This window comes from Vibrio sp. SALL6, assembly GCF_002002385.1.
GTDB lineage: Bacteria > Pseudomonadota > Gammaproteobacteria > Enterobacterales > Vibrionaceae > Vibrio > Vibrio parahaemolyticus.
In genome coordinates, this window is the sequence record NZ_MQVK01000033.1 from 1 (window position 1) to 56930 (window position 56930).

Genomic DNA, 56930 nt, shown 5'->3' on the forward strand with positions numbered 1-56930 from the left:
AAACAAAGTCAGAGTTTAAATAGCATAACGTTATTTAATAAAAATAGACTTATAAGAAAGTAAAAGTGCTATCTGAAAATAAAAAAACTACTCATTCAGAAGCCTGTATTTGAGCTTAGGTTGCTTAATTCCTCGAAGGAATGGCAGTTTCTGAGCTATTCGCTATTTATTTCGGGGGGTATGGTAAGTGATATGAACTTCTATGCTCTTTTCTTTGCTTCTTTAATTGAAATTGTACTGCTTAGGAAATAACAACAAACAAAGTAGTGCTTTGACAGTTTCTCTTTTACACACGAGAGAAATTAAAAATTATGAAGGGTAGAAAATGGATGTGTCAGGCCAACTAAACACAGAAACGGTCGGCTCTAGCTTGCGAAAAATTCGCAGTTTTTCTCACTACGAAAAACATGACGAAGTATTTCACTCAGACCAATCTCATATTGTTGTCGTTCACAATGGTCAATTACGAGTTCAAACTGGCGATTGCACCATAGATGTCGTTGCCGGGAGTGGGGTATTTCTCTCTCAAGGTGACTACTTATTAGAGTACTCACCGCAGGGTGGGAATTATCACTCATCAATCATTGAGTTCGGCAATGAGCTAGTAAGCCAATTACTGCAAAAACACAGCGATCTTCTCATGACGTTGCCAAAAGTGGACAAACTCAACTCGGGTTTGTTTTCTTTTGGTTTGAACATTCTCATTGAGCAAGTGCTTTCCGGCATGAAAACGCTGGAGGAGCAGTCGTACCCAGACGCCATCATGCGTTTGAAGTACGAAGAAATGCTGATTCTATTGCTGCACAGTCAAGGGGGCGAAGTCCTCTATGCCTTGCTATCGCAGCAAACTAACCGAACCTCAGACCGCTTACGCCGCTTTATGGAGCAGCACTATTTGAAAGAGTGGAAGCTGACGGATTATGCTCAAGAATTTGGTGCCAGTCTCACAACCTTTAAAGAGCTTTTTAATGAGCACTATGGCATCTCTCCAAGAGCTTGGATCAGTGAGCGTCGCTTATTGCACGCACACAAGCTTTTGCTGACGAGCAAAATGAGCATTGTCGACGTGGCAATGGAAGCGGGATTTTCCAGCCAATCTTACTTTACTCAAAGTTATCGACGTCGCTTTGGCACTACGCCAAGTAAGGTCCGTTCCGGTGATGAGCAAGTCGCCATCGCGAATTGAAATGACTTATGACTAAAATTTTCTGACTAATTTTGAAAGTCACCGACGGACATAAAATTCTATTATGTTCAGCGTAAGAACGAATAATTCAAATTTATTACATCCCTTTCATTCTGGAGTGTTCGAAAGGGATGCGGAGAAGAACACAAATGAAAAAGCAGCATTGGCGACGCCGTTCGCTTTTTCCTGACAGCATTGTGACGCAAAGGAAAGTCACTGTTTTGCAAAGAGGAGCACGATATGAGAGTGCATCTCAGCCATTACAGGATCTCAATGTTGTCCACGTGAATCACCGACAGCTGTTGAGTGAAGGTGTGCTGAATGACGACCAGTTATCGTTGTTGCAACGCTTGTTGGACAGAAGTGTGGTGGACAGTTTGTGCGCCAGCCAATTGGTGAAAACGTATTTGAGACTAGGCACATCGATTGACCGTTTTGCCATGCGTCTGTTTTTAGAAATTGGCGCTCAGTTAAGTGACAGTCAACGAGTGGCGACCTTTGAGCAGAGGCTCGAATACATCAACTCTCGATTGGGCTTTCGCTTTAACTTGGCCACGCCAAAAACGCTGATCATTTGTTGCTACTTGGCGTTGACCGAATGGATTCATCGACAAACCGACCAAAGTGCGTTGCACGCCTCGGTCAAAGTGGAGCAACTGATGAATCAGCTGGATATTCAAAAAGAGTACTGGTCGAAGTTATCGGGTGAAGACACCAGCGCGATTTTTGTTGAACAACAACTTGCGTTGATTGAGAGCCAGCAAACGCAGTTAAAAGCGCAGCTAAATACACTGAACGAGCAGCAGTCACAAGTAATTGAATCTCATAAAGCGTTGGTCGATAAGTGGCAACCGTCGTTAAGCAACTTGAAAGAACTGGCGGACTACACTTCAACGACGGATATGTTCATCTCTGATTGGAAAACGTGGTGCTCTGAGGCTCGTTTACAAGCACCGGATCTCAATGAAGTCTGGGATGCATGTGACGTGGTTTATAACGACCTCAATGCCGTTGCTAAAGTGTGGCAATGGTTTAAAGACATGCAGATCGTTGGCGATGTTGATCACTACTATTTTGATATTCAAAGTGGCCAATGTGGTCAGGCTTGTAACCATCTCAGCCAGATTTAAATAGGGCAGTATATGTTAGATAAAATGATGAAATCTCTAGCGGAAACGCTAGGGATAGGGCCTTTTATTGCCGGAGAAAATGGCGCTTACACCATCGAAGTAGACCAGTTAACACTGACAATCAAACAGCACTCATCATGGATCTTATGGGAAACTGCCTTACCACTTCGATTCAATGAACATCTCAATTACCAACAAGAACAAGCATTAAAACGTTGTATGCAGCTATCACTAAAAACGCTTCGAGATACGCCAAGCGTGCTCACCACAAACGCTGATCAACAATTGATTTTGCAAGGCAAAGCGATGATAGAAAACACTTCAAATGAGCAGTTTGCAGAACTTCTTGCGCAACATGCCAACGTGTGTGAACGCTACATGGAATTGCTTGAACACGAGCGTGTTAATCACACCATCAGTCATCATGTGTGGTTACCGTAATGCGAACTCTCATGCCAAAACTAGGGCGCATTGCCGCCAAAATGACATTGTGCGCACTGTGTGTCGTTCCGATGTTTTCTGTACAAGCGACAGAGCTCAATTGGCCAGAACAACCGTTTCGTTACTATGCCGATAACGATTCGCTGAAAGATCTGCTTAACAACTTTGGTGCCAACTACCGAGTATCGGTGTCGGTGAGCGACAAAGTGAATGACCGAGTGAGTGGTCGATTCACACCAGAAAATCCAGCTGAATTTCTCGACTACCTAGCGCAAGTTTATAACTTGATGTGGTACTTCGATGGCGCAGTACTGCACGTTTACAAAGCGACAGAAACGCGCTCCCGGTTGCTGCAATTGGAACTGCTTACCGCACGCGAGCTTCGCAGTACCTTGATTTCTACCGGTGTTTGGGATGCTCGTTATGGTTGGCGCGCTGCCGAAAATAAAGGGCTGGTCTATCTAGCTGGGCCGCCACGTTACGTTGAGTTGGTGGTGCAAACCGCAGAAGCGTTAGAGAGCCGATTGCTGCAAAAGTCCAACTCGACGGATGAGCTATTTGTGGAACTCATTCCGCTTAAATATGCCTCAGCAACGGACAGAAGTATCTCGTATCGCGACCAAAGCATTACCGTTCCGGGGATTGCTTCGGTATTGAGCCGTGTGGTTGGCGGTGTTCAAACTCAAATTACGGATTCTGCGTCTGTACAAACATCGTCTGTAAATGGATTACCCGCAGAAGCAGCGAAACCTCGTGGCAAAACTGCGTCTGTGCACGGCGGTGCAACCGTAGAAGCGGAGCCGGGGCTGAATGCGATCATCGTTCGCGATACCCAAGCAAGACTGCCGTTGTATCGCAAGCTGGTCGCTCAACTCGATCAGCCACAATCTCGTATCGAGGTTGCGTTATCTATTGTGGACATCAGCGCAAACGATTTACGTCAGCTCGGTGTGGATTGGCGTGCGGGTGTATCGGTTGGAAACAACCGCATTGTCGACATCAAAACAACCGGCGACGTTGATAACGGTGATGTCACATTGGGCAGTGGTCAGAGTTTCAAGTCCTTGTTGGATTCGACCAACTTGAACTACTTGTTGGCACAAATTCGTTTATTGGAATCGAAAGGCAGTGCGCAAGTCGTTTCCAGACCAACGCTGCTCACGCAAGAAAACGTCGAAGCGGTGCTAAACAACAGCAGCACGTTTTACGTCAAATTGGTTGGCAAAGAGACGGCGGCTTTGGAAGAAGTGACGTATGGCACCTTGTTGCGTATTGTGCCTCGTATCGTTGGCGACAGATTCGCGACGCGACCAGAGATCAACTTGAGCCTTCATTTAGAAGATGGCGCAAAGATCCCAGATGGTGGTGTGGATGATCTCCCATCGGTACGTAAAACCGAAATCAGTACGTTAGCGACGGTAAAACAAGGGCAAAGCTTACTCATTGGTGGCGTATACCGAGACGAAGTGAGCCATCAGCTACGTAAAGTCCCGCTGTTGGGCGACATTCCGTACCTAGGTGCTTTGTTCCGCAGTAATACCAACACAACGCGCCGCACAGTTCGCATGTTCATTATCGAGCCGAGAATCGTGGTTGATGGCATTGGCGACAGCGTGTTGATAGGTAACGAGCATGATTTGCGCCCGAGTATTGGCCAGCTCAACAACATTTCGAACAACAGCGCAGAATTTAAATCGGTTGTTGAAGTATTCAGCTGTACGTCAAAAACGCAGGCAGAACGTTACCAACAAGACTTACTGTCACAGCAAAAGTCCTCGCTGTTAACTCAATGTCAATTGCCGTCCGGGCAAGTAGGCTGGCGAGTCAAAGTGGCGGAATGTGACCTTTCACAGGCCGAATGTGTTCGCCCTTCAGAGGAGCCATAACCGAAATGCAGCAATGGAAAATTCGTATTTTATCCGGCGTGCATTCCGGGGTTGAAGTCACACTGCCAGAAGGCGCATTAGTTTTAGGTAGCGACGACTTTATCGCAGACCTTGTGTTATCGGATGCTGGCGTAGAAGCCAATCACTTCACTTTAGTGTGTGACAGTGAATCGGTGATGTTGCGTGGATGTCAGGACGTAACCATCAACGGTGAAAACCGAGCGGTTGGTGAATCGGGCATCGAGCTAGAGCGCCACGCGGTGATCTCTGTTGGCGTGGTGAAATTTGCACTGGGTAACGTTGAAGACGAGCTGATTGTCACCAACGTTACGGATGCTCAAACCAAACAAGATGCACCAGTCGTTACTGCGCAAAGCACAAGCTGGAAAAGAACCGCACTGATAGCCGTGCTGTGCAGCGCGATACCAAGCGCGATATTCGCTGGCATGTGGTACAGCCAAGCCAATGGCAATGACAGTGAAGTTGTGGCAGAAGCCGAACCGATTGTGTTGGTACGCAATATTTTAAATGAGCTTGGGCTTAATGATGTGCGTGTGGAGTGGAACGCTACTGCTCATCAAGCGGTTTTAGAAGGTTATGTCGAAGACAGAACGCAGAAACTGCAACTGCTGGGAAGAATCGATGTTCTGGGTATTAACTACAAAAGTGACCTAAGAACGATGGAAGAAATCCGCAGAGGCGTGCGCTTCATTCTTCGTAACCTTGGCTATCACCAAGTGAAAGTCGAGAACGGGGATGAAACTGGCACGTTGCTGCTGACGGGCTACATCGATGACGCCAGCAAATGGAACCAAGTTGAACAAATTTTAGAACGCGATGTACCCGGTTTGGTCGCTTGGAAAGTCGAACTGCAGCGTGCAGGCGCGTACATGGACACATTAAAAGAGCTGCTCACCAACGCGGAGCTGCTTAAAAAAGTTCAATTAGTGACAAGTGGTGACCGCATTGAAGTACGTGGTGAATTAGACGACATCGAAACTACACGCTTTTACGGCGTGACTCGGGATTTTCGTGAGCAGTATGGTGAAAAGCCGTATCTGGTTTTGAAATCGATTCCCAAAGTCAGCAAAGGCACGGACATCGACTTCCCGTTTCGTAGCGTTAATTTTGGCCAAGTGCCGTACGTCATTCTTACCGATAACGTTCGCTACATGGTAGGAGCTCGCACTCCGCAGGGTTATCGCATATCCAGCGTAACGCCAGCAGGGATTGAGCTGGTGAAAGGCGGGCGCGTTATCACTATTGAACTTGGATACGAAGGCGAGAAAAACCATGACAAATCTTGAACAGATTCTAAATAACGACCTAAGTGGCATTGAAGTGCAAAACATTAAGAGCAAGCTCTTACAAGCACAGGCAGCGGTAAAGCGTCAGTTGGACTTGGGATGTCCTCCGCAGCAGTATCAATTGCTACTAAAACAGTATGAAGCATACACAGCGGCACAGGTTGTGATTGAAGCATACGAAGCTAACCAAAAATAAAGGGAAATCCTATGTCATTTTACGATGCGACCAACAGTGTAAACCTCGATGACGTTAAAACGAAACTTGAGCAACAAGCGAAAGACGCGAACAAATCCGTCACCGATGCCATTAAAAATCTAGAAACCAACGCGGACGATCCATCTAAGCTGGCTGAACTTCAGCACGCTATCAACAAATGGTCGGTGGTATACAACATCAACGCAACCACCACTCGTGCGATCAAAGATGTAATGCAGTCGATCCTGCAGAAGGTGTAATGCATGGAACGAGAATTACGCCAGCTGTTGGCTGAAATTGCTTTGATGGCGACGGGGATGCATCGCCATCAAGAGGCCAATACGATTGCTGATTGCCTTGAGGAGACCTCGAACTCTGAAGAAGTCGTAGTAATGATTCGTGCGATGAGCCTGATGAACAAAGGCGCGTACGAAGAGGCACATCGATTACTTGAGCCACTTTGCACCGCGTATCCTGACCTGATCAGTTTGGCGGCGCTAGCGGCTGCAAAAGCAGGGTTACTAAGCCAAGCTGAACGTTGGATGGAACTGGCAGCTCAAGGCAGCGAAGAAAGCCAAGCTTTTGCGGCGAGCTTCACCCAAGACATTAGGAATCTTGGATGAGAGTCGACCCTGGCTTTGTCGGACAAACGCCCGCTCATTCAACCGATGTTCGTCACTATGAACGCGACGATGCGAAGCGAATGAGCGAGCTTATGACGCGAGAAACTACGGCCGAAGTTTCTCGCCCAGCTCCCAAAGACACGCTGACAAAAGTAGAAGAGAAACTCAACGCAATTAAAGATTGGTATGCGTCGATCAAGGAAGCAGAGACTGTCTCTAAACAAAGCGTGCTTTCTTCGTTAAAGGACGTTTTTTCTGATCCTCAAACACAAAAAGAAGCGCTGTGGTACGCCTTTCATCAGGCGAAAAGCGCCAAAGGAACGGATGATGCCGTTCCGGAATTATTGAGCGTTCTGAAACAAGAGTTGCTCGGAGATTTTGCTGGCCAGTTAATGGCTGAGCCGCCAACAGACAGAGCAGCATTAAAAGCGATGCTTGCGCAAAGCTTCCCACTTGGCGCTCAGAAAGAACAGGCGCTTTGGCATTGTTGGGCTGAGCTAAAGTCTTTGCCAGAGATGACATCAACAGTCGATTTAGTACGTGAAGAGCTGAGTTTTGTTATCCAAAAAAACGCGATGGTGAAGAACATCATGACTCACAGCCATAAGTTAGATTTGTCGTAGGAGTACACATGATCAATACACAGTACACCGAGGTGATGCAAACCAACCTTGAGAAGTTGCAAGATGCTCAAGTCGAAGACGGGCTGAGTGAGCGTTTTGAACAAGCCATGTCCATTCCGGAGGGGAACAACGGTTTAGAAGGCGGTTTGCTAGAAAACATCAGCGAGCTAAAAAATACCATCGACAACGCGAAAAGCAGTCTGCAAGACAGCATGAAAATGGTCGGTGACGATCCTGCGCAACTGTTGCAAATGCAGTGGGCGTTAACGCGAATCACGTTTCAAGAAGAGTTGATCGCGAAAACCGTGGGTAAAACCACACAGAATGTCGAAACGCTTTTGAAGGCGCAGTAATGATGAAGAATAAAATGCGCGTGCTTTGCCTTGTATTGGCGCTGTTTTTGGTGGGTTGCCAAACCGAGCTTTACACCAATGTGAGCCAAAAAGAAGGCAACGAAATGCTGTCGATCTTGTTATCGGAAGGCGTGGTGGCGACCAAAGAACCGGACAAAGACAACAAAGTAAAATTGATGGTCGATAGCTCGCAAATCGCGTTCGCCGTTGATGCATTAAAACGCAAAGGCTACCCACGAGAGCAGTTCTCGACGTTAAAAGAAGTGTTTCCAAAAGACGATTTAATCTCCTCGCCATTGGCGGAAAGAGCGCGTTTGGTTTACGCAAAATCGCAAGAGTTGTCATCAACGCTATCGCAAATTGATGGTGTGCTGGTGGCGCGAGTCCACGTGGTACTAGAAGATCAAGATCTTCGCCCAGGCGAGCGTCCGACTCCTGCTTCGGCATCGGTGTTTATTAAACATGCTGCCGATGTGGCATTGGACTCTTACGTGCCTCAAATCAAATTGTTGGTGAACAACAGTATTGAAGGGCTGAATTACGACCGCATTAGCGTCGTGATGGTGCCATCTTCGGAGGTGCGAGTGACGACTCAAAGCAACCAATTTAAAAGCATTTTGTCGGTGCAAGTTACCAAAGAAACGGCGAACCATCTCATCGGGATTTTAGTATTTATGGTACTGCTATTGATCGGCTCGAATGTCGCGACGTTCACGTGGTGCCGCAGGAGCGCAAAGCGTGGTTAAACCTGAAACACCGATGGCTCAGGTGCTGCATCAGTTCAACTACTGCCCATGTCAGTACCTAGAGCAAAACTGGATCGTGCCAAAACAGCCTTGGCTTCTTAATTTGGATGGCTGGCGAGATAACCCAAACTTCAACCTTTGGTGTTTAGAGGAGTGGGCGCTTGCGCCTGTGCCAGAAACGGCTTTTAACAAGCCACACCATAGCTTGGCTCTGCTTCCTCCTGATGCGCTCAGTACGTTAATGCTCACCATTGGCGGGGCGTTGCACAGTTTTGCGATGCGGCAAGTGGTTCTTAAAAAGCCCAAGCAGTGTTTGAACAACGTGTTTGGTTTGGATGTCGCCCGTTTTCTTATTCAGCAAGGGCCGATGTTGTTGTCACAATGGCCGAAAGGTTGGCAAAAAGCGCTACCAGACATGATGAAAGAAGACGAAGTTGAACGTCACATGCTCAAACAGGGCTACGCATGGATGAAGTTCATCTTAGCGAGCTCTTCTCACGATATTTTGCTCCGTTGGCAGTTCAAGCTCGATCAATCACTTAGCCAAGTGAAAGAAAACACCTCTTGGCTCGTTGAAGAGCAGCGTGATCTCGCGTACCGACTCACCAAAAAAATCGCAAAACAGGTTATTCCCCAATGGTTTCATTTGTTGAAATAAAAACCGACAACTTGCAGTTAGCGCCAGGTTTAAAGGTGCTCAAAGCCAAGGATTACGTTAGTTATCTCGATTCGCAACATTTGGTTGAAGCGGCGAATTCGAAAGCCGACAGCATCATTGCTAAAGCGCAGCAAGCGTATGAAACCGAAAAGCAGCGCGGCTATCAAGATGGTTTGGAGCAGGCGAAAATAGAAAATGCGCAAGCGATGGTCGCTACTTTGGCTCGCTGCAATGAATATTACCTGCAAGTTGAGCACAAAATGACGAACGTCGTCTTAGACGCGGTGCGTAAAATCATCGACACATTTGATGACGTTGACACCACGATCAGCGTGGTCAGAGAAGCGCTGCAATTGGTGAGTAATCAAAAGCAAGTGATCTTACACGTTCATCCTGAGCAAGTGGTTGACGTGAGAGAGAAAGTTGCTGGCGTTTTGAGTGATTTTCCTGAAGTGGGTTATGTCGATGTGGTTGCCGATGCGCGCCTCAAAAACGGTGGCTGCATACTGGAAACCGAAGTCGGCATTATTGACGCCAGTATCGATGGGCAGATTCAGGCGTTAAAGCAAGCGATGGTGAAACAACTCAGTGAGCGGAAAATGACGTCACCAGAGTAGGGCATCACCGCCAAATCAATCGAACACAAAGCTCAGCACATTGCTGAGCTTTGTTGTTTTCAAACGTCTTAAAACGAAAAAAATCCGACCATCTTTAGCATATTAATCGCGCCGAATGATGAAAAATAACAGCATCAAAACGGCCTGGGTCACTCTGTTTTAATGACTCGTCCGCCGAATTCGTAACAAGCACAATAGGATTATTCATTCAAATGGCTAATGGATTTATTACCGCTTTGATGACGGATTTTGCTCACCGTTGCCAAATAGAACAACTGGTTTTTGATGGCGACGATTGCTGTCATCTTTTGATTGACCAAGACACGGCAATCACTGTGCGTGCTGAGGATGATCGCCTGACGCTCATTGGCTTGATTTCTGGCGACAAACCAGAACATGACGTGATGCTGCAATACATGAAAGCGTCGCTCACTCAAGGCTCACCAGCCGTTTATTGGGACGATGAAGTCGGTTTTGTTGGCTTTGTTCATCTAAGTCAGCAATGGCTGGATGCAGCGATGTTAGATGAATCTCTCGGCAATTTCATTGAATGGTTAAAAAGCACGACAAACTCAACAATCAGTGACGAGCCAAGCGCGCCAGTGATGGATGCTAACCAATTCTCTACATTAAGGGTGTAAATCATGATCAGTTTTGGAAATGTGAGTGCATTGCAAGCGGCGATGCCACAAGCTCGTAATGAGATTCTAAATGAAGGCAAACTCAGCATTGGTGGTAAGGAATATACGATCAATGCTGCTACTCAAGAGTTTACACGCGCAAACCCTACAAGTGGTGCTGTCGCGCGCTTCTTTGAAGCTACTGGGAAATTATTTCGTGAAGGCAGCACGCAGTCTGTGGCAAAAGCGATCACAAAAGCAGTGTTTGACAACGAACAGGGACAAGCTCAGCGTTTGCAAACATCGTCTTCTGTCGAGCATGGTCAGATGTTGTTTAAAGACGCGAACCTCAAAACGCCTTCAGATGTTCTGAATGCGTTTGCGAAGCTGGACAGCAAAATGGTGAAGTCTCACGCTGCTGAGCTGAGCCAACTTGCCGAACGAGCCATGACAGAAGTGATGCTAGAGACGGATTCTGGCAAGAACCTCAAAGCGCTGATTGGTGATGATGCCGTTAAATCGCTCGCGGTGCGTGTGGTGAAAGATTACGGCGGTGGCGTGGCGGCTGCTCAGAAAAACCCAGAAGTACGCATCAACCAAATGCAAGCTGTCTTTGACATGGAGGTGATGCACCTAAAAGCAGCGCAGCGACATATTGAAGGGCTCGCAAGTACGGATTTAGACCAAGGCGTGTATGCAGAAGGTCTTCCTGAAGACGCTTTCAATAAAGCTGGCGTGACCAACAATGTTGAACGCGCAGCGGCTTGGATCATCAACGCTTCAAACTCAAAAGGGAACGATGCAGAAAACATCACGTCATTATTGAAAGAGTACGCGACCAACGGTAAAGACTTGCTGAATATGGACAACCTAAAAGAGTTGCATGCTCGTTTGGTACCAAATGTAGAACGCGATTACCGTGGGCCAAATATCTCTGGTGGCACATTACCATCTAGTATTGGTGGGGAAGGCATGTTGAAGCAACACATTGAAGGCTTTTTGAAAGAGAATCCAGTTGCGGACAAAGACCTCGGTAAACATTTATTTGCTGGTGTGATTGGTTATCACGGCTTTACCGATGGCAACGGACGCATGGGGCGCATGCTTTATGCCATCGCTGAACTGCGTAATGACTCGTTCAACCCTCTGGCGATGAATGCCGAAAATAGCCTTCACGGTATCAAATAACTCAACGCACCAAATAACTCAGTGATTTTCGGTGTTGGTATTTGTATGTTGGTAAGAGCGGCGAGCGCCGCTCTTTTTGTTGCCGATGTTCATGCGATTCAATCTCATCGACTTTTAAAACGGCCAATAGCAATAAAATTCGGACGTTTAAATAAAGTCCAACTTCAAAGCTCACCCTAAAATGTCCCTCATCGTTATGCGCTTACTTCAATAAGCCGTCATCAAATTTAACAGGACACAACATGGATACCGGAAAGATCAATATTCTTCTCGCAGAGCTAGGGGATTCACTCAACCTTGAGCGTGTTACAGAGTTTGAGCATCAAATGTGGTCACTCTGTTTCAGCGAAGATAACGCTATCGATGTGCAATTTGTGCAAGAGAAGAACGAGGTGCTTGTTTCAAAAAGCCTAGTGGTAGAGAAAGATATTCTCACCGCCGACAAGCTCCAAGTGCTGCTGGAATACAACTTTTTGTATCGCGAAACGGGCGGAGTGCAGTTTTGTATCAACCCAACCACCAAAGACATTCTGCTTCAAATCGCCATCACGGCAGACACCGAGATCAGCCAATTAGCCAACGTGATCAGTCAGTTGAATGAGTTGAGTGACACTTGGGTGCAACTGTTCCAAAACAACACGGTTGTCGATTTTAGCCAACAAACTGGCTCACACCCGTTTATTCAAGTTTAAGGTTTTTACATGGTTAATATCAATACGTCACACATGCAGTCGTTGAGCCAGCTGACGTCACATTTGGCGACACAGAATCAAGCGGACGATAAAGAGATTCGAGCACACAACGGCAAAGACATTTTCGTCAAAGAAGGTGCGCCAAAAAACAAAAGCGTGAGCGCTCGTATTAGCCATCAGAACAAAGCGAAAGACATCGTGGTGAATCTGCTCACCAAGCAGGGCATTCCAAAAGATGTGGCGAAGCAAATGCTACAAAACGTGCTCAATGGCGAAAACAAACTGACGCTCGGCAATTTGAAAAATCTTGAAAGATTGTCGTCTGGCCCAAGTTCGCATTGGCCTGCCGCCCAAACCGACACCTCGTCTTCCAAAACCAGCAAAGCCTCATCCAGCGTGGCGCTGATCAACGAGCACAAAGACAGCCTTCAAAAGCTGGGGGATTTTGCGTGTACAGACTTAAATACGTTTGGTCAAAAAGGGTCGCAGTTTTATGAAACAAAAGGCGCGCCAAGGCTAAAAGCTCTTTACGCGAACCAAGCACGAATCGCGCAAGACCAAAGAGCGACCATGTCTGCCAGCGCAGTTCAAGCTGCCGCTCAAAGAGGCAATGCTCCGCAGCTAAGTACATTACAGAACATTGCTAAGTATGTACAAAATGCCAAGGCAGGTTGCTGTACCACATTTGCTTTCGCTGCCGCTGCTGAAATGATTCAAGGCATGTCGGGCACACCAGAAAACCAGCCAAAAGTAGAAGTTGTGGCGTTTAAAAAAGGCCATTCTGGCACGCACCTTTATGTATTGGTGGGGAGACAAGAAGGCAGCGACATTAAAGACCCATCGACGTGGAATAAAGACGTAAAAATCGTCGATCCTTGGGCGGCGTCAGCATTTGGTGCGACCATGTTCGGTGATGCCCAACGCCCGCCAGTATCGAACATGTTCCCCCCAACAGAAGTGATTTTCGATAGCCACAAACTTGGTTAATCGAGGTTTGTACGTTGATTTGACTTCGAACATGAAAATCAAACCCGTAAGAAAAGAGCAGCTGAGTGTTGCTCTTTTTTATTTATAAACCAAATAGTTAAATTGAGGTTGTATCTGAGGCCATCATCACAAAGAAACGGTGAAAGTGACAAAAATAAAACCATTAGCGACATCGTCAAAATGGGAATCGGTGTTCAATAGAGTGACGGAAACAAGAGGAAAGATTATGAACACGATTCAACCACTGCTCGATGAGTTTTGTCGTTTAAATGAATTACCACCGCTCATTTTAGAAGATGGAAATCGTTGTCAGCTTCTCGTTGATGATCGATTCGTGCTGTACTTCACCGCCACAGAAGATGACGCCTTAATGCTCTCTGTTGCGTTTGGCGGCTTAGAAAAATCGGGAGAGTTGCGTGTAAGAGGCTTAGAGCTATTAGCCCGCGCAAATTACCAAAGAGTAGGCAGTGGCAACTTGGCGTTATCGCTCGCCCCGAATGGTCGACAACTTGTCTTAGTGGGTCGCCAACCTACTGAGCATCTTAACTCAGCCAACTTGACAGTTTGGTTCCACGAAATCATCGAACAGACCGAACTTTGGCAAGCGCGTTTTGCCATGTTGGATCAAGATCTTTCAGCCACTTCAAATCATGAACAAAGTCATGTTCAACCACTGCGTGTGTAGGAGGGAGTTATGGTGAATACAACGCAAAAAATCAGTCAAAGCCCAGTACCCGATTTGGAACAGTTTCGTGCCATTGCCGCGCAAAAAGATGACCGAGTAATCAGCAAAAGAGGCGAAGTCAAAGAGCCATCTACGTTCCATAAAGGCCACAAGTTTGCTTCTGTTAGCGAAGGCGTATTAAGAAAAAAATACACCAAGTTCTTCCAAGAGAACATCAAAACGCACCTCGACTTGAAGCAGGCACTGCTTAAGGAAGAAAAACCAGAAACCGCACTTTTGGCTTATTCATTAGTCAGTCCGTCAGGCTACCGAGGAGAACCATTAACCGAGCGAAAAATTTTGGAAGTGGTGAGCCTACTTGATGAAGTAAAAGTCGACGGTGACACCTATCAGCAGCTCAAAAATACGTTTGATTCGATCAGCAAAGATCCGCGTATGCAGGTCAGTTTGGAAAACCAGTATCCTGGGAAAATGGACGGTTTCGGCGCCCAGTTGTTGGAAATGGGAAAAGAGAAGCTGAAAGGCTCGGGTGTTAACGCTGCCATCAATTTGGCGTTACCCGGCGTAGGCTTACTCGTCGCCACAGGGCGTGAACTTCATAAAGCGTCCGTCAATGGCGATGCCGAAGCGTATCATCATCAACTCGAACAAATCTCGCAATTGCCGGGAAGAGATCAGCGCTTATCGATGCCAATGCAACAAACGTTAGCCATTGGTCACGCGATGCTGTCCGCTGAGGGCGCAGTTGGTGCCACACTTGGCATGGCGACAGGCGGTTTGGGTACGTTTGGTGTAAGCTCTGTGGCGACGGCAGGGGTTACGCCGATAGCAAAAGAAGCCATTGGAACTGCTTTAGCCACTGGCATTATCAGCGGCGGGGGGTTTGTTGCTGGCCAAGCTGGGGCGTATGGCTTAAATAACGAAGTGCAAGACCAACTCAAACAAGGGCCAATGTCTGGTGTGCTGCCACGTTTGGAAATTTCAAACGTGAAGGGCGATTTCACTTTTAGCATGCAGGAGCCGGCGGCAGTTCGCGCACTGATGGCGTATCTTGGTCCTAAAGAAGATACATCAATGAGCTCACCTCAAGCGCCAAAAGAAGCGCAAGAGATGGAAGCCGCACGTTTAACACTCAAGCAAATGCTTGGCTCAAGCCCGAGTGAACATCTCGTTCCTGATGTCGACTCACTGCTTAAACTGAGCGATGAAGACATGCCAAGTCAGACGGAATCTACGGCGAACGGTGCATTTAAAAAGCTGTTAAGTGAAGATTGGGATTGGCTGATGCCTGCTGTCCGAGCAATGGATAAAGGTGAAGCGAGCAAAATCAACGAGAAGTTGACGTACAAGCTGCCTTTGGACGCGGCAAACGGACGTGTGTATCTCGATAAGAGCCCGAACCTAAGTGACGCCCAGCTTGACGCATTAGATAAACTCGGCTCACCAAGCCAGTTACGACTAATGTACTTAGCCGAAGGCTGGATTTAAAAGAAAAGGGAGCATTCGCTCCCTTTTTGCCTATTATATCGCCGCTTAAACAGTGCCATGTTTAACGTGAACTTATTGATTGGGGTTGAGATGGTCAAACGCGGCTAACATTTCGTCTTTAGATAACTGGTCTCCCATTCTTCCTCGTTTTACATATTGATGCTCGAAGCTTGTTGCGCCTTTGGCTCGAACTAATGCAGCAAATTCGTCAATAAAGTGTTGTTCAAATTTACTATTGAACGAGTTAAACAATATGACCCGTTTGTTGGTTAAATCGTTGTCTTTCACAAATTGCCAAATAGGTGGGGCTGGAATGTATAACCAAATAGGAGAGCCGAGATAAACCGTATCGTAAGAGGAGAGGTCGATATGCTGTGGGACGATCTCTGCCACATTACTTCTGGCATCTTTCAACGCACTTATCCATCCTGGAATGCCGAGCGCGTAGCTTTTGGCAAAAATTTCATAAACATGCCCATTTGTTTTGTTGGCAATATGTTCGGACAGAGTGGCGGTATTTCCTGAGCGAGAGAAAACGACGATTGCGGTTTTAGACTCACCGGTTAACGAGTGCTGCAGATGTTCCTGCTTTTGTTTGTGCTTGCGGTATTGTGAGTTTTCGATTTGAGTAACGACGAGAGCAACCACCATCAAAAATACGAACAATATAAATAGAACGATGAGCGTCCATCGAAACATAGTCACTGACCTATGGCTATTAACTGGGAAATAGGAATAACAGAGAAGTAAGAGTGCGACCGGTTTGGTGGCACTCTTGATTTCAGATTACTTCAAATGCTTATCCAAGAAGGACGAGACTTTCTCCATTGCCATGCCAACTGCTTGTGGATGGTCATACAACTCATAGTGAGACCAGTTCTCTAGATCAACTAGCTGGCGATCCTTTGATGCGACAGCTCGACCATAAACCTCCTGACCATCGCGATAAGCGCCAAACGCTCCCACTTTTTGACCAATCACGGTCATCACTGGTTGAGTTAATAAGGTTTCAGTGAAGGCAAAAGCATCCCAACTTAGGGTTTTCTGAGCATGAGAAAACAACATGCGCGTGGCTCCGCCTTCAGTCTGTCCGCGAGGCGTTTTATAGTAGTCAGTCGCCTCAAACACATCGCGCTCCGTTAAGCCATTTTCTTTGGCAAACTCTAGGCTTGGTGGAAGAAGTTCGTTGACTTGTAATTCTCCGCCGCGAGCTTCAGCGGTACGCTGTGCCGCCATTGCTTCCAGCGTGCCGTTTGGGTTGTACAAGCTGAATCCTTCACGGAATAAGCGTCCCACATTGACTGGCGTAATGCCCACGACCGCTTTCAAACGTTTTTCTGTTAAAGCGGCACTGATGACATAAGCCCCGCCACCGCAAATTCCCAAGCCACCAATTCGAGTTTCATCGACATACGGCAGGGTTACTGCGTAGTCGATAACGCGACTGATGTCTTCAACGCGTTGGCTTGGGTCTTCAACATAACGAGGTAACCCTCCAGATTCACCTTGAAAGCTCGCATCAAAGGCGATCACCACGTAACCAAGCTCAGCTAATGCTTTTCCGTATACCGCGCTTGACGTTTGCTCTTTGCAACTGCCAAATGGGTGAACGCTTATCATGGTTGGGTAACGTTTGGATTCATCAAAACCTTCAGGTAGTAGAATAAGTGCCGCTATATCCCAAGCCATATCTGCGTTTCTAAATGTTACTTTTTGAGTGTTCATATCTTTGTTCCTAGTTTCAAGTTTGGCTCGAGATCGCAGAGCCAAACTATCTGGTATCTCAAATCAATCTGTTAAAGCGTGCGTTGGAAAAACGGCGCTAGAGCGCCAATCGCTTCTGCTATAGGGGTTTCACCATCATAAAGATCCATGTGATTTGCGCCGTCAACGACATACATGTGTTTATCCGTACTCGCCGCTCGTTCCATTAGGTCATCGCTCATCCATTTGCTGCCAGCCTCGCTACCGACAACGGTCAGCAATGGCTGAGTCAAGAACGCTTCTGCTTTAAAAAACGCATCGTAAGTGATGATTTGATTCAAACTACGTGCGGTTGCAAAGCCCGGCGCTGTGCAATATGCCGCGCGATCGGTGTGGTAATACTCCCACGCTTGGCGTAACTCTTCGTTTGGTGCGTCTTCTTCTTTTAACGGTGCCATTGGGATTGTGACAAATTCAGCACCGCTCGCGTCTGAAGTTCTGGCGAGTGATCCCGCCTCGATGTAAGGGATGGCGTCGCTGTCTTTTACACTGTTATCCCAACCATTACGGAACATTTGACCGATATTAACCATGCTGACGGTACCGACAGCCTTAATGCGGCGGTCATTAATCGCTGCGTTCGCGGTGTAACCGGCACCTGCACAAATCCCCATTGCACCAATACGTTCGTTATCTACGTAGTCAAGAGTGGTGAGATAATCGATAACGGCACTCACATCTTCGGTACGAATGTGAGGGTTTTCTAATTGGCGAGGCTCACCTGTACTTTCGCCCTGAAACGATGCGTCGAATGCGATAGTCACGAAGCCATGTTCTGATAGTTTTTTCGCGTAGGTTCCCGCTGTCTGCTCTTTAACGCCGCCACCAGGATGAGAAACTACAATGGCAGGATACGGTTTAGATTCATCAAAGTTTTCAGGAACGTTAATCACCGCTGCAATAGAGATACCCAGACCATTTAGATTTTTGAAAGTAACTTTAGACATAACGAAATTCTCCTGTAGCGTTTCACTGTTTTGTCTCGTGGGGCGTAAGCCTTGGGTTAATACTAGTGAACGAACTGTATTAGATAAATATCGTTTTACACACATGACTGTTAAGTTATACTTAACAAATGGCTATTGAACCTTCCCTAATATCTTCACTAACGTGGTTTGCGCATGTAGCGCGCCATCGCAGTTTTACGAAAGCCGCCTCCGAAATGGGAGTGACGCGGGCTGCATTGTCGCAGCATGTCAAAGGACTAGAAAAACAACTTCAAGTCAGGCTGCTAAATCGCACGACACGAAACATGTCTCTGACCGAAGAAGGGCAGCGTTTGCTCGACACCCTTCATCCTTCATTGAGCAATATTGAGCAAGCCCTAAATTCGCTGAATGATTTACATATCGAGCCCGCGGGGCTCATTCGTATTAGCGTGTCTAGAACAGCCGCTCGGCTTCTTATCGAACCGCACTTGGGGGAGTTTTTATCTCGTTATCCGAAAATACGTTTAGAGCTGATCATGGATGACGGTCTGACAAATATTGTTGCGGAAGGGATGGATGCAGGAATACGTTTAGGTGTTAGCTTGGATGAGCACATGGTCGCGATTCCAATCACTCCAAATCTGACAAACGCGATAGTCGGTTCTCCAGATTACTTCAAGCGATATGGCAAACCTGAAACGCCGAATGACTTAGAGCATCACAACTGCCTCGCGTACCGTTTTACCTCCAGTGGCACACTCGACCATTGGTCACTCACGTCTCCTGATGTTGATAAACATACGGTGATATTTGAACCGAAAGGCAATGCGGTGTTCAACGACGATTACAGCATGTTGCAAGCTGCTATTCAGGGTGTGGGACTTATCAAGCACATTGATTTATGGGTATTGAAGTATCTTGAAGAAGGGAAACTGGAGCGCGTTTTTGTTGATTGGTGTAAACCGTTTCCGGGCTTTTATCTCTATATCCCTTCACGTGAAAACATGCCCAAGAAAATCCGCGTCCTTATGGATTTTCTGATTGAAAAGCGCGCTGAGTTTTAGGTTTACAAGTAAATCATACGCGCTTTCTGCAGACGTATCCGTGCTAGAAATGTTAAATCAACCTGAGTTTCATTGAGGACAAAGCAACGTACTTTGCCCTTTGAATAAAACTATCTTTGAGTACCATCAGATTCCAATGACGCCAGCCAACGGAGCACTTCTGCCGTGGCTTCAATTAATTCGCTTGGGATGTATTGGTCAACGTTGCCGTCGGCATAAAGCGCACGCGCCAATGGCACTTTTTGCATTACTGGCACGCCTTCTTCTCGTGCAATTGCAATCATGCGTTTAGCCGTCGCATCGGTTTCCATCAGAGTGATCACAGGTAAAGGTGTTTCGCCTTTTTTGTAGTACAGACCAACCGCGATGTGAGTTGGGTTCGTTACTAATACGTTGGAGCGCTTAACGTTTTCGCGTTGATTAGAAGCTTGAAGTTCTTGATGAAGCTGACGGCGTTTACTTTTGATTTCCGGGCTGCCTTCCATCTCTTTGTACTCACGTTTCACTTCGTCCTTGCTCATTTTGAGCTTCTTCGTGTGGTCAAACTTTTGGTAGGCAAAATCTGCCGCAGCGATCACAACAAAACCAACCGATGAAATGATCATCAATTGTTTAATCATAACTCCCGTCACCGCAGGGACACATTCCAATCCACAAGTTGGAATTTGCATTAAGGTGTTGATGTTGCCCCGCAACGTAACCCAAATGATGCAGGAAAGCAGAGACACCTTGAGTATCGACTTGATGAACTCAATGACGCTTTTTAGCGAGAAGATGCGCTTTGCGCCCTCGACAGGGTTTATTTTCTTAATGTCGGGCTTGATGGATTCGCCACTAAAAAGAAAACCAAACTGCCCCATGTTAGAAAAAATCGCGATAAGCGCTGCGACCAAAATAATTGGCGCGAGGAGGTAAGCCATCTCTTTGGCGATAGCGATGGCAACATCGATCAATGCGTCTTGAAAGCCTTGATATGCGAGCTCGCTTGGCAGCAAAAGTAGGGCAGAGATGTGCGACATGTAGTAATCGGCAAAGGCGAACAGCACGGCGATGAGTGCCAGAATTAACGCCGAAGAGACGATCTCCTGGCTCTTTGCGACTTGTCCCTTTTTGCGGGCGTCGCGGAGCTTTTTGGCGGTGGGTTGTTCGGTTTTTTCACCACTCATAGAACATCCTAACCTTTATTTCCAAATCGTGTTGAGCTGATCGCCAAAGCGAGTGATGCCATAAAATAGTGCTTCAAAGTGATCCATCATTAATCCGAGATAGACGATCAATAACACACTCGCGATGGCACTTTTGATGGGCATCGCCAAGAAGAAAACGTTGAGTTGTGGCGCAAAGCGGCTGATCAGCGCAAGGCCAAATTCGGCTAAGAACATCGCGAGCACAAGTGGCGCCGACATTAATACACCAAGCCACATTAACTGTTGGAACTGATCATAGAAAAAGCTTACCCACGCGTCCGTGACCATCGGAAAAAAGCCGAGTATTGGCCAAGTGGTGTAGCTTTTAAACAGAGCGTAGATAAATGCAACAAAGCCACCTCCAGAGAAGAACAAGGTGATCAATGTTTGGGTGAGTAACACCGCCGTTGGGGTGGATTGAGAACCCAGCGTTGGGTTGAACATGCTTGCCATCGCCGCGCCGCGTTGGTTATCCACCAAAAAGCCAGTGGCTTCAATCGCCCAAAAAGGAATGGCTGCGACAAAGCCAATCAGCATACCCAGCAAGACTTCTTTGCCTAGAATCACAATCAACCAAAGGCCGTCAGTTTCGGCGGGCAATGCTTGCTCGTTTACGACGGGAAAAATAAACAACGCAAGTGAGCAAAGTACGCCGTTACGGATCATTGCACCGCCAAGCATCTGTTTGCTCAAAATAGGCAGAAAGATAAAGCACGCCATGAGCCTTGGCAGCGTCAAGCTATAAAGAAACAAAGCTTGGTGTAAATCGTCGTAACTCATCGTATTTGTGGAATTTTATCCAGAGCGAGTGAGGCAAAAGCGTGCAGTTCTGCACCTAGCCACTGCGTTGTGATGAACAAGGTGATGATCACGGCAATGAGCTTCACGACAAACCCTAACGTTTGCTCTTGTACCTGAGTCAGTGCTTGGATCAGCGACACTAAGGTGCCGACTAATGCTGCGACCAAAATTGGTGGTAGCGACAAGAACAGAACCAAAGTGAGTGCTTGCGTTGTGAAATGGATGATTTCTGCAGGATTCATTCTCTCTCCTTCATCAACCGTAACTCAGCACTAAGCCGTGCGTGAGTTTTGTCCAGCCATCAAGCAAAACGAAAAGCAGCAACTTGAAGGGCAGAGAAATGGTCATCGGTGACACCATCATCATCCCCATTGCGAGCAGAATATTGGAAACAATCAAATCGATAGCGATAAACGGCAAGTAGAGTAGGAAGCCGATTTCAAAAGCCCGCGTTAACTCGCTGACCGTAAATGCAGGCAGCAACAGCAATAAGCTGTCGGATTCCAAACGGTCCACGTATTTTTGTGGCCACAGCGTGCGTGCTGCGTCGGTAAAAAATATCGCTTCGGTTTCACGGATGTGCTTTTTCAAAAACTCGCGATACGGCTGTAAACCACTTTCAATCAGGCCCTCAACGCTGGCAGAGTCTTCCAAAGAAATGTCGTGCTGTTTTACGTAGTCGTACGTTTCAAAGCCAACCGGTGCCATGATGAAAATCGACAAAATGATCGCCAAGCCATACAGCGCCATATTCGGCGGAATCTGTTGTACGCCAAGCGCATTTCGCAGCAGCGAAAACACGACCGCGAGTTTCACAAATGAGGTCGCCATCATGGCGATAAACGGGAGCAATGCCAGCAGCGCAAGGCTGACAATGAGGTTTAGCTCATCAGGTAACTGAATCATGCCGGCTCCTGAGTGCCGCCGAATAATTCAAGCACACGTACACCTAAATGATCGTTGACGTTTACCAGTTCACATTCACCAATGATTTTACCATTCGCGCGCAGTGTCACGGGCTTAGACACCGGTTGGTTGAGCTCGAAAACGTACCCAGGTTGCAGTTGGTTGAGTTGTTCCAGCGTGACGGTTTGGTGGCCGATGTCGAACGTGAGTTCCACAGGCAGTTGCTGGTGGTCTGTGAGTGTTTCGGATGTGTTTACGTCATTCATATCGGTTTCTTTCTCAATGATGTAGAGGGTGTTGTCTTCAAGCTGGCAACGCCACAGATTCTTATTGGATACCTGAAAAATCGCTTGTTGCTGGGCGATGTAGCATTGGTCAAAAAAGATCACGTCTCCAAGCTCTAACGAATGGAATTGATTTAAGTTCAGGTGCGTTTTGCCAAGGCTTAGCCAGACAGGAAGGGCAATATGCTGAGTCAGTTGCGACGAGCATGGCGGCAGTGCATCAACTAAAACGCTTTGACCTTCACTTACCCACAAACAAAGTGATGCGCTCGGTTTGTTTAGCGTCAGCATTAAGGTATTGCGCTGCGTTTCGCTTTGTTCCAGCGGTTGTAATTTGCTGAGGATAGGTAACTGACCAAATAGGCGTTTGAACGCGTCAGCATGAGGCTCAATCTGCGTACTGAGCAGAGCTAACTGCAACGAGTTTGGGAGAGATTCAAACGCTGTCGCATTCAAAGTTGAGTGAAGCCATTGCTGCAGTTGCGCGGAACAAAAATCGACTTGAATGGTTTGTCCACCAACCAGAGTGGTCAAGCGGTAGCCAGAAAATTCCGGTTTTTGCGATGCGGTTATTGAGATGCTGTGTTCATCACGCCCTTGAAAGTGGCATTGTTTAGCACAGAGCTGATTGGTCAGCGCAATGCTCTCGGCATCGACTGTTGGGATGGTTAATTTCATTGATCCGCCTCGGGTTGCCATTCTTCATAAACGCTACGTTGTTGGCGTGATTGTTGTTGATCTTGCTGTGTGTGACCGTGTTGCGACGTCTGCTCGCTGATCGATACGCGCAAAGGCTGTTCAAAGCCCATGCGGTTTAAACGTTCTGCCAGATCTTGCCTTGCTTGTTGATTGATGATGGAAAGCGCATGCTCTTGTCGAATCGTCACGCTATAACCTTGCGAATCTAACTTGATGTGGATTTCGCCACCTTTGAGTTGGCCCTCGCTCAGAAACAATCGTACTTCTTTCTCATTCGATGCCGTTGGTAGGGCCACGTACACTTTATCCACCAATTGCTGAATCAATTGGCTGACTTCACGAGTTGGTTGAGTTGGTTGTGGAGTCGAGATGCCTTTCAAAATCACATCGCCTTGAGTAATCGGTGTTGTGACTGGTTGATGCATCGGCTTGTCACTGCTTTTTTCTGAATCCAACATGGCTTTATCTAGCAACGTGCGCTCAGCCTGTCTCGCTTTGGGATGTTCATCATTCGGGAGTGGTGTTTTCAAATGGCGCGAATTAAAGCCAAGTGATGAGTCACCCTCATGCTTGTTTACTTCAGTTTTAGTTGCAGTTTTGTGCACAGCTGAAGTGACAGGATGAGAGGCGAGTGACGCAGACGTCGCAGACGCAACGGTTGTTGATGCTAATGTCGACGCTAAAGCGTCGGATACCGTTTCAATTGTGTCCGGCTTCGTTCCCGCAGTAGGAATGTGCTTAGTATCTTTCGGCGACTGTGTCGACTCGTGTAACTCTGCTGTTTTAGCAGCCGCGAGTTCGGTTTTAGAATCATCATGATCTTCGGCCAAGCGTTCAAATGCGTCTTGCTCGTCAGCGTTTTTCTCACGCTTATTCGAAGGCTCCATTGGTAGTTTCTTATCACCGGTAGTAGGAATTCGAATGTCAGATTTCATGTGTGCGTCCATATCGCTTGGCGTTTTGTCTTGGGTGTTAAGAGCGATAGGTGACGACGTATCTGATTCGTTGTTTTTATTCTCTGTGACGGCGTCACCACTTTGAGCAAAAGCAGATTTCTCAGCAGTCTTACGCTGGTTGCTACCTGTCGAATGCAGTGACGCAAGAGAGCGCTCTGAGTAATTTTCAGTAAACGGTTTTTTAGCTTCTAAAGCCGCTTGATTGTTGGTTTCATTTGGCTGTGGTTTGGTTTGGTCTGGGTTTTCCTTGAGCGCACGCTCAAAACGCGATTGAAGCATAGCATGATCGTCAATCGGCATTGGAGATTGTGATGAATGAGGCTGCGTACTTGGGGTATCCGTACTTGGTTTAATGCGCATGATGAACCTTTAGATAATATCGACAGTGCGAAACTCTTCTTGCTCGAGTTCTTCTTGGTACTGTTGTTGGCGCGATTGTTCCGCGATTTCTTGTTGTTGCAACTGAACGAATTTTTCTTTGGTTTTATGGGCTTGAAGGGCCTCTTGTTGTTTTTGTTTTAGCAGAGTGCGCTCTTGTTCTAACGTCACTTTTACTTCTGCTACGCGCTGCTTGAGCTCGGCTTCCCGTTCTCTAAGTAAGGCGATTTCTTGTCTTAGCGTTTCCAGCTCTTTAAGAAGCACGGTTTGCTGTTTGGCTTTCGCGAAGCGGCGTTCTTCCTCTTCCTGACGCCAAACGTGATAGTCCGCTACCGAGCGTTCTGCTTTTTGCAGCTCTGCCGCCACGTTGGCAACTCGGTATTCTTGGCGTTGAACGGCTTTATCGGCGCGGTCTGCACGAATTTTCTTAATTTCTAATAATCGTTCGATCATTGACCTGCGATGCCTTTCAGTTGAGCGATAGCACCTTCAAGGTCGCTTGGCTCATGGGTACCTTGACGTAAAAAGGCGCGAATATCGTCACTTTGCGCGATTGCCAGATCGGCACGCGGGTCAGCGCCATGTTGGTACTCGCCGATTTTGATAAGCAGCTCGACTTCTTCATATTTCGCCAACATTTCACGCAGATGCGCGGCAGATGCTTGATGATTCGGCTCGACAATTTGGTTCATCACTCGACTTGCAGAGCGGAGCACATCGATGGCCGGGTAGTGGTTCATCGCTGCCAATTTCCGCGAAAGGATAATGTGTCCATCCAGAATGGAGCGCGTTTCATCTGCGACAGGCTCGGTCATGTCGTCACCTTCGACCAATACGGTGTAAAGGGCAGTGATAGAGCCTTTGTCCGATTGGCCTGCACGCTCCATTAGTTTTGGCAGTGCGGCAAAAACAGAAGGCGGATAACCACGTCGAGTTGGTGGTTCACCAGCGGCAAGGCCAATTTCACGTTGGGCACGAGCAAAACGGGTGACGGAGTCCATCAGCAGCAAAACGCGCTTGCCTTGGTCTCGGAAATATTCGGCGATAGAAGTCGCAACGAACGCCGCTTTTGCGCGCTCCATGGCTGGTCTGTCGGATGTCGCAACGACCAGCACTGAACGCGCCATACCGTCTTCGCCCAAGTCGTGTTCGATGAACTCTCGCACTTCTCGCCCACGTTCGCCAATCAGAGCAAGAACGGTTACGTCTACGTCCGCAGAGCGAATCAGCTTCGCCAGCAAGGTACTTTTACCGCCGCCAGCCGCAGCGAAAATGCCCATACGTTGGCCTTCACCACAAGTGAGCAAACCATCTATGGAGCGAACGCCAAGCGAAATTGGTTTTTCGATCAATTTACGCTGCATCGGTGGCGGGGCATCACGATAAACGGGATACCAAGCACTTGGCTCTTGGCTTTGCGCACCATCGAAAGGGCGGCCCAGTCCGTCGAGGATTTTTCCCAGCAAGTGATCGCCGACACCGACTTCGTGCATTTTCCCCATCGGGCTCACCTCGGTATTGGATGAAATGCCAAACATGTTGCCAAGTGGGGTAAGCAGCGCGTGATGTTGTTGAAAGCCGACGACTTCAGCCAACAACGATAAGGTTTGATCGGGATTGCGCAGCTCACACAACTCTCCAACGCGTACGCCCGGCACCACAGCCTTGATGATGGTGCCGGTTACTTGAGTAACGCGTCCGCGAATTTGGATCAAACGCGTTTGTTTGATCGCAGATTGCTGAATATCGGTGATGTATGAGAAATCGTTCAATGTAAAAAATATGCGCAATGATTGATGCTGGGAGAATAGAAAGGATGGGTTGGTATTTATAGTGAATATTGGTCGGGAGTTTTTAGAAAACTGAAAACGCCCTAAAAAAACACGTCTGATTTTGACAGCCTGATAAAAACGCACTTCATATAATTCGCTTGTATTGTACGAAAGGAGTGCAAGTGAATGAGCATTATCAATAGTCAGATAGCAACCAACACCAAGTTTGATGCATCGGTCCGAAATGGATTGGAATCGTCTCGCGCAGACAGTGCCGTAAAAGGCAGTTATCGAGGTGAGACAGTGCGTGTGCACAACGCCACTCAATCGCTTTTTGACGCGATGGAAGAGCTCACATCACTTGGCTCCGAAAAAGCAGAAAAAGATCTCACCAAACGCAAAATAAAAGACGGTGGCGTTCGCGTTAACGAAGCGCATGAGCTGGTTTCTGATTACCTCAGAAAGGTGCCCGATCTAGAGAAAAACCAAAAAATCAAAGATCTTGCGGCCAAAATGGCGGGTGGCAACATTTCGACCATCGCTCAGCTTCAAGCGTATTTGAACGGGTTTTCGGAAGAAAAAAGCCACCAATACTTAGCTCTAAAAGCGGTGAAGAAATACTTATCAGCCAATCCGGAAAGCAAACACTTATTGGCACTGATTGACCAAGCGATCTTGAAAATCGAGCAGAACCCGGATTCTTGGTCGCAAATCGACACCGAAATCCGTGTTTCTCATTTCGCTGATGAGTTTAGCAAAGAGCAAGAGTTCAGCTCTCTTCATCAATTGCGCGGCTTTTACCGCGATACGGTGCACAGCTATCAAGGGCTTGGCTCTGCATATCAGGATGTTGTCGAGCGTTTTGGTGAGCAAGAAGTCTCTACTGCGGTGGACTTCATGCTGCAAGGCATGAGCGCCGACCTTAGCGTGCAAGGCAGCAACATTGACTCCGTCAAATTGCAGCTGCTGATGTCCGATATGCAAAAACTCAAAACGTTAAACACCTTGCAAGACCAGGTAGGGCGGCTATTTCAAATGTTCAAACCAGAAAGGATGAGTCATGGCTTATCAGGCTTCTGATTTGATGGCAGACGTAATTGCTCTGGTCGAGCAACGTTGGGTCAGCAGTGAAGAGATTTGGAAGATCGCAACATCAATGGAGTTGGTGGCAATAGAACAGAAGATCGATTTTTTTCGAGAGCTGCACAAGTTGATACGACACATCCCTGTTGATGTATTTGCTGACGACGAACAGAGACAAAACCTAATACAAGCCGCACAAAAGGCGCTAGACGAAGCCATTGATTTAGAAGAAGAGGAAGCGTGGGACGATGAGTTGGATTGATGCATCAGTCGATGAGTTTTGCCGAGGAATGGGTTTAGATGCGGTGGATTTTTCTGCCGCAGGGCGTGTGCAGCTGAGCTTTGAGCAAAGCGGCACATTGCACATAGAAAAACATCATGATCGACTTTTCCTTATGTTGGCGCGTGCGTTGTCGTGGCATCAGTCGGGCGAGCGTATTCAGCATGCGCTGCGTTTGTGCCATGCCGAACAGGGTTGGCCATTTGAAATGAAAACCGGTTTGCTCGACGACGAAACCTTGGTGTTTTCCGCCAAAATTGAAGGCGATGAAGTGACGCTGCCGACACTCGAACAAGCGTTCGCTCTTTTAGTGCGTCTTCACGATGAAGTGGTAAGTTGATGACCCGAGTTAGTACGTTAAATGTCGGCATTGAAGCCTTTACTCACGTTTCCCATGGTGAAGTCGATACGGATTTCCCCAAACGATTTCAGTTACTGCCGGATGGGCAAGCCGTCGCGACTCATTTGGAAAAACTGTATGACCTAAGACCGTCCGATCAATATTTGTTGGCGTTAGCGAAGCCAAAACTGAACCATTGTGAACTGCTTCGTCCAGAAAAGTACCGTCAGCAATTCGACAACACTTTAGCTCGTGTTCAGCAACTCGCACAGGAATCAGGCTCAGCGAACCTTGCTAAAGCCGCCGAAAAGCTACAAAGCACACAACTGGACCAGCGTTACCTCACCATGGCGCTCAATCTTCTTATTCAGGTTTAACCCACATGCTAAGCACCAAAGATATTGAACTGCTGCTGGTTCACGCTGCGCTTCAAGTTCAATACCAACAACCCGATCAAGCCATCGCGATACTAGACGCCGTGTTAGAACTCGAACCAGAACGCGAAGATGCGTTACACACGCTTGCGGTCGCGTGTTTGCAAACAGGCCGTTACACCCGTGCTGTTGCGGTATGTGAAGGCTTACTGAAGTCGCAATCGCAGTCTGTGCAAGCGGCGGGAATTTGGTTTTGCTTGAGCCAAGCGCGCTGGAAACAAAATGACGTCGAGGGCGCACGCCAAGCGCATCGACGCTATCTGCAATCTTTACATAGTGAATCTCATGAATAAGTTGATCGATATTCTAAACAAGGTAGGGCAACGCAAAGACATCATGCTCGCAGTGATGTTGCTGGCGATCGTCTTTATGATGATTTTGCCTTTGCCAACTGCACTAGTAGATGTGCTGATCGGCGCAAACATGAGTATTGCTGTCGTGTTGCTGATGTTGGCGATTTACATCACCACGCCACTGGAGTTTTCGGCGTTTCCGGCAGTATTGCTGATCACGACGCTATTTCGTTTGTCGCTGTCAATCACCACGACACGTTTGATCCTGCTTCAAGGCGATGCGGGTCAAATCGTTTACACCTTTGGTAACTTCGTCGTTGGCGGCAACCTTGTCGTTGGTATCGTGGTCTTCCTGATCATCACTATTGTACAGTTTATGGTGATCACCAAAGGTTCGGAGCGTGTTGCTGAAGTTAGTGCTCGATTCTCTCTTGATGCCATGCCGGGCAAACAGATGAGTATCGACGGTGACATGCGCGCTGGAGTTATTGATGTTCACGAGGCACGTCATCGCCGTTCACTGATCGAGAAAGAGAGCCAAATGTACGGCTCGATGGACGGCGCAATGAAGTTCGTAAAAGGCGACTCCATTGCGGGCTTGGTGATCATCATCGTGAACATCTTGGGTGGCGTCACCATTGGCGTCACGCAAAAAGGCATGAGCGCGTCAGAGGCGCTTGAGCTGTTTGCGATTTTGACCGTAGGCGATGGCTTGGTATCGCAGATTCCTGCGCTATTTATCGCGATCACCGCTGGTATTATCGTTACGCGTGTTTCCCACGAAGACTCGGCCGACTTGGGCTCCGACATTGGCGGGCAAGTCACGGCTCAGCCTCGTGCACTGCTGATTGGTGGTGTGCTGCTGGTCTTGTTCGCTCTGATCCCTGGTTTTCCGAAAATTACATTCCTAGTGCTGGCTTTGGTGGTCGGTGGCGGCGGTTTTTACCTCTTCTATCAACAGAAAAAGCAAACCGAATCAGAAAGCAGCGATCTGCCGAGCTTTGTCGCGCAGGGAGCGGGCTCTCCTGCCGCGAAACCCAATAAACCAACACCGTCTCGTGGTAGCAAAGGCAAATTGGGTGAGCAAGAAGAGTTCGCGATGACAGTGCCACTGCTTATCGATCTGGATTCAAGCTTACAAGAAAGCCTAGAAGCCGTCGCACTGAACGACGAACTCGCCAGAGTAAGACGCGCGTTGTATCTCGATCTTGGCGTACCGTTTCCTGGAATTCACTTGCGTTTTAACGACGGGATGAAAAACGGCGAATACTTGATTCAGTTGCAAGAAGTGCCCGTTGCACGTGGTCGCATTGAGAAAGACAAATTGCTGGTCACAGAAGGAAGCGACCAGATTGAATTGCTTGGTGTGCCTTTTGAGCAAGATGACGACTTCCTCCCGGGAGTCTCGAGTCTTTGGGTCGCACAAAGCTATCAAGAGAAGTTGACTGCGAGCCATGTCGGCTTCCTTACACCAGACCGCATTTTGACGTTCCATCTATCACACGTATTGAAAGAGTACGCGCAAGACTTCATTGGGATTCAAGAAACTCGCTACCTACTTGAGCAAATGGAAGGCAGTTATTCTGAGTTGGTGAAAGAGGCGCAGCGCATCGTCCCGCTACAAAAAATGACGGAGATTTTGCAACGTTTGGTATCTGAGGACATTTCGATTCGTAACCTTCGCGTCATTTTGGAGGCCATGGTCGAGTGGGGACAAAAGGAAAAAGATGTCGTCCAGTTGACGGAATACATTCGTTCAAGCTTAAAGCGTTACATCTGTTACAAGTACGCGAGCGGTCAGAACATGCTGCCGGCATACCTTCTGGACCAGAGCCTCGAAGACACGATTCGCAGCGGTATTCGACAAACCTCGGCGGGCAGCTACTTAGCGCTTGATCCTTCGGTTACGCAGCAATTTGTTAGCGACGTAAAACAGACTGTAGGCGATTTAAGCCGTATGCCGAACAAGCCTGTTCTGGTGGTTTCTATGGATGTGCGTCGTTATGTTCGAAAGCTGATTGAATCCGAATATTACGATTTGCCCGTTCTGTCGTTCCAAGAGCTTACTCAGCAGATCAACATTCAGCCACTTGGACGGGTAGGGATGTAATGAACGCAGCACTTGTACAATCGTTTGAACAAACGGGGATCGAAGTGACGCCGTACTTTTGGCAAAAAAGTGCGATTCAACTTGGTTATCGCATTGAAGTTGATGGCATGGAGCTGGTATTTCGTGTCGAACAAGGGGAGATCATTATTGTACTCCTCAAACGTGTGAGTCCGAATTTGGGGTTGAGTAACCCCTTTTCTTGCCTATTTCTTTTGGCTGAGCACGCCATCCCTCTTTTTCCTTCTGATTGGGTTATCCGCGGTAACGTTGATGTGTTGCGTGGTAGCAACATGAGTAGCCAACGCCTGGCTCAATTCTACTTACGCGCCTGTGGCGCTAGCCACGATCAACAAGCCGACTGGTATTTTTTGCGGCTTGCAGACTATCGCCCACTGAAAAAGAGAAAAATGTAAAAACTCTCGACTGTTACTGACAGCGCCAATGAGAAGACACGCTTTAAGATAGGAATCAATATGAAGCAACCCTTTACCCAAGCTATTGAAAATGCAGAGTTAGCCATTCGAAATGCGGATGAAAGAAATGACATTTTTAGTGAGCTATTAGAAGGACTCGGTGTTGGTCCCGTAGCAGGAGAAGTTCTGCTTGGCGGTTTAAACGCTTCGCCGAAGTTAATGCAACACGCCGAGCAAGAACTCATCGAAGAAGTTCAGCGCCGCAGGCAGCAACAGCATCAGTTGCAAGGCGTGCAGGGTAAAAGACGAAAGCGACCAACCATGATGCGCGGTATGGTGATCTAGAGGTTTGGATATGACGAATATGACAACAACGGGCTCAGCAACCGGTGCGGCATCTGCCGCCGCAAGCAGTACGCCACTGCCAACGTTTGGACAAAGCCTAACAGAGCAATTGACCCCAATTTTAGGTGATGCGGAAACTCAGCAGCTTGCTTCACTGATCGCGCATTTACCAACCATTAAAGGTCAAACTGACGAACAGAGCATCGCACTTTACGTCGATACGCTGACTCAACTGAAAGAGAAAAACAGCGCATTTTCGGGGGCTGCGCTCAGCGACAGCGCATCTATTTGGATGAAGTCGCTACAAGGCGCGAGTTCAAACGGTGAAGTGGACGCCGCCGAACTTACGACGCAGATGAACAATGCATTGGCAAGTCAGTTCCAAACTTGGTTTGCCGACCAGCTTACGGATAAAGTGGATTCGTCATTGCCGACTCAGTTTGTGAGTCAATTTCAGCTTGGAACCGAAAGCACGCAAGCGCAGCAGATTGCAAAGTTAAGCGCTGAAGAGCTGAAATCAGCGACTGGGGATATTGCCTCATTTGTTGATGATTTGGCGCGTCAAATGAGTTCTAGCGTGGTTCGTGAGAGCGCATCTTCGTTTCTTCGCAATGCGTTTGCTAATTTGCCATCGGTGAATCTGGCCCAGCTCAAAGCATCTGATTTTCTGCTAACCGAAGCGAATTTTGTTACGAACGTCTCGACGCAATTGCAGAACGCTTTTAACCAGATTGGTATCACTTTAACTAAAGATGACGCGGACCAATTAGCGAAAAGAATTACGTGGACGCCAGGCATTTCTAAACAGCAGCTTAGCGAAGCGTTAAGCGAAATGGCGACGCAAGTGAAAGGTCAGTTTACTGCGGCTTACGGTGAAACCGCTGGGACTGAAAATTTACGAAAAGCGTTAGATGCCATCATCAAAAGCTCGGATTCTTTGACGCTTTCAAGCTTGTTTGCGAATTTTGCTGTAAGTCTGATTCACACCGAAATCGATGCTTTTTACAACGATAAAGCGATTGCCAATATCCAAAAAACGCAAATCTCTGCGGATCAGGTTGAGCTGATAAAAAACAATACGGAAAGAGACATCCGTTTCCAGTTTGAAAAAATGCTGAAGGGTGAGTCGACAGGCGCTTCGTTTATCGAACGTTACGAAACATTACGCAAGAACTTAGGTGCGTTGAAAGATCGTCTACTCAACATCACCGAGCAAGAGAAAAAGGATCTTGAGGTTCGAGCTGAGCACTCTTTGACGGCTCGCGATTTGTTGGCTGTCGTTGAATCTAGTATTGGTGACCGTTTTGATGAACAAGTGCTGTTTGCATTAAACGAACGTCGCGTAAATCGCTTAGAAAAACGTAACGAGCAAAAGGAAGCACTGCAAGATTTAACCGTGCAACTAAAAATCTTTGGTGTTGTTCAGTCGAAAATTCACTCTACGCAGAGTGTCGATGGTACTTACAAACCGGATGACAATGCTTTTAGTGCGAGCGACTTCAACTACAACTCTGTTACCGATTTTCAGAACTCGCCTGAGTATAAATACCTCACCGACAATGGCATTACTACACACACGGATTTTCTGAAAAAACAGGGTGTAACAGTAGCTGACGGCGCGAGTTTTAAAGACGAAGAAAAAACAAAGAAACTGTCCAACTTTTCCAGTTCGGTCAGCGACAAATCCAAACTGCTCAACGACGAAGTTCAAATCAAAACGACAGAGCTAAACGATATCAGCTCGCAATACAACTCGACCGTTGAAGCGATGAACAAGTTTGTTCAGAAGTACCACAGTATTTTACAAGAAATCCTACGAGCCATTTAAGGATAACCAACCATGACTAAAACAAACGCGACCGATCCATCTCAAATGCAAGCAGAAGAGCTGCTGTCTTTTCTGGAAGAGGGAGGCACGCTGAAAATGTTGCACGATGTATCGGCAGATACCATCGAACACATTTACGCGGTCGGCTACAACTTTTTCCAATCAGGAAAGATTGAACAAGCCGCCAAAGTTTTCCAACTGCTTAGCATGCTGGATCATTATCAGGCGCGATTTTTCATTGGCCTTGGTGCTGCTCGTCAGGAACTGGGTGAGTATCTGCAGGCGATTGATGCCTACAGCTACGCAGCGCTCGTGGACATTAACGATCCACGCCCACCTTTCCACTCTGCGGAATGTCACCTGAAATTGGAGCAACTGACAGAAGCAGAGAGTGGGTTTTACAGCGCGAAGGAGATGTCTGCCGGTAAATCACAATATGCAGACTTGCATCAACGTGCAGGCATCATGTTAGAAGCGGTGAGAAACAAAAGGAGTAATTAGACTATGAGTTCTATTGCACTTGACCGCACTCAGACGCAGGTTTACATCCCTGAGTCTGGCCAAACTACGTTAGAGAACGTACAGAAAACGGCGTCTACTGCGACGCCTTCTGTAACGGTTGAAAACGTAAAGAGTAGAGATGCTGACACTCTGAACACAGGAAGAGTTAAAGTTCAGCTAGATGCCCCAAATGCAGCCGTGAGCGACAAAGTGACAGACTTGACGCTAAAAGCCATGGCTCAACTGCAAAAGATCGTCGATACCATCGCAAAAGCGCTACATGCTGTTGCCGATCAGACGGGTTCGATCGCAGTTAAAATCATCGCAGGTTCTGCGGACGATTTTGAAGTGGAGCTTGCGGCGATTACAGACAAACTGAAAAGTGCTCAGAACGAGCTGAAAATTCAGGAAGTGAAAGTCGCAAAAGCCAAACATGAACAAGAAATGGCAGAGAACCAAGAGAAAATCAAGGAATCAGAAGCCGCTGCGAAAGAGGCTCAGAAATCGGGCTTAGCGGCGAAGATCTTTGGTTGGATCAGCGCGGTTGTCTCCATTGTGGTAGGTGCCATCATGGTTGCCACTGGCGTTGGCGCGGCAGCTGGCGCGCTTATGATCGCCGGTGGTGTCATGGGTGCAGTAAGCATGGCACTGCAAGAACCAGCTGTTCAAGACGCGCTAAAAGAAGCGGGTGTGAATGTCGATGTGTTGAACAAAGTGGTGATGGCATTAGAAATTGCTGTCGCTGTCATCGGTGCAATCGTGACCTTTGGTGGCGCGGCGGCTGGTGGTATCGCGAAACTTGCCGCGAAAAGTGCCAGCAAAATTGCGCAGAAAGTGACAGATATTGCCACGAAAGCTGCAGCCAATATGGCAAAAGTTGCGGACATGGGTTCTAAAGCTGCGACAACCACAGCCAAAGCGATTCGCTACGGTGCTGAAACGGTCGACCTTACGGTTAACATAGGTAAGGGCGCAACGGACAGCGTTCACGCTGCTAACAATGCGAACGTTACGGAAATACAAGCCGATATCACGGATCTCCGCGCCAAAATGACGTTGAGTCAGGCAGTCATCGACAAGCTAAAAGAAGAAATTGGCAAGTTGATGGAAGATTTCCAAGAGCTGATGAGCATCATCATGCAAATGATTCAGGCGAAAAGTGAAACCATGCAAACGGTGTTAAGCCGTCCTGCAACGGTTTAAGGAGCGTAAGTATGTTGGATAAAATTGGTGGAACGGGTCGCGGTGAACTGTACGGTTTGAGCGACACTATCAAAACAACCAAAGCAGAAAAAACACCAGAGACCAAATTGGAAGCGGGTGCAGTAAAAAGCAACGGTGAGTCAAACGTTTCTGGTGCAGGTCGTTATCAATTAGATGGGCCGAAAGCTCCTGCGATCAGTAATCAAGCACAAGTGGTTGCGAACCTGATGGGTGAGCTTGCACCAACGATTGATCTACTGATGAGTACTACCGCGAAAGTGCTGAACGGTGAGGAAGTGATCAAATCACCTTCGGACGCGGTTTCTCAATCGCTGTCTTTGTTGACGCTGCTTTACCAAGTGTCGAAGCTAAGCCGTGAACAGCAAGTGCTTCAACGTGAAATTGCGGTTGAAGCCAACGTTGCGAGTTTGCAAAGCCAAGCGGCAGAGCTGAACAACTCTGCTAGCGCGATGATCGCGATGGCGGTTGTATCTGGTGTGTTAGCGGGTGCTACAGCAATTATCGGTGCGCTTGGTTCTTTCAAAGCGGGTAAAGAAATTAAGACCGAGATGGCAAGCAACAACGTGCTGAAAACGCAGAAGGCGGGCTTCGATCAAGTAGAAGAGTTGATGAACAACGGTAACTTGTCAAAAACTCAACAAGATCAAGTAAAACGCGCACATTCGCTAGCGAAAGACAGCATTGCAGATACCACGGCTCAATTGACTAGCGGCGGTCGCAAGTTCGATAAACTGATGAGCTCAAACCAAGCGAAGAACGCGATTCTTCAAGCTCTTGGACAGATGGCAAACTCAGCATCGAACGTTGAACAAACTAAAGCGCAAGCTCGCAGCAAGGACGATGAAGTGCAAGCGACGCGTGCTCAAGCAGCGAAGCAAAAAGCAGATGAGAACATCGGCTTCCAAGAAGGGTTGCTTAAAGAGTTGCGTGAGCTGTTCCGTTCTATCTCTGATAGTCAGAACCAAGCGTGGCGCGCATCTATCCCGACAGTGTAATTGCGGTTTCATTTTAGTACTGACAAAGCGTTGTTTATACAACGCTTTTTTTTGTATTTAAAAGGATAGAATAAAAAACACTCTTTATATATCAGATTATTATGTGGTTTTGTAAATCATTCTCGAATCGGGTGTGAGAAGCAAAGTTCAAGGATGAGAACTCAAACGTTATCAAATTGTTAACGATTGCTATACTTACACCGTCATAAACAAAGGAAAAGGACGTTCAATGTTTAAGTTTAAGCACATCGCGCTAGCTGCGTCACTTGCAGCGTTGACTGCCGGCTATTCAGTTGCCGCCGAAGAGACTTTCGTCACCATAGGTACTGGTGGTGTCACAGGTGTTTACTATCCCACGGGTGGGGCTATCTGTCGCTTGGTAAATAAATCTCGAGCAGAGCACGGCATTCGTTGTTCGGTCGAAAGTACGGGCGGTTCGATATACAACATCAACACCATTCGCGCAGGCGAGTTAGATTTAGGTATTGCGCAATCAGATTGGCAATATCACGCGTATAACGGCACCAGCCAGTTTGCTGAAAATGGTCCGTTTAAAGAGCTGCGCGCGGTATTTTCTGTTCACCCAGAACCGTTTACGGTGGTTGCTCGTCAAGATTCAAATATCAAAACGTTTGATGACTTAAAAGGTAAAAGAGTCAACATTGGTAATCCTGGCTCTGGTCAGCGAGGCACTATGGAAGTGTTGATGAAGGAATATGGTTGGAGCAACGATGACTTCAAACTGGTTTCGGAATTGAAAGCGGCAGAACAATCGAAAGCACTTTGTGATAATAAAATTGACGCAATGGTTTACACCGTTGGTCACCCAAGTGGTGCGATTAAAGAAGCAACCACTTCGTGCGACAGTAACATCGTGACAGTCGCTGGCCCCAAAGTGGATAAGCTTATCGCCGACAACAGTTTTTACCGCGTTGCTACCGTGCCTGGCGGCATGTATCGCGGCTCGGATAATGATGTGATGACATTCGGTGTTGGTGCGACGTTTGTTTCATCTACTGCCGTGCCTGAAGATGTGGTGTATAACGTCGTGAAGGCCGTGTTTGAAAACTTCGATGATTTCCGTCGTCTTCATCCCGCGTTTGCGAATTTGAAGAAAGAAGAAATGGTGAAAGATGGTTTGTCTGCGCCACTTCATCCCGGTGCGCTTAAATACTACAAAGAAGTTGGGTTGATTAAGTAAGTGGTACTCCGTCTTAAAACGGTTTTCTAAACTCACTTTTTCACGTTATTTAATAAACTTCTTTTTAGAAACCTTTATTGAGAGCCGCAAAAGCGCCATTAAGTTGATGGCGCTTTTTCTGTTTGGGTTAGGCGTAAACGTCAATAAAAAAGTAAATGGTGATGATAATCGAAGAGAGAGCGACAAAACCTTTAACGTGGCTCGGATTAAGCTGGCGAGACACACGCGCGGCGAGGTAGCCGCCAACTAATGTCCCGACCATTACCACGCTGCCTTTACTCCAATCGATAGAGCCGTTCGCAACAAAAATGACGATAGCGATGAGAGAGACACACGTTGAAACCAGAAGTTTAAGCCCATTCATCAAGTTGATGTCTTGATGGCCCGCCACAACGAGGTAACTCAGAACAATCACACCTAATCCGGCATTAAAAAATCCGCCGTATGCTGAAACGCCCACCAACAACAAACTCAATGCGATTAAGCCTAACACGCCCGCGTGTTTATGTTCTTTGGTGATGGATTTGATGATCATTGTTAACCGAGAACCTGTAAGAAACAGCACCGTAGCAAACAAAAGTAGCCAAGGAATGGCTTCCAAAAACAGTGATTCTGGCGTGTTGAGAAGAAGATACGCGCCAACTGCGCCACCGACTAAGCTGAACGAGATGGTGAATAGCAGTTCTTGCTTGTTCTTCAAAATTTCTTCACGAAAACCCACGGCACCGCTTATGTATCCCGCGCATGCGGCGTAAGTGTTGGTGGCGTTAGCCATGATGGGCGGCACGCCAACCGCCATCAGGGCGGGGAAGGTGATAAAACTTCCGCCTCCTGCTATCGAATTCATGATTCCACCTACCACGCCTGCAGCAAACAACAGAGCCAATTCCAGCAGCATAAACAATCCTTGTTATGTTCTTATTGGTTATTAGAGTCTTAGATTTTGAGAACGCATGTTCTAACGTTTTTATGAGATTTACTTTACATGCTCCAAAACGAAATTGTTCAGTTCCGTTGTGGTTTTGATAACGTGAACCTCTTTCTAGCGAAATTTTTTTCTTCGCCGTGATATTAATTCATCATAGCTATATCAAAGAAAGATCGAAGAAAGAAAAAGCCACCGCGAGGGTGGCTTTTAGGGGCTATCAAGAAGGAGGAATCGACGATTATTGCTCAACTTTTACAGGTTGTGCTTTAAGCTTTTGAAACAGCTTCACAAACAGCGGGCTACCCAGCACTAATACTGCCAGCACAGTAAACGTCAACGTAATCGGACGCTCCCACAAGAAGCTCAACTCTCCGTCAGAAATCATCAACGCTCGGCGCAAGTTTTCTTCCATCAAGCCGCCGAGGATGAAGCCAAGCAGCAATGGTGCGAGCGGGAAGTTTGCCAGTCTAAGTGCAATGGCAGCCATCGCCACAAGTAGCATCACAAACACATCCATCGTATTGAACGAAACTAAGTACACACCTGTAATTGAGAAGAACAAAATCATCGGTAGAAGCACTGTTCTTGGAACGGCCAACAGTTTCGAGATGTAAGGAATCAACGGCAAGTTAAGGATCACAAGTACGATGTTACCAAAGTACATTGAGATGATGACTGACCAGAAGACATCCGGGTGTTCAACAAACAGGCGAGGGCCAGGTTGAATGCCGTAGGCGATTAACGCGCCAAGCATAATAGCGGTGGTGCCTGAGCCTGGAATACCCAGCGTTAACAATGGAACGAATGAGCCACTTGATGCGGCGTTGTTCGCTGATTCTGGCGCAACTAGACCACGAATGCTGCCTTTTCCGAACTCTTCTTTTTTCTCTTTTGGAGCCAAGTTGCGCTCTAAGCCGTAACTTAGGAATGCCGCGATTGTTGCGCCAGCGCCCGGAAGTACGCCAGTAAAGAAACCTAGGATAGAAGAGCGGATCGATACCGGGGCGACTTCTTTAATTTCCTCTTTGGTGACTTTCATCGAGCCGATGTTGCTCAATTTGTCTTGCTCTTCATCACGAGTATCGTTTGAAGGTTTGAGGATCCCCATTAAGGTTTCGCCCAAAGCAAACGTCGCCATTGCAAGAAGAAGGAAGCTAAAGCCGTCCATCAAATCGGTTAAACCAAAGGTGAAACGCTCGACACCAACGCCTTTATCGATACCGACTGTCGACAGCATCAAGCCAAGAATGGTCATCATCCACGCTTTAATGACCTGACCTTTACCAGCAAAAGCTGCAACGGCAGACAAGCCGAGCAACATCAACGCAAAGTAATCAGAAGATTGAAAGCTTAATGACACGTTAGCCAAGGCTGGCGCAGCCACGAGCAGCATGATGGCCGAAAGTGTGCCGCCAGTAAAAGAGGAGTAAGCGGCTAATGCTAGCGCTTTACCCGCTTGACCTTTTTGCGCCATTGGGTAACCGTCAAACGCGGTTACGACCGTTGAAGAGCAGCCTGGTGCGTTGATCAAAATTGAAGAGGTTGAACCACCAAATACGGCGCCGTAGTAAACACCCGCCATCAAGATGAGGCCCGATGAAGGCTCTAAACCATAAGTAATCGGGATCATCAACGCGATGGCCGAAATTGGGCCAAGACCCGGCAGCATGCCGATAAATGTGCCGACGAAGCAGCCAACAATCACCATCATGATGTTCATTGGCATCACCGCGGTGGATAAACCTTGTAGAATTCCATCTAACATAATTCAGTCCTTTCTTTGGCTACCAGATGGTGAAAATCAAACCCGGTTCGAGATAGATATCCAAACCTTGAGTGAGCAATAAATAAAAGGCGATAACGAATGGGAAAGAGGCACCAAACAAAACGGGTTTGCGTCTTTCTCCAAGCAGATAGAAACCCGCAAGCAAAAAGAAACCTGTCGCGAGTACAAAGCCCAAGTAGGTTAGGCCCAAGCCGTAAAGGGCCATCAGCACTAAGAACGAGATCAGTAACTTCCAGTTGAAGGTTAAAACGGCGCCGCTCTTTTTATCTGGTTGGCCAGTCACAAGAAGCAAGAGAGAAAGCCCGATACCGATATAAGTCAGAATGGTTGGCAAGGTGCGCGCAGTAAACGGTTCATACTCATCGCCCGGAAACAGTGCGATTTGAGACGTTTGATAACCGTAGCAAAGGCAGAAGAGCAGGAAAATCATGGCGCCAACACGGTCGCGGCAGAGTAGATATTCTTTGGTAAAAACGTTGGTTGAACGAGACATATTCAACTCCTAACAAGAATAAAAAAGACCGTATATGAACGTTAATGTGCAAAGTAATCCATTAACAAGTAAGCATTTCGCTGCTAGTCGATATGCTTAACAATCAATAAACAAAGGAGTGTGTATGCCGAGTGTCGACAATGTCCATATACGGTGAAACTTAGAGTGCAAATGCCGTTGGGGCGAATAGCAACTCAGGTTTTACGCCAAGTTGCTATCGGAGGGAGCCCTGGAATAACGGTTATTTCAGGAAGCCTAGCTCACGCATCAGGTCACCCATTTGCTTCTCTTGATCTTCAAGGAACGCGAAGAACGCTTTGTCCGCTTTGTAGTTGTCTATCCAACCGTTGCGGTCACGAACGACTTGCCACTCGTCTGTGTTGTACATCTTAGTGAATGCGGCATTCCATTCGTCGATTTTCTTTTGGCTAACGCCCGGAGCAGCAAAGAATCCACGCCAGTTCGCAAATACCGTTTCGTTGCCGTATTCCGTTAATGTTGGAATGTTTGGCGCGGCTTCTAAGCGTTTTGGCGCAGTGATAGCAAGTACTTTCACTTGGCCAGATTTGGACATTTCCAGTACTTCACCTAAACCTGTTGAAAGCAATTGAGTTTCGCCAGAAAGCAGGGCTGCCATCGCTTTACCGCCCGCATCATAGCCAATGTAACGGACTTTACGCGCATCAAAGCCTTCGCCTTTAAATGCCGCCGCAATGACAAGGTGATCCATAGAGCCGCGCGCTGAGCCACCAGCAATCTTCACTTTGCGAGGATCGGCTTCAAACGCTTTTACAGCATCTTCCCATGTGTTGTATGGCGAGTTCGCAGAGGCAACAATCGCGCCGTAGTCGGCAACAGTTGCAGCAACAGGCGTTAGGTCACGGAAGGATTGAGGAAAAATACCGCTAAGAGAACGCACAACAATTGGTGTTGAGTTCACCATGAGCGTGTCTTCTTGGCGATCTGCCGTTTCAATTAAGTGAGCGATCGCTTTGCCGCCGCCACCACCTGATAGGTTTTGAAACGACACGTTTTCTACGATGTCTGATTTTACTAACACATCACCCGTACCACGGGCGGTCATATCCCAACCGCCGCCAGCGCCACCTGGGATCAAGAAGTGCATTTTTTCAATATCCGCAGCAAAAGCGTTGAATGAGAATGAAGCTGCGATGATTGAAGCGGCGAGCGTTGGTTTGATTACCTTTAACATGTTCACGTTCCTTATGTTGGCGACTCTATTTTTTGATGAGCCTTATTATTTTGCTCCGTCTTAATGCCGTGTAAGCGTTAAGGCTGAACTTTGTGTAAAGGTTAATTAACTGTTAAATGTCTGTCTTTAAAACGGAGATAAAGAGAATATTGAGCATTGCGGCTATTTTGTTCATAAAGTTCACGACGAGAAACAGGGGATAGGTCACGCGGATTTGCTTATCGGTAGGCCATAATAGGGCGACAACAAATGAATAAGGAAAGAGGAATGAAAGGAACATGTTTGTGCGGCGCAATCGAAGTTATCGCAGAACCCAAGAATGAAGTGAGCTTGTGTCACTGCTCAATGTGTCGAAAATGGTCGAGTGGGGCACTTCATGCCGTGCATTGTGGCCCAGAAGTCACATTTAAAGGTGCAGAGCCAAAACGTTATCAGTCTTCAGATTGGGCTGTACGAGGTTTTTGCGGCGAGTGTGGGACGAACTTGTTTTACCATCTCTTGCCAACCAACGAATACATCCTTTCTGCTGGCTTATTCGATAATCCTGATTTTAAGTTGACGCTAGAAATCTTTACTGATGAAAAGCCGGGTTACTATGAGCTCAATCCTCACTCTAAAAAGATGACAGCACAGGAAGTCTACGACCAATTTGTGCCAAAAGAGTAGCGGTTCTCGATTTTTTGCTCGGCAATTATACGTCTTTCTTTAATTATCAATAAATTAGAGTGTTTATAGTTGTCGACAATTGTTTCTTTCCATTACAAAAAACCTCTGTAAATCATTAAATCTTCCCAAATTCGTCCATTTCAAACTACGACCTTAGTCTAAATTGTCGACAATTTACTTGATTGTCGACACTTTGATCGTCTATTTTAAATTCAGGTTAAGAAATTGTAGACACTTTGATGTCGATTATGTGAGTGCCTGAATATGAACTCTGAGTTGAAAGCTCGTTACAAAGTACTGGGTTCTGAGAAAGAACACACCAAGTCCGAAACACTGACAGAAACATTGATCGAAGTGATCGTAAATGGTGATGTGGAACCGGGTAGCAAAATCTCGGAGCCTGAGCTAGCAAGGAAATACCAAGTCAGCCGTGGTCCGCTACGCGAAGCATTAATGCGTTTGGAAGGGCTTGGATTGATTGAGCGTATTCCTCATGTTGGCGCAAGAGTGACGACCTTCTCTCCAGCCAAACTGATTGAACTGTATTCGGTGCGCGAAGCTCTGGAGGGCATGGCAGCACGACTAGCAGCACGACACATTACGCAAGAAGAGTTATTGAGCTTGGAAATGCTGTTGTCGACACATTCAAAGCACATCGACCAAGTGGAAGGCGCCTCTTACTTCCATCAGCATGGCGATTTTGATTTTCACTATCGCATCATCCAAGCAAGCCGAAACAGTAAGCTGATTTCTCTGTTGTGCGACGAGCTTTACCACTTGCTGCGCATGTACCGCTATCAGTCACCGCGCGCGCAATCTCGTCCAAATGAAGCGCTGACTGAGCACAAATTCATTCTGGAAGCCATTCGCAATCGCGATGAAGAGCTTGCAGAAATGTTGATGAGACGACACATCTCAGGAAGTCGAAAGCTCATCCAATCACAAATTATACATACAGAAAGTTTAGACAAAGACTAGAAGGAATTCGTCATGAGCTTAACACCGGGGGCGAAGTTCAGACTCGCCGTAGAACAAAATAATCCGCTGCAAATTGTCGGCACCATTAACCCGTACTGCGCCATGATGGCGAAGAACTTGGGGCATCAAGCGATTTACTTGTCTGGTGGCGGTATTGCTAACGCTTCATACGGATTGCCTGATCTAGGCATTACAACATTGAACGACGTACTGGTTGACGTTGACCGCATCACCAACGCGTGTGATTTGCCGCTCTTGGTTGACATCGACACCGGTTTTGGCGGCGCATTCAACATCGCTCGTACCATTAAGCAAATGGAAAAAGCGGGCGCGGCAGCTGTGCATATGGAAGACCAAGTTGCACAAAAACGTTGTGGTCATCGTCCGAACAAAGCGATTGTGAGCCAGCAAGAGATGGTTGACCGCGTGAAAGCGGCGGTGGATGCGCGTAATGACGAAAGTTTCGTGATTATGGCACGCACAGATGCACTTGCTGTAGAAGGCATGGACAGCGCGATTGAACGTGCCATTGCGTGTGTGGAAGCTGGTGCAGACATGATCTTCCCAGAAGCGATGAACAAGTTGGATCAGTACCTTCAGTTCTCAAATGCGCTAGAGCAAGCAACCGGAAAACATGTGCCTATTCTAGCTAACATTACTGAATTCGGCGCGACGCCACTGTATGGCTGTGACGAATTAGCAAAAGCGAAAGTGGACATGGTGCTTTACCCATTAAGTGCGTTCCGTGCCATGAACAAGGCCGCTGAAACGGTTTACAAACACTTACTAGAAGTAGGCAATCAGGAAGCGCTGGTTGATTCAATGCAAACACGCAAAGAGTTGTATCAACACCTGAACTACCACGACTACGAAGACAAACTTGACCAGCTATTCTCTGAAGGGAAATAGCGGGGAAAAGAAAAGATAGACGGAAGCCCAAGAAAAGATAATCGGAATTTATCTAATCCAATAACGTGAAATTCGTCTGGCTAAAAACGCTCCGAAAGAGGGCAAAGCCAGACAGAAAAGGAGTTCAAACAATGCCTCAAACTGTAGCAAAGAAAGCAGAGTTAGGTGGCGCTGGCCTGCGTGGTCAAAGCGCTGGAAGCACAGCTTTATGTACTGTCGGTAAAACGGGGACCGGTCTGACTTATCGCGGTTACGATATTACTGACCTTGCCAATAATGCTCAATTTGAAGAAGTTGCACATCTTCTGTTACGCGGTCACTTGCCGAACCAACAAGAACTTGATGCGTACAAGACACACCTACTGAGCCTTCGCGGTTTGCCGACCGAGTTAAAGCAAGCTTTAGAACTGATCCCAGCAAGCGCGCACCCAATGGACGTAATGCGTACGGGTTGTTCTGTATTGGGTAACTTAGAGCAGGAAATGAGCTTTGATGAGCAACTGCAAGCAACAGAGCGCATGTTAGCCTTGTTCCCAGCCATCATCTGTTACTGGTACCGTTTTAGTCACGATGGCGTTCGTATCGACACAGAAGATCAAACCGAAGACTGCATCGGCGGTTATTTCTTGCGATTACTTACAGATAAAGAGCCATCAGCGCTACACAAGCAAGTGATGCACTGTTCATTAATTCTTTACGCAGAGCATGAGTTTAACGCATCAACCTTCGCAGCACGCGTTTGTGCATCAACACTGTCCGACATTCACTCTTGTATTACAGCTGCAATCGGTACGCTTCGTGGGCCACTTCACGGCGGCGCAAACGAAGCAGCGATGGAGATGATTGAAGATTGGCAGACGCCGGATGAAGCCGAAGCCAACATCATGCAAATGCTGGCGAATAAAGACAAGATCATGGGCTTTGGTCATGCGATTTATCGAGAAAGCGACCCTCGCAACGCACTGATCAAACGTTGGTCTGAGGAATTGTCGAAGCATGTGGGTGACACGCATTTATACGCAGTATCTGAGCGTGTTGAATCGGTGATGAAGCGTGAGAAAGGCTTGTTCTGTAATGCGGACTTCTTCCATGCATCGGCGTACCACTTTATGGACATTCCGACCAAGCTGTTCACACCGATTTTCGTGATGAGCCGTTTAACTGGTTGGGCTGCACACGTGTACGAGCAACGCGCGAACAACCGCATTATTCGCCCAAGCGCAGATTACACAGGTCCAGATCATCAAGAGTGGGTGCCTATTGAGAATCGCTAGCGCGAAAGCCAGTCAAAGTCATTACATGCTTTGATTGGTTTATCTCCTCCTTCTTCTGTTTTCACTCTCTTGGCAGAAGAAGGAGGACTTCTCGTCACAAACATTACTAGAGCGACTACATCTCAAAAAGTTCTCCAATCAAGTTCTCCAAACTGCTTTGCTAGAGTAGCGTTTCTAGAGTGATGGGGAGAAGGCCAAGATGTACAGATTGAATGGAAGCAAACCATGAGCACAACTATTAATACCCAATTCCGTAAGTCGCTTCCGGGGACTCAACTTGATTACTTTGATGCCCGCGAAGCCGTAAACTCTATCTCTCCTGGAGCCTATGAAACGCTCCCTTACACCTCACGCGTTCTTGCCGAGCAGCTTGTACGCCGTTGCGATCCAAGCGTATTAACAGACAGCCTGAAGCAGCTCATCGAACGCAAACGTGATCTTGATTTTCCATGGTATCCAGCACGTGTTGTTTGTCATGACATTCTAGGTCAGACAGCGCTTGTTGACTTAGCCGGTTTACGTGATGCGATTGCCGATCAGGGCGGTGACCCTTCAAAAGTCAATCCTGTGGTTGAAACTCAGTTGATCGTTGACCACTCACTTGCGGTAGAACACGCGGGTTTTGATCCCGATGCGTTCGAGAAAAACCGTGCGATTGAAGAGCGCCGAAATGAAGACCGATTCCACTTCATAGAGTGGTGTAAAACGGCTTTTGAAAACGTCAGCGTGATTCCTGCGGGTAACGGCATCATGCACCAAATCAACCTGGAGAAAATGTCTCCGGTTGTACAGGCGAAGCAGGGCATTGCTTACCCAGATACCTGTGTTGGTACCGACAGTCATACTCCCCATGTTGATGCACTGGGTGTTATCGCGATCGGTGTTGGTGGTCTGGAAGCCGAAACCGTGATGCTTGGCCGCCCGTCAATGATGCGTCTGCCAGACATCGTGGGTGTGAAACTGACGGGTAAACGTCAGCCGGGTATTACCGCAACGGATATTGTTTTGGCGATTACCGAGTTCTTACGTAATGAGCGTGTTGTCTCTTCTTATCTTGAATTCTTTGGTGAAGGTGCAAGAGACCTGACTATCGGTGACCGCGCAACCATCTCCAACATGACGCCAGAATACGGTGCAACAGCGGGTATGTTCTACATCGATGAGCAGACCATCAACTACCTAAAACTGACTGGTCGTGACGAACAGCAAGTCGACTTAGTTGAGAAATACGCAAAACAAACCGGCCTTTGGGCAGACGATCTTGATACAGCGGTTTACGAGCGTGTACTTGAGTTCGATTTGTCATCAGTCAGCCGTAACATGGCTGGCCCTTCAAACCCTCACCGCCGTTTGCCTACTTCTGAGCTGGCACAACGTGGCATTTCTGGTGCATGGGAAGAGAAAGAAGGCGAGTTGCCAGATGGTGCAGTTATCATTGCTGCGATAACATCTTGTACTAACACCAGTAACCCAAGAAACGTGGTTGCCGCAGGCCTTGTCGCGAAGAAAGCCAATGAGCTCGGCCTTGTACGTAAACCTTGGGTGAAATCGTCTTTTGCTCCGGGTTCTAAGGTTGCGCGTCTTTACCTGGAAGAAGCGGGCTTATTACCAGAGTTAGAAAAGCTTGGCTTTGGTATCGTCGGTTACGCATGTACGACTTGTAACGGTATGAGTGGCGCGTTGGATCCGAAAATCCAACAAGAGATCATTGACCGCGACCTGTACGCGACAGCCGTTCTATCTGGTAACCGCAACTTCGATGGCCGAATTCATCCTTATGCGAAACAAGCCTTTTTAGCATCACCACCATTGGTTGTCGCTTATGCGCTAGCCGGTACGATTCGTTTTGACATCGAGCGTGATGCACTTGGCACTGACCAAAACGGTAAACCAATTTACCTCAATGATTTGTGGCCAAGTGACGAAGAGATCGATGCAGTGGTCGGTAAACACGTTAAGCCAGAGCAGTTTAATCAGGTTTATATCCAGATGTTCAAACTGGATGACGCAGAGAAAAGCTCTAGTCCGCTATACGAGTGGCGTCCGATGAGTACCTACATTCGTCGTCCTCCATACTGGGAAGGTGCGCTTGCAGGTGAAAGAACCCTGTCTGGTATGCGCCCATTAGCGGTTCTTGGTGACAACATCACAACAGACCACTTATCACCATCCAACGCGATCATGGCGAGCAGTGCGGCGGGTGAATACCTTGCCAAAATGGGCGTTCCGGAAGAAGACTTCAACTCTTACGCAACTCACCGTGGCGATCACTTAACGGCGCAACGTGCGACCTTTGCTAACCCGAAACTATTTAACGAAATGGTGAAAGAGAACGGTGAAGTGGTTCAGGGTTCTCTGGCGCGAATCGAACCAGAAAGTCAGGTTGTACGCATGTGGGAAGCGATTGAAACCTACATGAACCGCAAACAGCCACTGATCGTAGTCGCTGGTGCTGATTATGGTCAGGGCTCATCTCGTGACTGGGCAGCAAAAGGTGTTCGATTGGCCGGCGTAGAAGCCATTGTTGCTGAAGGCTTTGAGCGTATTCACCGTACTAACTTGGTTGGCATGGGTGTACTACCACTGCAATTTAAGCCAGGCGTTAACCGCAATACGCTAGAACTGGATGGTACGGAACTTTACGACGTGGTTGGAGAAATCAAGCCGGGTGCAGATTTAGCCTTGGTTATTACACGTAGCAACGGTGAGAAAGTCGACGTTCCAGTTACTTGTCGCTTAGATACCGCTGACGAAGTGCACGTGTATAACGCAGGTGGTGTTTTACAACGCTTTGCTCAAGATTTCTTGGCGCAATAAGGAGTGGCTATGGAAAACAATACTCCGAATCAAATGAGCCAAATTAAAGTGCCTGCGACGTACATGCGTGGCGGCACAAGTAAAGGTGTCTTTTTCAACCTTGAAGATTTGCCATCAGAGGCTCAAGTGGCAGGTGAAGCGCGTGACAAACTGTTGTTGCGAGTTATCGGCAGCCCAGATCCTTACGCTAAACAAATCGATGGCATGGGAGGTGCGACGTCAAGTACAAGTAAAACGGTGATCGTTTCTCGAAGTAGCCGTGACGATCACGATGTTGATTACTTGTTTGGCCAAGTGTCGATCGACAAACCATTCGTAGACTGGAGTGGTAACTGCGGCAACTTGTCTGCCGCAATTGGGCCTTTTGCTATCCATGCTGGCCTGATCCCGCAAGATCGACTTCCAGAAAATGGCATTGTGACGGTGCGTGTCTGGCAGGTGAACATCAGTAAAACTATCTTGGTTCATGTGCCGATTGTGAACGGATTCGTGCAAGAGACCGGAGAATTTGAACTTGATGGTGTGACATTTCCAGCCGCTGAGATTCAGGTCGATTTCGTCGATCCGGCAGATGGCGAAGGCAGCATGTTCCCAACTGGCAACTTAGTCGATGATTTAGTGGTGCCTGATGTGGGTACGTTTAACGCTACCTTCATCAACGCGGGTATTCCAACCATTTTCATTGATGCTGAGTCGATTGGATATCAGGGCACGGAACTGCAAGATCAAATCAACAACGATGACGCAGCGTTGGCGATGTTTGAATCCATCCGTGCGCATGGTGCGTTGAAGATGGGGTTGATATCTGATTTAGAAGAAGCTCAGACGCGCCAGCACACACCAAAGGTCGCGTTTGTATCCAAGCCGAAAAGTTACCAGTCCTCAAGCGGTAAAGCGGTAAATGAGTCGGAAATTGATGTGTTGGTACGTGCGTTGTCGATGGGCAAACTTCACCATGCAATGATGGGAACAGCAGCCGTTGCGATAGCTTCGGCGGCGTGTGTACCGGGAACATTAGTCAATCTGGCTGCTGGTGGAGGCGAAAAAGAGTCAGTGACTTTTGGTCATCCGTCAGGAACGCTAAAAGTTGGAGCACAAGCGAAGCAAACTGAACAGGGCTGGGTGGTACAAAAAGCCATCATGAGCCGAAGTGCGAGAATACTAATGGAGGGATTTGTGCGTGTACCCTCTGATGTCTTTGAGTGAAAAGAACGGTCTTTGAATAGAACGAGAGCAATGTCAGGACATACTGGAGGAAGCAATATGTCTTCATACGAAAAAGAATATTTATGGGCGAAAAACGAACCGGAGAGTTTTTGGCGCGCTCAAGCGGAGAATATCGACTGGTTTGAATCTCCTAAAACCATCTTGAAATCTGATGAGGACGGCATCGAACGTTGGTTCCCAGATGGGGTGATGAATACGTCTTGGTTGGCATTGGATTACCATTGCGAACAAGGACGTGGTGATAATACTGCGCTAATTTATGACTCACCAGTAACGGGAAATAAAAAGATTTACACTTACCGAGAGCTACGCGATCAAGTTGCTAAAATTGCCGGTATGCTGTCTGCCCAAGGCGTTGAAAAAGGCGACCGAGTTGTTGTTTACATGCCGATGATCCCAGAAGCGGCGATGGCGATGCTTGCCTGTGCACGTTTGGGGGCAATTCACTCTGTGGTGTTTGGTGGTTTTGCGCCTAATGAGCTTGCTGTGCGAATTGAAGATGCAGAGCCTAAAGTTATTATGACGGCATCGTGTGGCATTGAAATCAGCAAAATCATTCCGTATAAACCTTTGGTTGACAAAGCGATCATGGACAGTCGTTGGAAGCCAGAGAAAGTGTTTGTTTTCCAGCGTCCAGAATGTGAATCCGAGCTAAACCAAGAGAGAGATCTGGATTGGCAGCAAGAGTACAGCCAAGCACTTCCACATGCCTGTGTACCAGTACTGGCGACAGATCCGCTATATATCCTTTACACCTCGGGTACCACAGGTAAACCAAAAGGCGTAGTGCGTGATAACGGTGGTCATGCCGTGGCACTGAAGTACTCAATGAGTGCAATCTACAACATCCCGCAAGGTGGTGTGTTCTGGGCGGCATCCGACGTGGGCTGGGTAGTTGGTCACTCGTATATTGTTTATGCGCCATTGATTCATGGTTGCACCACAATACTGTTTGAAGGTAAGCCAGTCAGAACTCCGAATCCGGGGGCATTCTGGCGTGTGTGTGATGAATATAAAGTGGATGCTTTGTTCTCGGCGCCAACGGCTTTCCGTGCGATTAAGAAAGAAGACCCGGAAGGCGAGTTCTTAAAGCAGTATGATCTGTCAAACCTGAAAACCATCTTTATGGCTGGTGAGCGTTTAGATCCTCCTACGCTGGAATGGGTACAAAGCAAAACTGATAAACCAGTTATCGATCACTGGTGGCAAACAGAGACAGGTTGGGCGATTGCGGGGAACCCAACGGGCATTGAAATGATGCCAGTAAAAGCGGGTTCTTCAACTAAGCCTATTCCGGGTTATCAAGTAGAAATCCTCGATGAGCTGGGTGAACCAGTAAAACCTAATCAACAAGGTTTTGTGGCGTTAAAGCGTCCGTTACCACCAAGCTGTTTACCAACGGTATGGCGAAACCATGATCGTTTTGAAACGGGCTACCTAAGCCAATTCCCGGGTTACTATGTTTCTGGCGATGGCGGCTACCTTGATGAAGATGGTTACTTGTTCATCATGGGACGCATTGACGATGTGATTAACGTCGCTGGCCACCGTTTGTCTACTGGTGAAATGGAAGAAATTGTTGGTGGTCACCCTGCCATTGCAGAATGTGCGGTTGTGGGCATTCACGATGAGCTAAAAGGACAGCTACCACTTGGTTTCGTTGTGCTGAAAGATGGCGTGAAGGTTGATGAGTTAGCGCTAGAAGGCGAACTTGTGGGCAAGGTGAGAAATGAGATTGGCGCGGTTGCATGCTTCAAACACGCACTGGTTGTAGATCGCTTACCGAAAACACGCTCGGGTAAAATTCTGCGTCGAACCATCCGCCAAATTGCTGATGGTGAACAATACACCGTGCCATCGACGATTGATGATCCAACGAGCCTGAATGAAATAGAGCGAGTATTACGACGCTAACAATTTATCGTCGTACTCAAATGAAACCCTGATCCTCGAACTCCGTAGTTTGGTTCTGCCTCTGTATGCCGATTTGTACAGGGGCTTTTTTGCGTTGGTGCTCCAGAAAACAATCGTGAGTAGGCGCTTTTGTGGCTTGCCAAGCCTGCGTTTTCGCAACACACTATACGGACTCAAATTTTGGTAACCCTTAGTATGTCTGCATTTGTAATCAAAGCTGCGAGTTTTGATGATTTAGAAGTGCTCAACGATCTTATGTTCGATTTGCACGATGAGCACCATGTTCAATCCCCTGAATTGTTTAAAACTGCCGAAGAAATCGAACAAGAGAAAAGCATTGCTCGTTACATCGATAATCCCGAGTGTTTGGTATATGTAGCGAAAGTCGGTGATGAAGTTATCGGTTTTGTCTCTGGTCACTTTTGTGAGTTAACTTCCGTTGTCAGCCAACCTGTGATGATGGGCAGTGTGGATGAGTTGTATGTGATGCCGGAATATCGAAAGCAAGGAACGGCTCAAGCTTTGCTCGATAAGATAGAGGCTACCTTTATCGATTACGGCGCAACCCAGATGTTTGTTGAGGTTTGGAGTTTTAACCGCCAAGCACTCGCATTGTATGAAAAACAAGGGTTTGGGCATCATATTCACTGTTTGCGAAAGCCCTTAAATCCATCGTAATTAATACGTCTTGTTGACGGTAATTCAGTGACAGAAACCATGTGGAATTGAAATCATTCAGTTCGTCAATAGACTTTTGCGTTTAAGTGGCTCGCAAGCTATGAATTTGCTACTCAACTTACATTGGTAACATTGAATTTGTCTGCTTGTTTTATGAGTAGCACGAGGATCGTGCTTACAAAAACAAGAGGATAATACTTTGAAACTATCAAAATCGTTACTTGCTTTGGCAGTCTTGCCAATGTTTGCAAGTGCTGATGATTTATCACAGACGCAAAACCACATCATTCAACCGAAAATCGTGGGCGGCATTACCGCCGATCCAACTGAATGGAAGTTCTACACACAAATTGTAAGTCGCTACAGCAATCGCTCCTATTGCGGTGCCAGTTACATTGGCAATGGCTATGTATTGACGGCGGCTCACTGTGTGGAGGGCGATTCACCGAGTCAAATCGCCGTGAAAATTGGTGGCGTCGTGTACAACGGCACCGATGGAATAAGAGCGAATGTGAGTGAAATCCACATGCATCCGTCTTATCGACGCGCCACGCTTTCTTATGATATTGCGGTTCTAAAGCTAGATTCCGTCCCACAAGGTGTATCCGCAGTTGAAATTGCTGATGGCAGCTTGGCGCAGTACGCCAGTATTGGAGATTGGTTGACAGTTGCAGGTTTAGGTCGAACGTCAGAAGGCGGCAGTTCGCCAACAAGATTGCAAGAAGTCGATGTTCCACTCGTGTCGGATGCCACTTGTCGTCAGGCGGGTGGAAACTACACCACCGTTGGGGAAGTGGCATTCTGTGCAGGCGTGCCGCAAGGTGGGATAGATTCATGTCAGGGTGACAGCGGTGGCCCGATCGTTATTAATCGCGGCGGTGCGATTACCCAACTTGGCGTGGTTAGCTGGGGAATAGGGTGTGCACGTCCGGGTATGTACGGCGTGTACAGTGATATTGCAGCGTTGCGCAGTTTTGTGGATGGCGTCATCGGCACTTCAACGCCTCCGAAAGATAACGTTTCTGTTGGTTACACTGCTAATCAAACGTTGCCAGCGTTTAATGTTGGCGAACTCAAGCAGCATGGATTTGTGATTAGTAATTCGGGAAATACTGCATTCACTGTCGAAAATGTACGCATTGGCGGCTCAGGAGTGACTGATGCAGCACTGATTGCCAACGATCAATGTTCTCAAACAACGTTAGCTGCATATACGAGCTGTCGTGTGGATGTGGAGTTTGGCGCATCACAAGCGGGTGAAGCTAGAGTGACGTTGAACTTCGGTGTTGATAAAACCAGTACTTTATATCAAGCGGTTGTGTCTGCAACAGCCAAATCGGTAACGTCGCCACCAACAGGAAGTTGTGCAAACGAATGGCAAGCCTCATCTGTTTACAATAAAGGCGATACGGTCACGTGGAATGGAAAAGTGTGGCAAGCGCAATGGTGGACTCAAGGCGATAACCCAGCAGAATCGGGTTCCTGGGGCGTTTGGCAAGCAGTGAGCGATGCAAACTGTACGTCACATCAAGATCAGGTCATCCCGCCGACTGAGCCGCCAGTTGTGTCTGTTCCTTCAGATAATATCTATCAAGCAGGATCTCAATACCTCGCTGGCGATGTTGTGACTAATCAGGGCTCGTCTTATCAATGTTTACCGTGGCCAAATAGTCTTTGGTGTGGTTCGACGCCAAGCGCTTATGAGCCGGGCGTAGGTTCTGCATGGACTCATGCGTGGATAAAGCTATAAAGTCATACTAATCATAAATGGGGTTTATTGTTTTCGAATAATAAGCCCATTTTTGTTGTTTTAAATATGAGAACCCACAAAATACCTATGACTTTATCCTGACAGTTTGCTTATATAACTGGCAGAATTGCGATCAATATTTCACGTTTTGTCTGATTTTTGTCAGATTTACATTAAGAATTTTCTCCGATGACTTTTTTGACTTGTGCATCATATGCATAACTCGTTACTTAATTTATGTCGAAAAATATTGGTAATACTGCCATCATGCATTGGTCATTATTCTCTTCATTAAAGGTTTATCTTGTGCTGAGACAGTTGTTTTTTCTCACTCTCTTTTCTGCTTTGCTTTCTACGTCTTCAGTGACAATGGCAAAATCGGTATCCGGTTCGTCATTGAATGGAATTAAAGGCGCGCTCTGTGTTGTTCGAGCCGACGACAAGCTTGTACTGGTTCATGAAATTCTCACCAACAAAATCTCCTTGCCGGGAGGTACTATTATTGAAGGTGAATCTCCAGAAATTGCCGCGCAACGAGAAACGTGGGAAGAAACGGGGCTTGCAGTAACTGTCGGTAATGAGTTGGGTAGAACCTCAACTGCGATCTTGTTCGACTGCGTATCTGATTCTGAAGTTATCGCCTTTTCTATGAATAACTCATTGGGTGGAAACGAGCTGCCTTCTTGGTTTGCGCCTCATTACGGTGTGGAAGTGGCTTCTGCCATGCTGCTTAACCCAAGTGAACTTACGGCATCTCAATATCGCTATCCGGCTCAATGGCCAGCAGTTGTTAACCTTTTTGCTAATGCAACAAACCAGCCGGTTTCTTACGTTACACAGTTAATTGAGTCTGCACCTACATTCCGTCAGATCGAGCTCTCTTGGGTGATGGAACTACAAGGTTGGATTGGTGAGCTTTCAGACAACAGTTACAAAGCCGCGTACGACTTTGCAAGCGTAGTGATGGAGCTGACGACGCCGACTATTTTGCTGTTTTTATTCCCGTTCGTCATGATGCGCTTTGATAGTCGCTTTGTGTACCGACTGTTCTTCGCCATTACCGCGACATCTTTAATGGTTTTGGTGGCACAGCAGGGATTTTCTCTACCAAGGCCGCATGTGTACGTGCCTATGGCGGAACTTCCAAACAGTTACGGCTTTAGTTTTCCAAGCTTGCCTATTGCGGTTTGGTTCTGTGTGTTGACATTTTTGTTCCAAAGAACGCACAGCTTTGGATTTAACAGTACCACAGTGTTGATGGCCGCTATCACGCTAATAGTCATGCTGTGCAAGTTCTTCCTAGGTTCTGCGTTTATTCTTGATATGTTACTGGGCGCCTTGTTGGGCATCTTGGTTGCTTGGCACGTATTACGTTTGGAAACGAATCCAGAGGTCAATGTTGATCAACTCCTCAGCTCAAAAGGAGTGTGGTTTACGTTGACTGCAGTGACTGCCGTTATTTCGGTGATTTGGCCGTTACCTGTGTTTGGCAACTGGTTAGCGATGTTGATCACGGCTTCTGCACTCGTGCTTACGTTTAAGGAGTCTCAGGTGAGATTAAACAGTAAGCAGATGATTTTTGTCACTTTGGCGTTGATATTGACTCAGCAGGTGTATTTGTTTGCTGCGACGAGCGTCTCTTCCAGCGGTTTTTGGTCATTGGTGTTTATGACGTTCCACTATCCGATATTGATGCTGTTGTTCATCTTTATGGCAAGAAGATTGACTCATCAAAATCAGTACCAAGAAGAGCTCAAACTGTCAGAATAATAAGTTCTTCGGTATCAAGTAAAAAGCCTCGCAATTCGCGAGGCTTTTTGTGTTTTAGGCGCTTACTTCTGTAACGCTACTTTTATTAAAGCTACTTTTATAAAGCGAGATCTAAGCGTTAAGAACAAATTTTTCAATTGCTTTCGCTACGCCGTGGTCGTCGTTACTTTCAGTGATGCAATCTGCGATTTTCTTGGTTTCTTCCATCGCATTTGCCATCGCGATACCAAGACCTGCGTACTTCAGCATGTGGTGGTCATTTTCAGCATCACCCATACAGATCACTTCTTCTGGTTGAATTCCTAAGTACTCAGCAATCGCTGCAACTCCGATGCCTTTGTTGCTCGCTGGGTTAAGAAACTCTAGGAAGAATGGGGCACTTTGAACAACAGTAAACTCTTCACGCATTTCAGACGGAAGCGCAATGATGACCTCGTTGAGTTTACTTGGCTCGGCAACCATCATTGCTTTGATGATTGGATGATCATCTTCTAGCGATTCAAAATTCATCTCTGTCACATCTAAGCCATTAATGTTGGCTTCGATGTCAGTGTATGGGTTGTTCTCATTAGTGATCAAGCCGTGTACTTGGCTGAATGCGTGCACATAAGCGCCTAGTTCTTTCGCTTTACGAGCGACTAATTTAGCAGCCTTACCATCAATGATTTGCTGGTGGATAATTTCGTTTGTACCTACGTTTTTAACCATAGAACCATTGTAGAAAAGGACAAAATCTTTATCGGAATGAATATTCAGCTCATCCAATTTTGCCTGCATGCCTTCAAGTGGGCGGCCAGAAGCCAAAACGACAGTAACGCCAGCTTCACGAGCTTTCGCGATAGCGTGTTTGTTTTCTTCTGAAATCGCTTTGTCGCTGTTTAATAACGTGCCGTCCATGTCTAGGGCGATCAGTTTGTACATTTTTACTTACCTTAAAATAATGGGAACCTGAGTATGAAACTACAAAATGGGCTATTTTAACAATTAATTTTTGGTTTGAATTGACCTAGACACGCCTCTCCATTAAGGTCTTCGCCTCGAAGTTTTATGAGTTAAGTGAGTTCTGCGTTGTATAAGCTAAATGAGATGTTTGAAACCATCCAAGGGGAAGGGATCTTTACTGGTGTTCCTGCCGTTTTCGTTCGCTTGCAAGAGTGCCCAGTGGGGTGCAGTTGGTGTGATACAAAACAAACGTGGGATGCCGAAGAAAAGGATCAGCGTCCTATCGGTGATATTTTGGTGAAGACGGAAGATTCTCCGACTTGGTGCACGGCATCGGCTGAAGACATCGTAGAACAATACAAACAGCAAGGC

At 47.2% G+C, this 56930-nt stretch carries 59 protein-coding genes and 1 pseudogene (1 of these 60 running past the window's edge); 44 read left to right on the top strand and 16 right to left on the bottom strand.

The window, feature by feature from the left end; genetic code table 11:
• Window positions 1–325 precede the first annotated feature (325 nt).
• The 19 genes and pseudogenes from exsA to vopQ all read left to right on the top strand — a co-directional run bounded on the left by exsA (window position 326) and on the right by vopQ (window position 15426).
• Entirely contained in the window at window positions 326–1186 is an 861-nt protein-coding gene (gene exsA, locus BIW15_RS20000; protein ID WP_077281521.1) for a type III secretion system transcriptional regulator ExsA, read from the top strand.
• Between the two features lie 131 nt (window positions 1187–1317).
• Entirely contained in the window at window positions 1318–2316 is a 999-nt protein-coding gene (gene esxD, locus BIW15_RS20005) for a type III secretion system regulon anti-activator ExsD (protein ID WP_077281522.1), read from the top strand.
• 12 nt (window positions 2317–2328) lie between these two features.
• On the top strand, window positions 2329–2757 hold the full coding sequence (gene vscB / locus BIW15_RS20010; RefSeq protein WP_017448955.1) for a YscB family type III secretion system chaperone VscB: 429 nt from the start codon (window positions 2329–2331) through the stop codon (window positions 2755–2757).
• Window positions 2758–2849: 92 nt separating this feature from the next.
• A pseudogene (vscC, locus tag BIW15_RS20015) lies at window positions 2850–4643 on the top strand (SctC family type III secretion system outer membrane ring subunit VscC); the annotation flags it as partial.
• Between the two features lie 5 nt (window positions 4644–4648).
• The gene (gene vscD, locus BIW15_RS20020) at window positions 4649–5950 is read left to right on the top strand and encodes a SctD family type III secretion system inner membrane ring subunit VscD (RefSeq protein ID WP_017448957.1); all 1302 of its coding nucleotides are present in this window, start codon (window positions 4649–4651) and stop codon (window positions 5948–5950) included.
• Window positions 5937–6146 carry an EscE/YscE/SsaE family type III secretion system needle protein co-chaperone gene (locus BIW15_RS20025; protein ID WP_015296814.1) on the top strand — a complete coding sequence of 70 codons (210 nt, stop codon included), beginning with the start codon at window positions 5937–5939 and terminating at the stop codon, window positions 6144–6146. The genes vscD and BIW15_RS20025 overlap by 14 nt, the downstream gene beginning before the upstream one ends.
• Before the next feature lie 11 nt (window positions 6147–6157).
• Window positions 6158–6406: a type III secretion system needle filament protein VscF gene (gene vscF, locus BIW15_RS20030; protein WP_005464566.1), complete on the top strand. Its 249-nt coding sequence runs from the start codon at window positions 6158–6160 to the stop codon at window positions 6404–6406.
• 3 nt (window positions 6407–6409) lie between these two features.
• Entirely contained in the window at window positions 6410–6769 is a 360-nt protein-coding gene (gene vscG / locus BIW15_RS20035; protein ID WP_005477707.1) for a YscG family type III secretion system chaperone VscG, read from the top strand.
• On the top strand, window positions 6766–7392 hold the full coding sequence (vscH, locus tag BIW15_RS20040; protein ID WP_075110596.1) for a YopR family T3SS polymerization control protein VscH: 627 nt from the start codon (window positions 6766–6768) through the stop codon (window positions 7390–7392). The genes vscG and vscH overlap by 4 nt, the downstream gene beginning before the upstream one ends.
• A gap of 8 nt (window positions 7393–7400) precedes the next feature.
• Complete coding sequence (gene vscI, locus BIW15_RS20045) at window positions 7401–7745, top strand: SctI family type III secretion system inner rod subunit VscI (protein ID WP_005464519.1); 345 nt, start codon at window positions 7401–7403, stop codon at window positions 7743–7745.
• Entirely contained in the window at window positions 7745–8491 is a 747-nt protein-coding gene (vscJ, locus tag BIW15_RS20050) for a SctJ family type III secretion inner membrane ring lipoprotein Vsc (protein ID WP_025507895.1), read from the top strand. The genes vscI and vscJ overlap by 1 nt, the downstream gene beginning before the upstream one ends.
• Window positions 8484–9149: a SctK family type III secretion system sorting platform protein VscK gene (gene vscK, locus BIW15_RS20055; protein ID WP_025532555.1), complete on the top strand. Its 666-nt coding sequence runs from the start codon at window positions 8484–8486 to the stop codon at window positions 9147–9149. Before vscJ ends, vscK begins: the two co-directional genes overlap by 8 nt.
• Window positions 9128–9766, top strand: coding sequence for a SctL family type III secretion system stator protein VscL (gene vscL / locus BIW15_RS20060; protein ID WP_005464499.1), 639 nt, complete (start codon window positions 9128–9130; stop codon window positions 9764–9766). Before vscK ends, vscL begins: the two co-directional genes overlap by 22 nt.
• 212 nt (window positions 9767–9978) lie before the next feature.
• Window positions 9979–10407: a CesT family type III secretion system chaperone gene (locus BIW15_RS20065; protein ID WP_077281524.1), complete on the top strand. Its 429-nt coding sequence runs from the start codon at window positions 9979–9981 to the stop codon at window positions 10405–10407.
• A 3-nt stretch (window positions 10408–10410) separates the two neighbouring features.
• The gene (gene vopS / locus BIW15_RS20070) at window positions 10411–11574 is read left to right on the top strand and encodes a T3SS effector adenosine monophosphate-protein transferase VopS (protein ID WP_024700593.1); all 1164 of its coding nucleotides are present in this window, start codon (window positions 10411–10413) and stop codon (window positions 11572–11574) included.
• Between the two features lie 242 nt (window positions 11575–11816).
• Window positions 11817–12266 carry a type III secretion system chaperone gene (locus BIW15_RS20075; protein WP_005464342.1) on the top strand — a complete coding sequence of 150 codons (450 nt, stop codon included), beginning with the start codon at window positions 11817–11819 and terminating at the stop codon, window positions 12264–12266.
• Between the two features lie 9 nt (window positions 12267–12275).
• Window positions 12276–13253, top strand: coding sequence for a type III secretion system effector VopR (vopR, locus tag BIW15_RS20080; protein ID WP_020903705.1), 978 nt, complete (start codon window positions 12276–12278; stop codon window positions 13251–13253).
• A 226-nt stretch (window positions 13254–13479) separates the two neighbouring features.
• Complete coding sequence (vecA, locus tag BIW15_RS20085) at window positions 13480–13938, top strand: CesT family type III secretion system chaperone VecA (protein WP_021454315.1); 459 nt, start codon at window positions 13480–13482, stop codon at window positions 13936–13938.
• A gap of 9 nt (window positions 13939–13947) precedes the next feature.
• The gene (gene vopQ, locus BIW15_RS20090; RefSeq protein WP_017448963.1) at window positions 13948–15426 is read left to right on the top strand and encodes a type III secretion system effector VopQ; all 1479 of its coding nucleotides are present in this window, start codon (window positions 13948–13950) and stop codon (window positions 15424–15426) included.
• Window positions 15427–15498: 72 nt separating this feature from the next.
• On the opposite strand, the gene BIW15_RS20095 is transcribed toward vopQ, so the two are convergent.
• From BIW15_RS20095 to BIW15_RS20105, 3 genes are all read right to left on the bottom strand, one after another.
• Window positions 15499–16125: a flavodoxin gene (locus BIW15_RS20095; RefSeq protein ID WP_179115317.1), complete on the bottom strand. Its 627-nt coding sequence runs from the start codon at window positions 16123–16125 to the stop codon at window positions 15499–15501.
• An 87-nt stretch (window positions 16126–16212) separates the two neighbouring features.
• Window positions 16213–17151: an alpha/beta hydrolase gene (locus tag BIW15_RS20100; RefSeq protein WP_077281526.1), complete on the bottom strand. Its 939-nt coding sequence runs from the start codon at window positions 17149–17151 to the stop codon at window positions 16213–16215.
• Between the two features lie 71 nt (window positions 17152–17222).
• Window positions 17223–18137: an alpha/beta hydrolase gene (locus BIW15_RS20105; protein WP_005477772.1), complete on the bottom strand. Its 915-nt coding sequence runs from the start codon at window positions 18135–18137 to the stop codon at window positions 17223–17225.
• Between the two features lie 128 nt (window positions 18138–18265).
• Here BIW15_RS20105 and BIW15_RS20110 point away from each other — a divergent pair, with 128 nt between their 5' ends.
• A complete protein-coding gene (locus tag BIW15_RS20110) occupies window positions 18266–19183 on the top strand; it encodes a LysR family transcriptional regulator (RefSeq protein WP_077281527.1) in 918 nt (305 codons plus the stop codon).
• 110 nt (window positions 19184–19293) lie between these two features.
• On the opposite strand, the gene vscU is transcribed toward BIW15_RS20110, so the two are convergent.
• The 8 genes from vscU to vscN are packed head-to-tail and all read right to left on the bottom strand — an operon-like array spanning window position 19294 to window position 26166.
• On the bottom strand, window positions 19294–20349 hold the full coding sequence (gene vscU / locus BIW15_RS20115; protein WP_077281528.1) for a SctU family type III secretion system export apparatus subunit VscU: 1056 nt from the start codon (window positions 20347–20349) through the stop codon (window positions 19294–19296).
• Window positions 20350–20364: 15 nt separating this feature from the next.
• Window positions 20365–21150, bottom strand: coding sequence for a SctT family type III secretion system export apparatus subunit VscT (gene vscT, locus BIW15_RS20120; RefSeq protein WP_005464642.1), 786 nt, complete (start codon window positions 21148–21150; stop codon window positions 20365–20367).
• Window positions 21147–21413, bottom strand: a complete 267-nt coding sequence (gene vscS, locus BIW15_RS20125) for a SctS family type III secretion system export apparatus subunit VscS (protein WP_005464497.1) — start codon at window positions 21411–21413, stop codon at window positions 21147–21149. The genes vscT and vscS overlap by 4 nt, the downstream gene beginning before the upstream one ends.
• 13 nt (window positions 21414–21426) lie before the next feature.
• On the bottom strand, window positions 21427–22077 hold the full coding sequence (gene vscR / locus BIW15_RS20130) for a SctR family type III secretion system export apparatus subunit VscR (protein WP_077281529.1): 651 nt from the start codon (window positions 22075–22077) through the stop codon (window positions 21427–21429).
• Complete coding sequence (vscQ, locus tag BIW15_RS20135; RefSeq protein WP_077281530.1) at window positions 22074–23060, bottom strand: SctQ family type III secretion system cytoplasmic ring protein VscQ; 987 nt, start codon at window positions 23058–23060, stop codon at window positions 22074–22076. The genes vscR and vscQ overlap by 4 nt, the downstream gene beginning before the upstream one ends.
• Window positions 23036–24376, bottom strand: a complete 1341-nt coding sequence (gene vscP, locus BIW15_RS20140) for a type III secretion system needle length determinant VscP (RefSeq protein ID WP_077281531.1) — start codon at window positions 24374–24376, stop codon at window positions 23036–23038. The genes vscQ and vscP overlap by 25 nt, the downstream gene beginning before the upstream one ends.
• Window positions 24377–24385: 9 nt before the next feature.
• Entirely contained in the window at window positions 24386–24847 is a 462-nt protein-coding gene (vscO, locus tag BIW15_RS20145; RefSeq protein ID WP_005464592.1) for a type III secretion system central stalk protein VscO, read from the bottom strand.
• Window positions 24844–26166: a SctN family type III secretion system ATPase VscN gene (vscN, locus tag BIW15_RS20150; protein ID WP_025540415.1), complete on the bottom strand. Its 1323-nt coding sequence runs from the start codon at window positions 26164–26166 to the stop codon at window positions 24844–24846. The genes vscO and vscN overlap by 4 nt, the downstream gene beginning before the upstream one ends.
• A gap of 186 nt (window positions 26167–26352) precedes the next feature.
• On the opposite strand from vscN, the gene vopN reads away from it, so the two are divergent.
• The 13 genes from vopN to BIW15_RS20215 all read left to right on the top strand — a co-directional run bounded on the left by vopN (window position 26353) and on the right by BIW15_RS20215 (window position 37213).
• Window positions 26353–27246: a SctW family type III secretion system gatekeeper subunit VopN gene (vopN, locus tag BIW15_RS20155; RefSeq protein WP_005464652.1), complete on the top strand. Its 894-nt coding sequence runs from the start codon at window positions 26353–26355 to the stop codon at window positions 27244–27246.
• Window positions 27227–27511 (top strand): TyeA family type III secretion system gatekeeper subunit, encoded by a 285-nt coding sequence (locus tag BIW15_RS20160; RefSeq protein ID WP_005464474.1) that lies wholly within the window; start codon window positions 27227–27229, stop codon window positions 27509–27511. The genes vopN and BIW15_RS20160 overlap by 20 nt, the downstream gene beginning before the upstream one ends.
• Window positions 27498–27869 (top strand): type III secretion chaperone SycN, encoded by a 372-nt coding sequence (sycN, locus tag BIW15_RS20165; RefSeq protein WP_077281532.1) that lies wholly within the window; start codon window positions 27498–27500, stop codon window positions 27867–27869. Before BIW15_RS20160 ends, sycN begins: the two co-directional genes overlap by 14 nt.
• Complete coding sequence (gene vscX, locus BIW15_RS20170) at window positions 27869–28246, top strand: type III secretion system protein VscX (RefSeq protein ID WP_179115318.1); 378 nt, start codon at window positions 27869–27871, stop codon at window positions 28244–28246. Before sycN ends, vscX begins: the two co-directional genes overlap by 1 nt.
• A gap of 5 nt (window positions 28247–28251) precedes the next feature.
• The gene (gene vscY / locus BIW15_RS20175) at window positions 28252–28596 is read left to right on the top strand and encodes a type III secretion system chaperone VscY (RefSeq protein WP_005464454.1); all 345 of its coding nucleotides are present in this window, start codon (window positions 28252–28254) and stop codon (window positions 28594–28596) included.
• Window positions 28580–30706: a SctV family type III secretion system export apparatus subunit VcrD gene (gene vcrD, locus BIW15_RS20180; protein ID WP_011105897.1), complete on the top strand. Its 2127-nt coding sequence runs from the start codon at window positions 28580–28582 to the stop codon at window positions 30704–30706. The genes vscY and vcrD overlap by 17 nt, the downstream gene beginning before the upstream one ends.
• Window positions 30706–31119 carry an LcrR family type III secretion system chaperone VcrR gene (gene vcrR / locus BIW15_RS20185; protein WP_024703743.1) on the top strand — a complete coding sequence of 138 codons (414 nt, stop codon included), beginning with the start codon at window positions 30706–30708 and terminating at the stop codon, window positions 31117–31119. Before vcrD ends, vcrR begins: the two co-directional genes overlap by 1 nt.
• A 60-nt stretch (window positions 31120–31179) precedes the next feature.
• Window positions 31180–31464, top strand: coding sequence for an LcrG family type III secretion system chaperone VcrG (gene vcrG, locus BIW15_RS20190; RefSeq protein WP_005464408.1), 285 nt, complete (start codon window positions 31180–31182; stop codon window positions 31462–31464).
• Between the two features lie 4 nt (window positions 31465–31468).
• A complete protein-coding gene (gene vcrV, locus BIW15_RS20195) occupies window positions 31469–33292 on the top strand; it encodes a type III secretion system needle tip protein VcrV (protein ID WP_077281534.1) in 1824 nt (607 codons plus the stop codon).
• 12 nt (window positions 33293–33304) lie between these two features.
• On the top strand, window positions 33305–33793 hold the full coding sequence (gene vcrH, locus BIW15_RS20200) for a SycD/LcrH family type III secretion system chaperone VcrH (protein ID WP_005464462.1): 489 nt from the start codon (window positions 33305–33307) through the stop codon (window positions 33791–33793).
• A gap of 3 nt (window positions 33794–33796) precedes the next feature.
• Window positions 33797–34996: a type III secretion system translocon subunit VopB gene (gene vopB / locus BIW15_RS20205; protein WP_005464635.1), complete on the top strand. Its 1200-nt coding sequence runs from the start codon at window positions 33797–33799 to the stop codon at window positions 34994–34996.
• A gap of 11 nt (window positions 34997–35007) precedes the next feature.
• Window positions 35008–36012 (top strand): type III secretion system translocon subunit VopD, encoded by a 1005-nt coding sequence (gene vopD, locus BIW15_RS20210; RefSeq protein WP_020840583.1) that lies wholly within the window; start codon window positions 35008–35010, stop codon window positions 36010–36012.
• Window positions 36013–36241: 229 nt separating this feature from the next.
• Window positions 36242–37213, top strand: coding sequence for a TAXI family TRAP transporter solute-binding subunit (locus tag BIW15_RS20215; RefSeq protein ID WP_021448581.1), 972 nt, complete (start codon window positions 36242–36244; stop codon window positions 37211–37213).
• 127 nt (window positions 37214–37340) lie between these two features.
• Here the strand turns inward: BIW15_RS20215 and BIW15_RS20220 are convergent, their stop codons facing one another.
• From BIW15_RS20220 to BIW15_RS20235, 4 genes are all read right to left on the bottom strand, one after another.
• Complete coding sequence (locus BIW15_RS20220; protein WP_025578969.1) at window positions 37341–38111, bottom strand: sulfite exporter TauE/SafE family protein; 771 nt, start codon at window positions 38109–38111, stop codon at window positions 37341–37343.
• A gap of 268 nt (window positions 38112–38379) precedes the next feature.
• Window positions 38380–39906 (bottom strand): tripartite tricarboxylate transporter permease, encoded by a 1527-nt coding sequence (locus BIW15_RS20225; protein ID WP_005464542.1) that lies wholly within the window; start codon window positions 39904–39906, stop codon window positions 38380–38382.
• Between the two features lie 19 nt (window positions 39907–39925).
• A complete protein-coding gene (locus tag BIW15_RS20230) occupies window positions 39926–40420 on the bottom strand; it encodes a tripartite tricarboxylate transporter TctB family protein (RefSeq protein WP_015296786.1) in 495 nt (164 codons plus the stop codon).
• Window positions 40421–40661: 241 nt separating this feature from the next.
• Window positions 40662–41633, bottom strand: a complete 972-nt coding sequence (locus BIW15_RS20235) for a tripartite tricarboxylate transporter substrate binding protein (RefSeq protein WP_021486547.1) — start codon at window positions 41631–41633, stop codon at window positions 40662–40664.
• A gap of 267 nt (window positions 41634–41900) precedes the next feature.
• On the opposite strand from BIW15_RS20235, the gene BIW15_RS20240 reads away from it, so the two are divergent.
• The 10 genes from BIW15_RS20240 to BIW15_RS20285 all read left to right on the top strand — a co-directional run bounded on the left by BIW15_RS20240 (window position 41901) and on the right by BIW15_RS20285 (window position 55616).
• Window positions 41901–42299 carry a GFA family protein gene (locus tag BIW15_RS20240; protein WP_005477765.1) on the top strand — a complete coding sequence of 133 codons (399 nt, stop codon included), beginning with the start codon at window positions 41901–41903 and terminating at the stop codon, window positions 42297–42299.
• Between the two features lie 264 nt (window positions 42300–42563).
• Complete coding sequence (locus BIW15_RS20245; protein ID WP_005464619.1) at window positions 42564–43277, top strand: GntR family transcriptional regulator; 714 nt, start codon at window positions 42564–42566, stop codon at window positions 43275–43277.
• Window positions 43278–43289: 12 nt separating this feature from the next.
• Window positions 43290–44186 carry a methylisocitrate lyase gene (gene prpB / locus BIW15_RS20250; protein ID WP_005464610.1) on the top strand — a complete coding sequence of 299 codons (897 nt, stop codon included), beginning with the start codon at window positions 43290–43292 and terminating at the stop codon, window positions 44184–44186.
• Window positions 44187–44317: 131 nt separating this feature from the next.
• Window positions 44318–45460, top strand: coding sequence for a 2-methylcitrate synthase (prpC, locus tag BIW15_RS20255; RefSeq protein ID WP_005500536.1), 1143 nt, complete (start codon window positions 44318–44320; stop codon window positions 45458–45460).
• Between the two features lie 225 nt (window positions 45461–45685).
• Window positions 45686–48277 (top strand): Fe/S-dependent 2-methylisocitrate dehydratase AcnD, encoded by a 2592-nt coding sequence (acnD, locus tag BIW15_RS20260; RefSeq protein WP_077281536.1) that lies wholly within the window; start codon window positions 45686–45688, stop codon window positions 48275–48277.
• Between the two features lie 9 nt (window positions 48278–48286).
• Window positions 48287–49483, top strand: a complete 1197-nt coding sequence (prpF, locus tag BIW15_RS20265) for a 2-methylaconitate cis-trans isomerase PrpF (RefSeq protein ID WP_077281537.1) — start codon at window positions 48287–48289, stop codon at window positions 49481–49483.
• Between the two features lie 57 nt (window positions 49484–49540).
• Entirely contained in the window at window positions 49541–51418 is a 1878-nt protein-coding gene (locus BIW15_RS20270; protein ID WP_179115319.1) for a propionyl-CoA synthetase, read from the top strand.
• A gap of 195 nt (window positions 51419–51613) precedes the next feature.
• The gene (locus BIW15_RS20275) at window positions 51614–52096 is read left to right on the top strand and encodes a GNAT family N-acetyltransferase (RefSeq protein WP_005477859.1); all 483 of its coding nucleotides are present in this window, start codon (window positions 51614–51616) and stop codon (window positions 52094–52096) included.
• 199 nt (window positions 52097–52295) lie between these two features.
• A complete protein-coding gene (locus tag BIW15_RS20280) occupies window positions 52296–53846 on the top strand; it encodes a trypsin-like serine protease (protein ID WP_077281539.1) in 1551 nt (516 codons plus the stop codon).
• A gap of 306 nt (window positions 53847–54152) precedes the next feature.
• Window positions 54153–55616, top strand: coding sequence for a bifunctional NUDIX hydrolase/phosphatase PAP2 family protein (locus BIW15_RS20285; RefSeq protein ID WP_179115320.1), 1464 nt, complete (start codon window positions 54153–54155; stop codon window positions 55614–55616).
• Window positions 55617–55727: 111 nt separating this feature from the next.
• Here BIW15_RS20285 and BIW15_RS20290 read toward each other — a convergent pair whose 3' ends face one another.
• Window positions 55728–56537, bottom strand: coding sequence for a Cof-type HAD-IIB family hydrolase (locus BIW15_RS20290; protein ID WP_077281540.1), 810 nt, complete (start codon window positions 56535–56537; stop codon window positions 55728–55730).
• A gap of 165 nt (window positions 56538–56702) precedes the next feature.
• On the opposite strand from BIW15_RS20290, the gene queE reads away from it, so the two are divergent.
• Window positions 56703–56930, top strand: the 5' end (the start) of a protein-coding gene (gene queE / locus BIW15_RS20295) for a 7-carboxy-7-deazaguanine synthase QueE (RefSeq protein WP_069548023.1). 423 nt of this gene lie beyond the right edge of the window; the window shows 228 of its 651 coding nt (coding positions 1–228); its start codon is at window positions 56703–56705; the stop codon falls past the right edge of the window.

What these genes read in the sequence shown, in the direction of transcription:
- exsA (WP_077281521.1), top strand. Translation starts at nt 326, where the DNA reads ATGGATGTGTCAGGCCAACTAAACACAGAAACGGTCGGCTCTAGCTTG.
- esxD (WP_077281522.1), top strand. Translation starts at nt 1,318, where the DNA reads ATGCGGAGAAGAACACAAATGAAAAAGCAGCATTGGCGACGCCGTTCG.
- vscB (WP_017448955.1), top strand. Translation starts at nt 2,329, where the DNA reads ATGTTAGATAAAATGATGAAATCTCTAGCGGAAACGCTAGGGATAGGG.
- vscD (WP_017448957.1), top strand. Translation starts at nt 4,649, where the DNA reads ATGCAGCAATGGAAAATTCGTATTTTATCCGGCGTGCATTCCGGGGTT.
- BIW15_RS20025 (WP_015296814.1), top strand. Translation starts at nt 5,937, where the DNA reads ATGACAAATCTTGAACAGATTCTAAATAACGACCTAAGTGGCATTGAA.
- vscF (WP_005464566.1), top strand. Translation starts at nt 6,158, where the DNA reads ATGTCATTTTACGATGCGACCAACAGTGTAAACCTCGATGACGTTAAA.
- vscG (WP_005477707.1), top strand. Translation starts at nt 6,410, where the DNA reads ATGGAACGAGAATTACGCCAGCTGTTGGCTGAAATTGCTTTGATGGCG.
- vscH (WP_075110596.1), top strand. Translation starts at nt 6,766, where the DNA reads ATGAGAGTCGACCCTGGCTTTGTCGGACAAACGCCCGCTCATTCAACC.
- vscI (WP_005464519.1), top strand. Translation starts at nt 7,401, where the DNA reads ATGATCAATACACAGTACACCGAGGTGATGCAAACCAACCTTGAGAAG.
- vscJ (WP_025507895.1), top strand. Translation starts at nt 7,745, where the DNA reads ATGATGAAGAATAAAATGCGCGTGCTTTGCCTTGTATTGGCGCTGTTT.
- vscL (WP_005464499.1), top strand. Translation starts at nt 9,128, where the DNA reads ATGGTTTCATTTGTTGAAATAAAAACCGACAACTTGCAGTTAGCGCCA.
- BIW15_RS20065 (WP_077281524.1), top strand. Translation starts at nt 9,979, where the DNA reads ATGGCTAATGGATTTATTACCGCTTTGATGACGGATTTTGCTCACCGT.
- vopS (WP_024700593.1), top strand. Translation starts at nt 10,411, where the DNA reads ATGATCAGTTTTGGAAATGTGAGTGCATTGCAAGCGGCGATGCCACAA.
- BIW15_RS20075 (WP_005464342.1), top strand. Translation starts at nt 11,817, where the DNA reads ATGGATACCGGAAAGATCAATATTCTTCTCGCAGAGCTAGGGGATTCA.
- vopR (WP_020903705.1), top strand. Translation starts at nt 12,276, where the DNA reads ATGGTTAATATCAATACGTCACACATGCAGTCGTTGAGCCAGCTGACG.
- vecA (WP_021454315.1), top strand. Translation starts at nt 13,480, where the DNA reads ATGAACACGATTCAACCACTGCTCGATGAGTTTTGTCGTTTAAATGAA.
- vopQ (WP_017448963.1), top strand. Translation starts at nt 13,948, where the DNA reads ATGGTGAATACAACGCAAAAAATCAGTCAAAGCCCAGTACCCGATTTG.
- BIW15_RS20095 (WP_179115317.1), bottom strand. Translation starts at nt 16,125, where the DNA reads ATGTTTCGATGGACGCTCATCGTTCTATTTATATTGTTCGTATTTTTG.
- BIW15_RS20100 (WP_077281526.1), bottom strand. Translation starts at nt 17,151, where the DNA reads ATGAACACTCAAAAAGTAACATTTAGAAACGCAGATATGGCTTGGGAT.
- BIW15_RS20105 (WP_005477772.1), bottom strand. Translation starts at nt 18,137, where the DNA reads ATGTCTAAAGTTACTTTCAAAAATCTAAATGGTCTGGGTATCTCTATT.
- BIW15_RS20110 (WP_077281527.1), top strand. Translation starts at nt 18,266, where the DNA reads ATGGCTATTGAACCTTCCCTAATATCTTCACTAACGTGGTTTGCGCAT.
- vscU (WP_077281528.1), bottom strand. Translation starts at nt 20,349, where the DNA reads ATGAGTGGTGAAAAAACCGAACAACCCACCGCCAAAAAGCTCCGCGAC.
- vscT (WP_005464642.1), bottom strand. Translation starts at nt 21,150, where the DNA reads ATGAGTTACGACGATTTACACCAAGCTTTGTTTCTTTATAGCTTGACG.
- vscS (WP_005464497.1), bottom strand. Translation starts at nt 21,413, where the DNA reads ATGAATCCTGCAGAAATCATCCATTTCACAACGCAAGCACTCACTTTG.
- vscR (WP_077281529.1), bottom strand. Translation starts at nt 22,077, where the DNA reads ATGATTCAGTTACCTGATGAGCTAAACCTCATTGTCAGCCTTGCGCTG.
- vscQ (WP_077281530.1), bottom strand. Translation starts at nt 23,060, where the DNA reads ATGGCAACCCGAGGCGGATCAATGAAATTAACCATCCCAACAGTCGAT.
- vscP (WP_077281531.1), bottom strand. Translation starts at nt 24,376, where the DNA reads ATGCGCATTAAACCAAGTACGGATACCCCAAGTACGCAGCCTCATTCA.
- vscO (WP_005464592.1), bottom strand. Translation starts at nt 24,847, where the DNA reads ATGATCGAACGATTATTAGAAATTAAGAAAATTCGTGCAGACCGCGCC.
- vopN (WP_005464652.1), top strand. Translation starts at nt 26,353, where the DNA reads ATGAGCATTATCAATAGTCAGATAGCAACCAACACCAAGTTTGATGCA.
- BIW15_RS20160 (WP_005464474.1), top strand. Translation starts at nt 27,227, where the DNA reads ATGGCTTATCAGGCTTCTGATTTGATGGCAGACGTAATTGCTCTGGTC.
- sycN (WP_077281532.1), top strand. Translation starts at nt 27,498, where the DNA reads ATGAGTTGGATTGATGCATCAGTCGATGAGTTTTGCCGAGGAATGGGT.
- vscX (WP_179115318.1), top strand. Translation starts at nt 27,869, where the DNA reads ATGACCCGAGTTAGTACGTTAAATGTCGGCATTGAAGCCTTTACTCAC.
- vscY (WP_005464454.1), top strand. Translation starts at nt 28,252, where the DNA reads ATGCTAAGCACCAAAGATATTGAACTGCTGCTGGTTCACGCTGCGCTT.
- vcrR (WP_024703743.1), top strand. Translation starts at nt 30,706, where the DNA reads ATGAACGCAGCACTTGTACAATCGTTTGAACAAACGGGGATCGAAGTG.
- vcrG (WP_005464408.1), top strand. Translation starts at nt 31,180, where the DNA reads ATGAAGCAACCCTTTACCCAAGCTATTGAAAATGCAGAGTTAGCCATT.
- vcrH (WP_005464462.1), top strand. Translation starts at nt 33,305, where the DNA reads ATGACTAAAACAAACGCGACCGATCCATCTCAAATGCAAGCAGAAGAG.
- vopB (WP_005464635.1), top strand. Translation starts at nt 33,797, where the DNA reads ATGAGTTCTATTGCACTTGACCGCACTCAGACGCAGGTTTACATCCCT.
- vopD (WP_020840583.1), top strand. Translation starts at nt 35,008, where the DNA reads ATGTTGGATAAAATTGGTGGAACGGGTCGCGGTGAACTGTACGGTTTG.
- BIW15_RS20215 (WP_021448581.1), top strand. Translation starts at nt 36,242, where the DNA reads ATGTTTAAGTTTAAGCACATCGCGCTAGCTGCGTCACTTGCAGCGTTG.
- BIW15_RS20220 (WP_025578969.1), bottom strand. Translation starts at nt 38,111, where the DNA reads ATGCTGCTGGAATTGGCTCTGTTGTTTGCTGCAGGCGTGGTAGGTGGA.
- BIW15_RS20225 (WP_005464542.1), bottom strand. Translation starts at nt 39,906, where the DNA reads ATGTTAGATGGAATTCTACAAGGTTTATCCACCGCGGTGATGCCAATG.
- BIW15_RS20230 (WP_015296786.1), bottom strand. Translation starts at nt 40,420, where the DNA reads ATGTCTCGTTCAACCAACGTTTTTACCAAAGAATATCTACTCTGCCGC.
- BIW15_RS20235 (WP_021486547.1), bottom strand. Translation starts at nt 41,633, where the DNA reads ATGTTAAAGGTAATCAAACCAACGCTCGCCGCTTCAATCATCGCAGCT.
- BIW15_RS20240 (WP_005477765.1), top strand. Translation starts at nt 41,901, where the DNA reads ATGAAAGGAACATGTTTGTGCGGCGCAATCGAAGTTATCGCAGAACCC.
- BIW15_RS20245 (WP_005464619.1), top strand. Translation starts at nt 42,564, where the DNA reads ATGAACTCTGAGTTGAAAGCTCGTTACAAAGTACTGGGTTCTGAGAAA.
- prpB (WP_005464610.1), top strand. Translation starts at nt 43,290, where the DNA reads ATGAGCTTAACACCGGGGGCGAAGTTCAGACTCGCCGTAGAACAAAAT.
- prpC (WP_005500536.1), top strand. Translation starts at nt 44,318, where the DNA reads ATGCCTCAAACTGTAGCAAAGAAAGCAGAGTTAGGTGGCGCTGGCCTG.
- acnD (WP_077281536.1), top strand. Translation starts at nt 45,686, where the DNA reads ATGAGCACAACTATTAATACCCAATTCCGTAAGTCGCTTCCGGGGACT.
- prpF (WP_077281537.1), top strand. Translation starts at nt 48,287, where the DNA reads ATGGAAAACAATACTCCGAATCAAATGAGCCAAATTAAAGTGCCTGCG.
- BIW15_RS20270 (WP_179115319.1), top strand. Translation starts at nt 49,541, where the DNA reads ATGTCTTCATACGAAAAAGAATATTTATGGGCGAAAAACGAACCGGAG.
- BIW15_RS20275 (WP_005477859.1), top strand. Translation starts at nt 51,614, where the DNA reads ATGTCTGCATTTGTAATCAAAGCTGCGAGTTTTGATGATTTAGAAGTG.
- BIW15_RS20290 (WP_077281540.1), bottom strand. Translation starts at nt 56,537, where the DNA reads ATGTACAAACTGATCGCCCTAGACATGGACGGCACGTTATTAAACAGC.